Source organism: Croceivirga sp. JEA036 (genome assembly GCF_011882165.1).
Taxonomy (GTDB): domain Bacteria; phylum Bacteroidota; class Bacteroidia; order Flavobacteriales; family Flavobacteriaceae; genus Croceivirga.
Genome location: NZ_JAATON010000004.1, coordinates 230,687 through 288,357, shown reverse-complemented (window position 1 = coordinate 288,357; position 57,671 = coordinate 230,687). Strand labels below are relative to the sequence as shown.

Sequence of the window (57,671 nt, the reverse complement as noted above, 5' to 3'; positions counted from 1 at the left end):
CATAAAACACACTATGAACAAATATTGCTTCATTTACTTTAGTAAAGATTCTAAATGAGATAAATAAACCGCCGTTTTTTCTTGTCGGTAGCCAGTTTCTGCCAAAACCGTGCCATTTGCATCTAGCAACACTACCAACGGAAAGTATCCCTTAACGTTATACTGCTCAGCTAGCAGCTTATTGGTATTTAAAACTTGCTCCGGTAATTTATTTTTTTTCTTTCTGGGAAAATCTGCTTTGTACAATACGAAATGTTTTTCCGCAAATCGCTGAAATTCTTTGGTTTTCCAAACATTTCGGTCTAATTTAATACACGGTGCACACCAATCAGAACCAGAAAAAACTAGCAGAATAGTTTTGTCTTGATTTTTAGCAAGTGTCTTAGCTTCTTCAAAATTAGTCACCCAATTCTGAGCAGAAACCATGAAGGACATGAAAAGTAAAGAGGGAACTAAAAAGAACTTCATACGCAGCTTATTCAAAAACACGCAGTATGCTGCCTTGTAATTCAGTATTAAAAATCTTGAGTGGATTACTGGTCGTATTTAAATTTAATGAAGTACCGTCCTGAGCAAATTTAGAATTGTGTGTACTACAAATAAAAACACCATCATCAGTGTCAGAAAAATAAATACCCTCCGTTTGTTGGTGACTACAAATTTTACTAGCTGCAATGAGTTGCCCCTCTAAATTACGTGCTACAACTATATCTAGATATTTAAGTTCTGGGCTGGATTTTATAGAAATATAGCCGCCATTTTCTGCCAAAGGCGCCGCTTGCTCACTATTTAAATCTAAGGTAAAGTCCACACCGTCCGTTACTTCAAAGGTTTCCAAGTCTTCTGCATCACTAGAACAACCATTTACACAAGGAAATAGTAAGGCAAATGCGGCTCCTGCTCCAATACTTTTTAAAAATTGTTTTCTTTCCATAGCGTTGAGTTGTAAAGTTAACTTGCTAACGTTTAAAAAGAAAAAATCGTATTAATCATACGTGAAGTTTCCATATTCACTTTGTATGGTCAATTTTTTGGTTTCTGCAGCTTCTACCCTACCTATGATTTGCGCATCCACATTAAACGATTTAGAAATTGCGATGATATCTTCTGCTACTGCTTCATCAACATACAATTCTAAGCGGTGACCACAATTAAACACTTGGTACATCTCTTTCCAATCCGTACCCGATTGTTCCTGTATCAATTTAAATAATGGTGGTACTGGAAAAAGATTGTCTTTTATAACATGTACCTCTTCTACAAAGTGTAGAATTTTTGTCTGTGCACCTCCACTGCAATGCACCATTCCATTAATCTGTTCCGCATTGTACTTTTCTAAAATTGCCTTTACTATGGGCGCATAAGTACGGGTTGGCGACAATACTAATTTACCAGCATCTAGCGGAGCATCCTCAACAACGTCTGTTAATTTTTTGTTTCCAGAATACACTAATTCTGTCGGCACAGCAGCGTCAAAACTCTCCGGATATTTGGTTGCTAAATAGTTAGCAAATACATCGTGGCGCGCAGAAGTTAATCCATTACTACCCATTCCGCCGTTGTATTCTTTTTCATAACTGGCTTTTCCAAAAGAAGCTAAACCAACGATTACATTCCCTGGTTTAATATTGGCGTTATCTATCACTTTTTTACGGGCAACACGGGCAGTCACTGTAGAATCCACTATTATAGTACGTACTAAATCGCCCACATCTGCAGTTTCACCACCTGTGGAATGGATGGTTATACCGTGCGTTTTTAAGTCCGCTATCAATTCTTCTGTCCCATTGATGATGGCAGCAATAACCTCTCCTGGAATTAAATTCTTATTACGCCCTATGGTAGAAGACAACATAATATTATCTGTAGCTCCTACACAAATTAAATCGTCCACATTCATAATCAGCGCGTCTTGCGCAATCCCCTTCCATACACTTACGTCTCCAGTCTCTTTCCAATACATATATGCTAAAGAAGATTTGGTACCAGCACCATCTGCATGCATCACCAAACAATGGTCCTCACTACCGGTTAAGTAATCTGGCACTATTTTACAGAAAGCCTTGGGAAAAAGACCTTTATCTATATTCTTGATAGCGTTGTGCACATCTTCTTTAGCGGCAGAAACGCCTCTTTGCGCATATCTTTTACTGTTCTCTGAGGACATAAAAATGGAATTTTGGCAAAAATACAGATTCCCTTTAGAGTTTAGGCACCTCTGTTAAATAATCCTTAGCCCATATTTTAGCACTGGTCTTCTGGTCCATGTTACCACCTGTGATAACAACCATTACTTTTTGAGGTTTTTTTTGTGTTCTTAACCACTGTAAAACTGCCTCCATAGGCATTGCACATGTTGGCTCTAGCCTAATTTTTAATAAATGAGTTAACCATTGAGTCCAGTAAACTATAGATTCCTCTGCTATTTCATAAAAAGCATCTAGTTGCTTTAAATACTCAAAGGTGATGTCTCCTACAGAAAGGGTCATAGCACCATCTGCTAAGGTATTGGGTACTCCTTGTAGTTTTTGTATACTATTTTTACGTAACGATTCTGCCGCATCATTGGCGTTTAAAGGCTCTACACCTATTGCTTTAATTGTTTCTTTGAATCCTTTAGCAGCAATTAAACTGCCTGAAGCTAAGCCACCGCCACCACAAGGTGTAAAAACTGCTGTAATGCCTTCTATTTCTTCTAACCCTTCTAAAACTGCAGTACCTTGACCACAAATAACTTGCTCGTGATTAAATGGTGGAATCCAGTAAGTTCCCTCTTCTTTAGAGGCCTCTTTAACTAAACTATCCGTGACATTACGGTCTTTACTCAAAACTACCTCTGCACCGTAGGATTTTGTCGCTTTAATTTTTACATCACTGGAATATTCTGGCATATAAATAGTTACCGGTATCCCAAATTGTTTGCCTGCAAAAGCCACAGCTTGTGCATGATTTCCAGAACTATTAGCGATAATTTTTTTAGGCTTTATCCCATTTTCTATTAGCCAACCAACCGTGTTTACACCACCACGAGCTTTAAATGCGCCTACTTTTTGAAAATTTTCGCATTTAAAATAAACCTCATGCCCTAACCAAGTATTCAACAGGGTAGAGGTCAAAACCGGGGTTTTAACAATGTAGGGAGAAATACGCTTTTGTGCTGCGCGAATATCTGAAAGAGAAAGGGCCATTCCTTAGTGTTTTTACAAAAGTAAGAATAGCCCTTTTAAATTTGTTATTTGATAAAAAGGAGTTCTCGATATTTGGTCAAAGGCCAATACTCATCCGATACTATTTTTTCTAAAGCATCTAAATGTGAACGTACCTCTTTAAAATAAGGAACAATAGTATCACAATAAGCCTTTGCTTTTTTGGCTACGGTTGCCATATTATCTGCACGTTCCATAGCTTCTGTCATATTATCTACCAACTTTTTGGCTTGCACCATGTGCTCTCCCATTTGCTCCACAATGTTTAGTTGAGGCTCCGTAATAGTTTTATGAGCTGCACCATACACCTCTTTTAAACCTGCAACATTTTGTAGAAGCAGATTTTGATATTTAACCGCCGCTGGGAAGATGTAGGTATACACCAATTCTTTAAATATTCTACCTTCTATTTGTATGTGGTGCACATAATTACCCAGCTCAACTTCTTGGTGTGCTTTTAATTCTGTAGCGCTCATTACTTGTGTGTTGGCAAATAATTCTTCGCTTTCTTTTGAAGTTAAAATCTGTAAAGCTTCTGGGGTATTCTTGTTGTTGCTTAATTTACGTAAACGGGCTTCTTCTTGCCAGTTAAAGCTGTAACCATCACCATCAAAGCGAATACGCTTAGAGGTCTTAATGTACTCTCTTAACACATTAAAAACCGCCTCGTCTTTTTTAAGTTTTTTCTTATCTATTAAAGTATCTACCTCTTTTTTAAACTCCTTAAGCTGCTGCGCCATTATGGTGTTTAAAATAGTCATAGGTTTGCCGCAGTTCATTTTAGCTCCTACCCCACGCATTTCAAACTTATTTCCTGTAAATGCAAATGGCGATGTTCTATTCCTATCCGTATTATCTAACAAAATTTCTGGAATTTTGCCTACCACGTTAAGCTTTAACTCGGTTTTCTCTTGAGGCGATAGTTTTCCTTTAGAAACACCTTCTAGTTCATCCAACACATCTGCCAATTGTTGGCCTATAAAAATAGAAATTATAGCTGGCGGCGCTTCATTAGAACCCAATCTATGGTCATTACTTGCAGAAGCAATGGAAGAGCGCAATAACTCTTCATAATTATCTACTGCCTTAATTGTATTTACAAAAAAGGTGAGGAATTGTAGATTTTTCATTGGGGTAGTCCCCGGACTCAACAAATTTACGCCCGTATCTGTACTAAGAGACCAGTTGTTGTGCTTACCAGAACCATTAATCCCTGCAAAAGGCTTTTCATGGAACAGAACTTTAAAATTATGCTTGTCTGCAATCTCATCCATAATATCCATTAGCAATAAGTTATGGTCTACAGAAAGATTCGCTTCTTCAAAAACAGGAGCAACTTCAAACTGGTTAGGTGCAACTTCATTATGTCTTGTTTTAACTGGAATACCTAAAAGCATGCTCTCCTTTTCTAGCTCGCTCATAAAAGCTAACACCCTACTTGGTATCACTCCAAAATAATGGTCATCTAGTTGCTGCCCCTTAGCTGCAGAACTCCCAACAAGCGTTCTACCCGTCATTAGAATGTCTGGTCTTGATTGTGCCAAAGCCTTGTCTACCAAAAAGTATTCTTGCTCCCAACCTAGCGTAGCATAAACCTTCTTTACATTTTTATCAAAATATTGCGCTACGGAGGTAGCAGCCTCATCCACCGCATGCAATGCTCTTAATAACGGCGCTTTATTATCTAAAGCCTCTCCCGTGTAAGCCACAAAAATAGTGGGAATACATAGCGTAGTTTTATAAATAAAAGCAGGAGATGTAGGGTCCCATGCCGTATATCCACGAGCTTCGAACGTGTTGCGAATTCCGCCGCTAGGAAAACTACTAGCATCTGGTTCTTGCTGTACTAGTTGGCTACCACCAAATTTTTCCATGGCCTTACCATCACTTCTTAAATCAAAAAAAGCGTCATGTTTTTCTGCTGTTGCGCCAGTTAAGGGTTGAAACCAGTGCGTATAATGTGTTGCGCCCATACTTAGCGCCCAAGCTTTCATTCCCTCAGCAACTTGGTCAGCCACCTTTCTATCAATCTTACTACCAGAAAAAATAGCTGCTTGTACTTTTTGGTACGCATCCTCTGTCAAGAATTGCAACATCTTTTCATCATTAAAAACATGCTTCGCAAAAAGAGCCGAACGCTTATCTGTTTCAGATATAACAAATGGCTTCCGTTTGTTGCTTTCTGTTATCGCCTCAAATCTCATTCGTAACTAGAATTTTATAATTATATATCCCAAAATTTACATTTTCTTTAAAATGATGGGTGTTTTTTTAAGATTACATAACAAACCCCCTTGTGCAAGGGGGTGCTTCATAATTTTAACAAAGATACACCCTTTTTACCCTTTAAAATTACCCAAGGTTCATTTTAAATTATAAATTTGTGTACTTGAATTTATAAAGTTATAACGACCAAAATTATGAGCAAGGCAAAGTTAGAGTACCTTTGGTTAGACGGTTATGAACCAACCGCTAACATTAGAAGTAAAACTAGAATTGAAGAAGACTTTAGTGGCAAACTAGAAGATTGCCCAACATGGTCTTTTGACGGTTCTTCTACCAAACAAGCAGAAGGTGGTTCTTCTGACTGTTTATTAAAACCAGTTGCTATTTACCCTGATCCAGCAAGAAGAAACGGATACTTAGTAATGACAGAAGTATTAAATCCTGACGGAACACCACACGAATCTAATTCTAGAGCAACTATTGATGATGCTGATGACGATTTTTGGTTCGGTTTTGAGCAAGAATACTTTATCATGGATACTGCTACACAGTTACCATTAGGTTTCCCAGTTGGTGGTTACCCTGGACCACAAGGTCTTTACTACTGCTCTGTTGGTGGTAGAAACACTTGGGGTAGAGAATTAGTAGAAGAGCATGCTGACTTATGTTTGGATGCTGGTTTACAATTTGAAGGTATAAACCAAGAGGTAGCTGCTGGTCAATGGGAGTTCCAATTATTCGCTAAAGGCGCTAAAAAAGCAGGTGATGAAATTTGGGTAGCTCGTTATTTACTACAAAGACTTACAGAAAGTTACGGATATTACATTGAGTACCACCCTAAACCTATAAAAGGTGACTGGAATGGTTCTGGTATGCACGCTAACTTCTCTAACACCACTTTAAGAACTTGTGGTTCTAAAGAAACATACGAAAAAATTTGTGAAGCATTTAGACCTGTAACCAAAGAACATATTGAAGTTTATGGTGAGTTTAACGACCAGCGTTTAACTGGTAAGCACGAAACTGCTTCTATTAAAGATTTTAGCTACGGAGTATCTGACCGTGGTGCTTCTATCCGTATTCCAATTATGACCGTAGAAAAAGGTTGGAAAGGCTGGTTAGAAGACAGAAGACCTGCTTCTAATGCTGACCCATATAAGGTTGCTGCAAGAATCGTTAAGACTGTAAAGTCTGCAGACGTATAAAAATTAGTTGTTGATTATTTATTAAAAATGCCCTTACATTACTGTAAGGGCGTTTTTTTATGCACTCTGTTTAAGAATTACTTTTTCCAGCTTTCTAATGCCCTAACAGCATCGTCTGTATAATCCGTAAAAACGCCGTCTACGCCAGCATCAAAAAATAAATGATATTCCGCTTCTGGATTGCCACCACTCCACTTTTCGTCCTCATTTCTAAACGTATATGGATGTACCTTTAACCCATATTTGTGTGCCAAGTCTATAAAATCTGACGGTGGCAATACTTTATCCACATTGCCATTAACATCTTTGGTAAAAGAAATGATGAATGGCTTCCATGGCCCTATGCCATCTGCATAGCTAGCCGTAAATAACATCCCTTCTTCCGTAGAAAAATACTCGTAAGTACGGCTATCCCCATCTACATAAAAATCATAAGGAGCTGCATAGCTAATAAAATCACCCGCAGGCACATCAAATACTAAAGAACCGTCTGCATTAACATCATAGGTAGAAATTAATTGTACTAGTTTCACGGTAGATTTGGTATTGATGTATTGTAAAGGAGCTACCTCAAAACACTGTACAAACACAGGTGCATCATAATGATTCCACCCTGCTTTATCCAATTCTTGTAACAGAGCATCTTCCATTGCAAATCCTAATTGATTGTGAAAATAAGGATGCTTAATCTCAGGATAAATTCCTACTTTATTTCCACTCGCTGTAGTTTTAGATTTTGCTAGCGCGATGATTTCTGAAAAGGTTGGTATTTGAAATTTACCGTCATAATCGTGCGGTCTGTTTGGCCAAACTTGCACTGCTCTTAGTTGCTTTATTTCTTCTAAAGTAAAATCCGAAGCAAACCAATCTGTAACTTCTTTACCGTCTACGTTCTTAGTGGTTTTTCTGTCAGCAAATTCTGGTAAGTCTGCAACATTAGTAGTACCAGAAAGCATAGGTTCATGGCGTGCTACTAAAACCCCATCTTTGGTTAAAACCAAATCTGGTTCAATATAATCTGCTCCTAGCTCCACACCTTTGGCGTAAGCCTCTAAGGTATGTTCTGGAAATACTGATTGTGCGCCACGGTGCGCAATAATTAAGGGTTGTTCTGCCTTTGGCTCCTCTGCTGGACCACCAGTAAAATCATCTACGTAGTCACAAGAAGCTAAAGATAAAAGGGACATCACCATTAGCGATGCAAAAACATTGGTTTTCATAAAGTGTTGATTTAAGTGTTTTAAAAGTCCCTAAACAAATCAACACATATGAACTTAACACTATCTCTATTTAAACAAAAGAAAAGCTCAAGATTAAGAACGTTAAGTCTATTTTAGGTTACCGTGGTGTACACAAAGAAAATATACAACCCTAGTAGTACTATTCCATCTCGCCAACCTAAACGCAATCCTTTTGGAATAAATACCAATGGCAATACCAATAAAGAGATGCCGAGCATCCAAAATATATCACTAGAAAGTAATCCTTGATCTATTACCCTAATAGGCGTAATGATGCTAGTAATCCCTAACACAGCCAACAAATTAAATATGTTAGAGCCTATAAGGTTACCTAAAGAAATAGCTTTTTCTTTCTTAATTACTGCTATAATAGAAGCTGCCAATTCTGGAATACTAGTCCCTACAGAAACTACCGTTATACCAATTACACGATCACTAACCCCAAAAGCGGACGCCATACCCACTGCTCCATTAATTAATAATTCTGACCCACCCCAAAGTGCTACACCTCCTAAGCCTAAAAACAACACTATTTTATACAAGGGTAATAACTCATCATCCTCTGGCATTTCATCTTCCACTGCAGGTTTCTGAAAACGCAATAAATACACCAAAAACACAAATAAAAAGGCTACCATCAAAACACCCTCATACTGCTCTAGCACTCCATCAAAATAAATAAATACAAAGAATAATATACTTGCCAACATCATCACTGGCCAATCTGTTGTATAAAAACTCTTCTTTACATCTATGCTACCCAACAAAACCGTTACGCCAAGCACCAAGCCCAAATTAGCAATGTTAGACCCTACAACATTACCTAAGGCCAAATCTGGAAAACCGTCTAAAGCTGCCTTAATACTTACAATTAATTCTGGTGCAGAAGTTGCAAAAGAAACCACAGTCATCCCAACAACAATTTTAGGTATGGCTAATCTTAAAGAAAGGGCTACTGCAGCTTTTAATAACCAATTACCACCTACAATTAGCAATACTAATCCTAGGATTATAAATAAAAGGTCTGTCATAGTTAATGGTTTTAGGCAGTAAAGATAACCCAAGAATTAAAAACCCTTAACTATGCAATAGACTATATTTTTAGTTAAATAACTATAATTATAGTTGATTAACTATTTTTTTAGTTTACATTCGTGTTAACGTAAATAGGCTTATGGAAAAATTAACCAACAAAGAAGAAGAAATAATGATGGTACTATGGAAGCTAAAAAAGGCTTTTGTAAAAGAAGTTCTCGAAGCCATACCAGCACCTAAACCTCATTATAATACACTTTCTACCATCATCAGAAATTTACAAGACAAAGGATATGTTTCTTATGAGGCTTTTGGAAACACGCACCGTTATTTTCCTAAAATAGAAAAAGAAGTATACCGTAAACAGTATGTAAACAATGCGCTACTTTCTTATTTTGATAATTCTTACACAGGTTTAGTCTCGCATTTTGCTAAGGAAAAAAAGATTTCCGTAGCCGAATTAAAAGAAATTATCGCTCTTATTGAACAAAAAAAATAATGGAACATCACTTACCAATTTATCTTTTAAAAATGAGTGGTATTCTAGGAATACTACTATTAAGCTACATACTGTTTTTACGAAAAGAGACATTTTTCCAAACGAACAGATGGTATTTATTAATTGGTTTAGCTTTAGCTCTAGTACTCCCAACACTTAATTACACTAAGATTACCACGGTAATTGCACCTTACACAGAAAGTGTTAATTACAAGCAAATTAATACGGGAGACTCTCAAAATACAGCACTCTTAGATTTTTCTTTATTGCTCAGATTAATTTACCTAATTGGCGTACTCTTTTTTACTGTTCGTTTACTGTTACAATTATTACGAATAAAACAATTAAAACAGCAATGCCAATTAATTACCGAAGCGCACTACAACTTATACGAGAGCAAAGAAATTATAGCTCCCTTTTCTTTTTTCTACAATATATTTTATACTCCTAAAACTTACACTCCAGAAGAGCTACAAAGCATATTAATGCACGAAAAAGCGCATGCTAAACAATTGCATACTTGGGATTTACTCGTCATACAAATTTGCTGTACACTTTTTTGGTTCAATCCTCTTATTTGGTTATATCAGCACGTAATTCGGCAAAATTTAGAATTTGCAGCAGACGCCTATGCCGTTGCCAAAATCCATAATGCAAAAGACTATCAATATTTAATGCTAAGGGAATCTTTAGGATACAGCCCTACTGCAATAACACATCAATTTTTTAATTCATTAATCAAAAACAGAATACACATGTTACAACAAAAATCATCCAAGAAAAAGCACCAATTAAAAGTCTTATTTCTTTTACCCGCCTTGGCACTATTCTTACTAGCTTTCAATGTAGAAACCAAAACAATTTACACCTACAAAAACATACCACAAAATGTAGTTAATGACACCATTGACCACGTAAAAATTGACAATATCACCATCACTATTGATAAAAATAGTACGGATGAAGTTTTAGAGAGTGATGCTAATTTTTTAGCAGAACAAGGTGTAATTTTAGAATACAAACAACTTAAGCGAAATTCAAACGGAGAAATTACCTCGTTAAAAATAGCTTATGATAACAACAACGGAAGCAAAGGCGTATATCAACAAACAAAAAACGAAGGCACTATTGCTCCCTTTAAAATTTCTATATCATTTGAAAATAATGAAACCGCATATATTGATATCCTACAGGAAGATAGCAACTCTATACCAGAAGCTGGTCAACACAGAAATACAACCCCAATACTTAAAGATAAAAATTCTAAACTTATAGAACTCATAAATACTAACGGTGTAGAAAAAATAGTGTTAGATGGTGAAGAGATTTCTAGAGATTCGCTCAGCAAAATTGGCAAGCTAGAAGAGCAATTTATCAAAACCCTGCATATTACCGAATCCATTGACCAAGATACAGAAATAAACGAGGTCAAAGTAGAAGAAACCAATGGTGATTATAAAAAAATTACTTATCTAAAACAACACTCAACCCCCAACAACAAACGTTTTCTAGTTACCGAATCTAATTTATCCCAAAAAGAAAAAACTGCTTTAGACGGTCTAGAAGAGATTGGTAAACACAAGGACATCACCATTCACAAAAAAGAAATTACCAAAGAAAATGGCAAGTCCATTTCCACTACAATAAATGAGATTACCTCTGTTCCAGAGAAAGAAAGCACTCTACAAGATCAAGAAGAACCATTGTATTACATAGATGGTAAAGTAGCAACCAAAAAACAAATAGATAAACTTTCTCCAGATTTAATTAAAAGTGTAAATGTATTAAAAGGCGAAAAAGCAGTTGAAAAATATGGCGAAAAAGCTCAACACGGTGTTATAGAAATAACCACTAAAAAGAAAAATTAGTCACATTCATCAATTAAAAAACTATCTTTTTTAGCCGACCTTTTCAGGGTCGGTTTTTTTATGCGGTTAAATGAAATACCTCATTTTGCCTCATTTTACAATGAAATTGCCCTTGCATTTCTAAAAAAACAGCTAAAAACCCCTACAAAACCTATAATTCAATAGTGAATACCCTCATTTTTATTACAAAACATAAGGACATCTAAGGAGGTCACATAAATATTGAAACATATTTTGTTTTTTATCTTTCAATTATGCAGTCAATTTCACTATTTAACTTCAATTTGTTTGCAACTATGACAAAACTCATTTTATATTGAAAACTCAATCAACAAAACAGGAGTTTATAACCATCAAAAAACAATCAACATGATAACCATTGTAAAATTAATTGTAACAGTAGTACTTACCATTTTCGGAGGACTCATTTAAAAGCTGCTTACAAAACCAACCGATTTCCTAACCAGAAATCAAAAAAACTTTTATCAACCTTAAAATTATGAACCTATGCTAACATTTTTAGGAATACTCGTTATTGTCTTTGGTTTAGGAACCTTATTAGCCAAAGCTCTATTTAAAAACGTTGCTGCTCTGAATTGGTTTACCACCAAAAGAAGTCTGCAAATAGTTTTAATTGGTTTAATATTAAGCATTGTAACTGGTGCTTTTTTCTACGCAGAACCTGGCACAGCTTACGCCGTGCAATACCCTTGGGGTGGCCAGAAAGCTGTGTTTAGACAGGGCATAAACAGCAAAATGTGGGGTAGATTAATACCTATACAGTTTGAGCTACCTATTAAATACGTAATCCCCAATGGAGAAGGAGATTTGGGAGAGCAAAGTGAATATGCCAATGTGGACAAAGCTAAGTACTGGGCGTTTAGTGATGCCGTAAAAGCACGTATTGCAACTTCTGTTGTTATAAGTATAAACACAGAGGATGAAAAGCAATTCTTATCCGTAGCAGATAGAAATAAAACGGAGCGCAATTTAATACGTTCTAGAATTATCCCTAACATTGACCAGAGTATTAAAAATACCTGTAAGTTAATGGATGCGCAAGACTATATTTCTGGACAAGCGTCAGATTTTGACCGCTATTTTAAAGATCAATTGGAAAACGGAATGTATGTTTTAGAAGAGTATGTTACCAATCAGAACAAAGAAATTATAGGAGATTCGTCTACCGTACGTACCGTAGTAAATAAAGAGAGTAAACAAAAGCGCTTTAGAATTAAATTTAAGGACGGAGCTCCTGTAAGAGAAAAAGGCAATTCTTTAAAGGCTTACGGCTTAACCGTAGTACAAGCCGTAGTAACAGAGATAGATTGGGAAGCTACTTTTGACAAACGCTTACAGCTACAAAAAGAAGAGGTAGCCCAGACACAATTAGAAAAGCAGCAGGCAGAGCGCGAGTTTTACCGTGCGCAGAAAGAAAAAGCACGTGGTGAAGCAGAAAAGGCAGCAGAGCGCGCACGTTTAGAAAAAGAACAAATACAAAAAACTATAGCTGCAGAAACTGAAGCTAAGGTGGCCGAATTCAATCTTATAAAGGAGAAAAAACAATTTGAGGTGGAGAAATTTAAGGCACAAAGCAAAAAGGTTGCTGCAGATGCAGAATCGTATCAAAACGCAAAACTTGTTAGTGCAGGTTTAACACCACAAGAAAGGGCAGAATGGGAATACAAAACAGCTGTTGGCGTTGCTGGGCAATTAAAAAGCTTAAACCTACCCGAGATTTATATTGAAGGTAGTCAAGCCAAAAGCAACAACGGCAATTTACTAGAGTCACTTATTGGAGCAGACTTGGCCAAAACCATGATGCAAAAAAAGGACTAAACACCACCCATACTATATTTAAAAAGCCCGGTATTTCCGGGCTTTTATTTACCTTAAAACTTTAAAATTATGAGAGTTTTACAAACAACACATAGCAATCTAAAACATACACTTACGCTAAATAAAAAAGAAATAGGCGTTTTAGCATTTAAAAGTTCTTTTTCTATGGGCGCTACTATAACTTGGGAGAATAACGTGCTTAACATGGAACGTAAAAGTATTTTTAGTAGCACTACATGGATAAGAAGAAACCATGACATGGTAGGCAGCTTAAAATCTAGCTGGAACAGCATTAAACTAAACCTTAAAGATATTGGTCATTACACATTAAAATCTAAAGGCTTTTTTACACTAACGTACATACTGTACAACTCAAATAATCAAATCATACTTACCATTAAACCAACTTATTCTTGGAAACAGTGGAAATATACGTACAAAATAGAACTAGGAAATACCTTAGAAGACAGTCATATTTCCTTTGTGAGTTTGGTAGGTCTCTATGCTACTATTTTAAATATAAGAGCATCTCAAAGCACTTTTTAGCTTCATTAGTTATTAAGATATTTTAGAGTAAATAGTTGCATAGATTAGTAGGTAGCTATTCCCAAGTTATAGTTACATTTTTGAAAATAGCTTCTAAATCATCCTTTTTTGTAACCTGTAAAAGAATGTATTCCTAAATAAGATTTTATCTTGCAACCTAACCAACTAAATAACCTGATGTACAAATTTTTAGCCAAGCTCAATAAAGTGCTGCTCCCCTCCTATTCTAAAAAAAGACTAGATTTAACTAAGGCTAGCAAATTACAATTAGCCATTATAGGGTATCGCTATTTTATAACTACACGTGCGTTAGACTAATAGGTCATCAGCGCTCTAACTGGCACATCACCTAATTTATCTTCGCCATTTAAGAATGCCAAATGAATTAAAAAGTTGCACTGAATAATTTCTCCTCCAAGGCTTTGCACCAATTCACACACCGCTGCCGCTGTGCCTCCGGTAGCTAATACATCGTCATGGATTAACACTTTTTCTCCCTTTTTAATAGCATCTACATGTATTTCTAAAGTATCGGTACCGTATTCCAAATCGTAACTAGCTGATTTGGTATGATACGGTAGCTTTCCTTTTTTACGCACAGGAACAAAACCTGCTCCTAGTTTAGAAGCCAACATCGGCGCAAAAATAAATCCGCGACTGTCTACTCCTATCACTTTATCTACTTGCTTACCTTCTAAAAAAGAAGATAATGTATCAGCTGCTTTGTTTAGTACGCTAGGGTCTTTTAGTAGTGGAGTAATATCTTTAAAGACGATTCCCTCCTTAGGGAAATCTGCCACATCACGAATAAATGATTTAAAATCCATTTTTTTTGCGCTCTATTTTTGCAGTAAAGGTAAAAAGAAATATATTTGCACCCCTTAAATAAGGCCGCGTGGCGCAACTGAATAGCGCATCTGATTACGGCTCAGAAGGTTGCAGGTTTGAATCCTGCCGCGGTCACAAAAAAAAGCAAGCTACAAAATGGAGCTTGCTTTTTTTATTCTACTAATTTAGATTTAGGTACGGAAGACAGTCAAAGTTCTTATTATGACTGCAACACCTTACCAATATCCAATAAGAGTCTTTCTTAGGATTCCGTAACCACCTTTAATATGCTCTTCTTGTTACTATTTGGCACTTTAAACAATTGCATAAAAGCTAAAGTCAGAACCAACGTAGTTGCGAAACCCATGATAGCTACTGTGAAGGATACAATACCCTTAAAACTTAAATTTCTGAACCACTCCTTAGATAGTGCCGCTAAAAAATCTGGATTGATTTCTGTAGCATAAACCGTAAAGAATAACGTAAAAATAAGAGTCGCCATAAAACCAGTAATTACCCCAGTTTCAAAACCTTTTCGGTAATTAAAGGCCTTACCTTCTTCTAATTTTCTGTACTTAATTGCTTCATAAATTGCAAAACCTGTAATTACACCGTTAAATAGGCTGTAAAATACATTGGTATGCAGGTCAAATAATGCTAATACTAAAAAGTATGCAATTAAAGAACCACTCGTGGCTAACCCAAATCTTATGGGTAAAGTAAAATTTTTCATAGTATTCTTTATTTTAAGATTAGTAATAAAATAGATAGGATTAAAAAGATAAAAGCAGGTAATGATTTTTTAATCGGGTCATTCACTTTTATATGCATAATTATAGCGCCAATCATTAATATAGCTAAAGGCGGTGCTCCGTAAAAAATTAAGGATGGCACCCAAATAGAAGCCAGCAGTAACACGGCCGAAAGTAATTTTAAACCGCCTACCAAATACATCATGGGTTTACCAAGTCCATAAGCTTCAAATTCTTCCTCCATTGATTTTGCCTCACCACCACGCCACGGCGTGGATTTATGAAAACGAATCACCCAAACATTAAAAATGCTGAGAAAAATAAATATCTTAATGGCAATGGTTACGTATTCCATGTCTTAATTTTATAGGTTGATAATTTGTTATTCATGCTGATTACTTTAAAATTTATTATTCTTTTTAGTGCATTTAGCTTTTTACTTTTTGGTCTTTCTTGCCTGTTTTCCCCACTGATGACACTAGAGTTTAAACGGTATGAACTACATAGCTATCAAAAGATTACAGGTATTCTGCAAATATTAGGAGCAATCTCTTTGGCTGTAGGCTTATATTTTACCCCTCTTCTTTTACTGGGTAGCTACGGCCTTTCTTTACTCATGTTTTCCGGATTTCTGGTGCGTATTAGCCTTAAAGATTCTATCTGGAAAACACTTCCTTCCTTCTGTTTTGCCCTTCTAAACCTTTATGCTTTTATTCTTAGCATTATTTTTGTTTAAAAATTTGAATATAAACTTAAACATTAATATATGTATTTTTGTTAACTTAATTCTAAAAAAAATAGATATAGATAATTTATAATAGATACAAAGTATATTACTTATTTCCTTTGAAATTGAAAAAGCATCAATTTTGTTAATTAAATCCTAATGCAAAAAGAAGACAAGTACAATTATATTTTTGTTTATTATTTTTAAACAAACATTAAACGTTATAATATGGACTTACTTTTGAAAGCAGAAGAGTTTGAAAAAAGGCCGATGAGTCACATGTCAACGAGTGACCGTGTAAAAGCCTCAAGAGAAGCAAAAGAATTAGTTTTAGGTATTAATGAAATTTACAAAAAGACTAAAGACAGTAAACTTATGGAGGTAATGAAACGTATTACAACAAAAAAACGAAAGATTGAAAAACGTTTAAAGGGAACTCCTTTAGTATAATCTCTCTGGCATGTTTGGATTATTTAAAAAGAAAACAGAAAAAGAAAGGCTACAAGACCAGTATGCCAAATTAATGAAAGAAGCCCATACCTTGTCTACGACTAATAGAAAATTAAGTGATGAAAAGGTATACGAAGCTGAACAAGTTTTAAAGCAGATGGAAAAATTGCCATAAACGTTCTACGTTTATGGCTTTTTTAAGAGTCACTTACCTTACACAACTCCTCCCTATTTATATTACATTTAATCTTTTATTAAGATAGGAAAGCTTTGATTCCCATTAGCTTTGTTTCTCCAAAGCTTATACAAACCCATGGACAAATTTATTCTACGCTTTCTTTTACTTTTTTTTATTATAGGATATAGTTCCCAAGCAAGAGCGCAAAATAGTATAGCCAATTTCTTTGAAAAAAGTAAAAATGGAATTAGGAAAAATGTGGTGATAGAATTTTCTGATGATCAAGGCAATACTACACACCTACCCATTGTACTTATTAAAGGAATGGAAAAAGGTAAAACTCTAACCGTTTTGGCAGGAGTAAATGGCTATGAATATCCACCAATAATGGCCGTGCAACAACTCATTAAAGAGGTTGAAGCAGACAACCTGAAAGGCAACTTAATTATAATCCCTATTAGCAGCTCCTCTGCATTTTATGGTAGGTCTATTTTTAAGAATCCAGACGATGGTGTAAACCTCAACAATGCTTTTCCTGGCAAAGAACAAGGTACCGTTACAGAACAGATTGCTTATTATATAACCAAAAATATCATTCCACAAAGTGATGTCTTTTTAGATATCCATGGTGGTGACGCTAGCGAAGATTTAATGCCTTTTGTATGCTATTATCGCCATGAAGGCCAACCCGTAGCCACTGCATTAGCTAAAGAGTTATCAGAAACTAGTGGCTTTACCAATGTAGTTTCTTATCCCTACACGATTAAAGACACGGAACCTGCCAAATATGCCTTTAAACAAGCTGTACAAGACGGTAAAGTAGGCTTGAGCTTTGAAGCTGGTAAATTGGGTAATGTGCAGGAAGACGCAGTAGCTTTAAATAAGAATGGAATTTATCATTTACTAGCCCAATTAGGGATGTATAACACAAACTTACCATTGCCTAAAAGCTTAAATCAATATGTAAATCCTGTTTATATAAAATCACCGGCTAAAGGTATTTTTTACGCCAATGTTAAAGCCGGAGACACCGTGTATAAAGGGCAAGAAATTGGTAAAATAACCAACGAATTTGGGGAAATTTTAGCAACCGTACAAGCCTCTGAAAATGGTACTATACTTTATATGGTAGGAACACCGCCGGTAACAAAAAAGGATACACTATTTTGTATTGCTTTACCCAAGGATACAGATTAATGCCTACAATTATCACATACTCCGGTCAGCAGTAACTGTGCATGTTCTACTTTTTTGTTGGGTAAAATCGGAATTTTTATTTCGTAAGCAACACATTCAACCTTACCACAACTGGTACATTGAAAATGTGGATGTACATCTAAATGTGAATCATGGTTGCAATCTTTGCATTTGGCATAGTGTTTTAAACCATTGGCACCCAAAAATGAATGGACTTTACCTTCATCTTCTAGACGGTCTAAAATTCTATAAATCGTAGAACGGTTCATTTCTTCCTTAAACTTCTCTACCAAATCTAACACCCCAATTGCATGCTCATAGGTATCAAAAAATTGCGTTACCAACCGTACTGTTTTTGTGGTTCTTACTACTCCCATACCACAAATTTAATGCAAAACAGTTGCAATTACAATCGCTTTAATTACTTTTGCAATTCAATTGCAATAACAAAAGATGAATATCACTTTAAAGAAACCAGATGCATTAGGTGCATTAGCCAGCGGATTATGTTTGGCCCACTGTATAGCGACGCCATTTTTGTTTTTACTGCCCATTGGTTTTGAGTCCGATGTTGTCCCTAACTGGTGGAAGCAGCTAGATATTTTCTTTTTAATTATCTCTTTTCTGGCAGTTTTACAAGCAACTAAAACAACCGCTGCACCATGGATGAAACCTGCCTTATGGCTGAGTTGGTCTGCATTAACCTTCTTATTGTTAAATGAAAAGTTTGAGGGTTTTCCACTACCCGAAATAGCAACCTATGTTGTAGCTATAAGCCTGGTATTCCTGCATCTGTTTAATAGAAAATACTGTCAATGTAAAACCGATAAATGCTGCACTAAAAATGGATAAAGAGAAGATAGAGATTATAGGAGACAACCATATTGGATTCAGTGTAGATACCCCAATGATTCCAGGCGCTTTTGACAAAACCGATGATCAAAAGATTGCAGCTATACAGCACCATTTTGGCAAAATAATGGAAGAACTAGGTTTAGACCTTACAGACGACAGTTTGTCTGGAACACCTTACCGTTTTGCAAAAATGTATGTAAAAGAATTATTTTATGGTTTAAATCCTGCAAATAAACCCAAGCTTTCTGTATTTGAAAACAAATACGGCTACAGTAAACTGCTGGTAGAGCAAAATATAACTATAGACTCTTCTTGTGAACATCATTTTTTACCCATCACAGGCCATGCTCATATTGGCTATGTACCAAAAGATAAAGTAATAGGCCTCTCTAAAATTAATAGATTGGTAGATTATTATGCCCATAGACCCCAAGTACAAGAACGTTTATCCATGCAGCTCTTAAAAGACCTGCAAAGCATTTTAGATACGGAAGATGTAATTGTCATGATTGCCGCCAAACATCTCTGTGTGTCATCTAGGGGTATAAAAGATAAAGATAGTTTTACCACCACATTAGAATATGGTGGTTGTTTTAAAGAGGATAGAAAAAGAGAAGAATTTCTAGGAATATTACAACATGTAGCACTTTAAAATTAAATCTAAAACTATCCATCAGATGTATGGTACATACTATCTTTAAGCTTCTTTCTTAGAATCATTTTATGATAAGTAGTAATAGCCTCACATATCAATATCCTAGCAGTTCTTCCGTTTTGGCTTTTCCTAATCTAAATTTAGATGAGGCAGAAAGTCTTCTTATTTTGGGGAAATCTGGTGTTGGCAAAACAACGTTTTTACATCTATTGGCAGGTTTGCTAAATCCGGCTACGGGTAACGTTACCATAAACCACACTAATATCACTACCCTATCCGCCAAAGCGCTAGATGCGTTCAGAGGTAAGCAAATAGGTATGGTTTTTCAGAACAATCATGCGTTACGGTCATTAACCGTATTAGAAAATCTAAAAGCACGCTTATACTTCACAAAAAAAACAAGCAATAAAATTGCTCTTATAGAATTATTAAACGTATTAGGGATTGCAGATTGCCAGAACAAAAAAACGAACGAATTAAGTATTGGTCAATTACAACGCTTGGGTATCGCGCTGGCAGTGGTACATCAACCTAAATTAATATTAGCGGACGAACCCACCTCTAGCTTAGACGATACCAATTGTACTAAAGTAATGCAGTTATTACAAGAACAAGCTACTGCAAACAAGGCGAACCTCATCGTGATTACACACGACCAGCGTATTAAGGCGAACTTCAAAAACGTACTATCGCTATGAATACCTGGAAAATAGTACTTAGGAACCTTAAAAATAAACCGCTTTACACATTTCTTAGCGTTTTTTCGCTCTCTATAAGCATTGCATTACTCTTAGGTGTACTACAATTGGATGCCTCGGTACAAAATCAATTTAAAAACAGCTTAGGTGATGTGGATTTGGTGGTCGGCGCAAAGGGCAGTCCCCTACAATTGGTGTTGTCTTCTGTTTTACATGTAGACAATCCCACCGGCAACATTTCGTATCCTGAGGCTATAAAACTAACGCGCAATCCTTTAATTAAAAACGCTGCTCCTATTTCTTATGGCGATAACTATAAAGGCTACCGTATTGTAGGGACCACCCCGGCGTTTGATTCCTTTTACGCTGCTGAAATAGCAACTGGTACTAGCCCCAAAACTTCTATGGAAGCTGTGATTGGCAGTGAGGTGGCACAAAAACTGGGATTGCAACTTGGTGACACCTTTAAAAGTGCGCATGGTCTTACAGATGGAGCTATAGAAGAACATGATGCCGAATTTAAAGTGGTTGGTATTTATAAGAAAAGTTATAAAGTTTTAGACCGATTAATCATCACCACCTTAGAAAGTATTTGGGATGTGCATGACCATGAAGAACATGAAGTACACGAAGAACATGAAGAACATGAGCATGAAGAAGCACACCAACACGAAGCTAAAGAGGTTACTTCCCTGTTGCTTTCTTTCCGAAGTCCGGTTGGCTTGCTTACCACACCTAGAATGATTAATGAACAAACAAACATGCAGGCGGCATTACCTAGGTTTGAGTTGGACCGACTATTTAAATTTACAGGAATTGGTATACAAGCCATTTCTTGGATTGCTTATATCATTTTAATCATTTCTTGTATTACCATTTTTATTAGCTTGTATAAAATGGTGAAAGAGCGTGCGTTTGACCTTGCTTTAATGCGTACATACGGTGCTAGTAATCTTAAAATAAGTACCATTATTGCTTTGGAGGGTATATGCATCGTGGTTTTATCGCTATTGATTGGCTTTGCTTTAAGTCAACTTGGTCTACATTTCGTCTTTACTATCTTAAAATCTAGCTTACAGCAAGATATTATGTCCACCTTGCCGCTGCAATCTTTTTTATACACCGTAATACTAATATTGGCTGTAATTTTGATAGGTATTACAATGGCAATAGTGCCACTGTTTAAAATGAATATCTCTAAAATTTTAAGTGATGAAAAATAAATTGATAACCCTGCTTTTACTGTTGGCCTCCACATACACTTTTGCACAGGTAGAACTAACGTGGAAAGACTTAGCGGATATTACCTATACCGAAAAATATTACCCCGATTATGGTTCTAATTTTTTATACCCAGACTTTAGTAAAAGTATAGAAGAACTACAAGGCAAAGAAGTATCCATTGTGGGTTACTTTTTAGATATAGACCCAAGCGGAAACTTGTTTATCTTATCTAAAAATCCAATGGCGTCCTGCTTTTTCTGTGGTGCCAGCGGACCAGAAACTGCCATGGAAATTCAGTTTAAATCCAAACCCAACTTCAAAACCGACGATGTTGTGGTTATTACGGGTAAACTAAAGTTAAATAAAGACGATGTAGAACATTTTAACTACATCCTAACAGAAAGTACTGGACTAAAAATGAAATAAATAGCACGTTTAAAAAAGCATCAATCACCAAAAATGAACAGAAGAAAGTTTTTCCGCAACACCTCTTTAGGAGCATTAGGAACATCGTTATTAGCGCCTTTTAACTCATTAGAAGCTGCAGAAACCGCGGCTAGCTTTAAAAATAAAAAAGCTAAGAATATTATTCTGCTGGTTAGCGATGGTATGAGTACGGGCACCTTAAATATGGCCGATTTACACCTTACTAGAAAAACTGGCATAGGCAGCCATTGGATGAATCTTTATCGAGAAAACAAAGTAACCCGGGCTTTAATGGATACGGCTTCTGCCAGTTCCATAGTAACAGATTCCGCAGCCGCTAGTTCTGCTTGGGGTGGCGGTGTGCGTGTACCTAACGGTAGAATCAATATTGATGCTAATGGCGAAGCCAATCTGCCTATTTGGCAAAAGTTTAAATCTGCAGGTAAAAAAGCGGGCTGCGTAACCACCGTACCTATTACCCATGCTACACCAGCTGGTTTTTGCATTAACATTAAGTCTAGAAATGACCAAGATACCATTGCAGAAAAATATCTAGAACAAGATTTTGATGTACTTATGGGAGCGGGTAACGAACACTTTGCCGCAGACAAGCGCAAAGATGGCAAAGACCTGTACCATGCATTTGTTGCCAAAGGGTATAGCGTTGTTAAAAACAAAAAGGCTATGCAAAATGCTAGCAGTCAAAAACCCTTACTAGGCGTTTTTTATGACAGTGGGTTACCCTACGCCAAGGACCAAGAAAACACCAAAGAATTAGCCAATAGTGTACCCACCCTGGCAGAAATGACCAAAAAAGCAATTGACAATTTAAAGGATACTGAAAACGGATTTGTACTACAAGTAGAAGCTGGTAAAGTAGATTGGGCAGCACATGCCAATGATATTACGGGATTATTATATGACCAAATAGCATTTGATGAGGCTATAAATGCAGCTATGGATTTTGCAGAAAAAGATGGTGAAACACTCGTGATTATTACTACAGACCATGGCAATGCCAATCCCGGAGTAATATATGGTAGCAGCGCCAACTCAAATTTTGATTCTATTCAGCAATACAAATACACCAATGCATGGATATTAAACGGTCTCGGTAAAGAATCTTCTTTAAACACAGTAAAAGAGCGTATAGCTTATGCCAATGGCATTGCTATTAATGATGATGCAGCAAAACTACTACTATCTTACTACAAGAATTTAAATACTGATGCGGGCTGGTATAACCCTAAAAAATTACCCTTTAGACCTTTAGCCGAGTTGCAAAAGGAGCATAATTCCGTGGGATGGATAAGCATGCAGCATTCTGCAGACTATGTAGAGTTAGCCATGTATGGCCCGGGTAGTGAACTACTTGCACCGTTTATTAAAAATACCGATTTACACTATCTAATGCTTAATGCAACAGAAGTGCAAAATAACTTTTAATAAAAGCAAACAAAATCCTAAATTCGCAAATCAGTCGCATTAAGCAAATATGACCAAAGAAATCAAACATAAACTTTCTTATGTATTTCTAGCCCTTTTCCTTACCGTGAAAATGGCAGGTCTACACGTTTATACCCATGCGGAAGAGGCAGACGCTACAGAGGATTGTGCCATTTGCGAGGTGGTATTCTTAGATACCCACACTCCTGTACTACCAGAAAATGGGTCTGAATGGCAGTTAGATGTACTAACCATAAATTATCTTCAATTAAAGGTAACCTCTGCTCCCCAAAGTGTAAGCAACACCTTATTTTCTTACTTTCAATTTTCTAGGCCGCCACCACACCTCTTGGCCTAACTCTTATTTAAACTAACATTTTTGGTGTCCCTTTTTAGCGTAAACACACTGTGTTTTTGTTGGCATCCAAAAACCTATTTATTTCCTAGCCCCCTAGGAAAACCAAACTTTTATTTTAGAATAACATGTCTATTAGACAGCTCATATTTGGGCTGGGTATGGCAATTACCTCTATACTCAGTGCCCAAAACAAGCCTCCCATACAAGGTACGGTTATAGATGCCCATACCTTAGAGCCTTTATTTGGTGTAAACCTTATTGCCAAAGATGGTTTTGCTACCACAGACCAAAATGGCACCTTTCTACTAAAAACTAAGCATGATTCCTTTGTTGCTAGCCATATTGGTTATGCAGACAAGGAATATACTATCACATCTGATACCAAAACGCCCATCATTCTAAAGTTAAAATCCATTAACACCGAATTAGATGGTGTTACTTTAAAAGGTAAATCCCAACAGCGGCTTGCTCAAGAATCGGCTACGGTAAGCATAGCAGTAGATGAAGAATATTTACATGCCAATCGGGAAAATAGCCTAATGCAAACCCTAAAAAAAATTCCAGGAGTTAGTACCATGACCATTGGTTCTGGGCAATCCAAACCTACCATAAGAGGACTCGGTTTTAACCGTGTTAGTGTGGTACAAAATGGCATAAAGCACGAAGCGCAACAGTGGGGCAGCGATCATGGTTTAGAAATTGACCAGTATGGCATTGATGAAATCCGAATTATTAAAGGACCAGCCTCTTTGTTATTTGGCTCAGACGCTATTGCTGGTGTGGTAGATATACAACCCGCTAAACTACCCATGCCCAATTCCTTTTCTGGGGAAGTAACTATCCTGGGGGAAACCAATAATGACTTACTAGCTTTTTCTACAGGTATCCAAGGCAGAAAGGACCAGTGGTACTATCGTGGTCGCATAACCTATAGGGATTATGCGGATTTTAAGGTACCAACAGAGCAGATTAATTACGAGAATTACATTTTTGAACTGCAAGACAATAACCTAAGGAATACTGCAGGCGAAGAGGCTAACAGTAGTTTTAGTTTTGGATATGTAGGTGAAACATTTAGAACAGAAACCTTTGTTAGCAATGTTAACGCCAAAAACGGATTCTTTGCTAATGCCCATGGATTGGAAGTGCGTAATTCTTCTATTGATTATGATGCCTCTAATAGAGATGTAGACCTCCCTTTTCATAAAGTAATTCACATCAAAATTACCAACAACACTACCCTTCAACTTAATAACCACACCTTAAAAATAGATTTTGGTTACCAAAATAATCAAAGAGAAGAACAGTCAGAGCCTGTACCCCACGGTTTTATGCCTACGCCACCAGATAGTAAAGAGCGTATTTTCACTAAAAACACCTACGCCCTAAATGCTAAAGATGTTATAGCAATTAATAACAAACACACATTTTCTGCAGGGTTAAATACAGAGTTACAAAACAATAATATTGGCGGATGGGGATTTTTAATTCCCGCTTATGACCGTTACAGTATTGGCGGTTACCTATTTGACCATTTTGAAGCAACACCCATTCTACATTTGCAAGCAGGTATCCGGTATGACTATGGATTAATTACAACCAAAACACATACAGATTGGTTCCAAACACCACGGCAAAATGCAGACGGTTCTACCTCTACTATCTTTTTACAGCGCGCTACCAATTCTAGTTTAAATTTTAGCAGTTTTAGTGGCGGTATTGGCGCTAGTTACTTAAAAGAGCATACTACTTACAAATTAAATATTGGCAAGAGTTTTAGAATGCCTTTAGCCCATGAACTTTCTTCTGACGGAGTTAATTACCACATGTACCGTTATGAACGGGGCAACCTTAGTTTGGACCCAGAATCTTCGTACCAAATAGATGCAGAAATGAGTTATGCAAAACAAAAATTCAGCTTTGGCCTAAGCCCTTTTGTAAACTATTTTGATAATTACATCTATCTAAACCCTACCTCTAATTATTACGAAACCTTACAAATTTACGAGTATACACAAGCAGAAGTTTTTAGAATAGGAGGAGAAGCTAGCATAGGCTATCAGTGGTTTAAAAATTTTAATGTTTCCGCCTCTGCAGAATATGTTTATGCAGAACAGACCAGTGGTCCAAAAGAAGGGTTTACCATCCCTTTTTCACCTCCCTTAATTGGTATGTTCAGCTTTACCTACGGCAAAGAACAACTAGGAATTTTTACAGATATCAATTTTACTACCGATGTACGTATAGCAGCAGCGCAAAAAGAAATTGTACCACCAGAAGAAATCACAGACGGCTACCAAGTTATTCATATGTCCTTAATGGGGAAAGCACCGCTCTTTAGCAAAAGTAAACCCATACAAATACGCTTAAAACTTAATAACCTTTTTAATACAGAATACTATGATCATACTAGTTTTTACAGACTTATAGATGTGCCAGAAGCAGGCCGAAATATTGCTATTTCACTAACACAACAATTTTAAATTTTAATCTATTAATAACTACTTAAATACTTTTTTATGAAACTTAATTTTAAACACCTAGCCTTTTTATTTGTAGCTATACTTACCCTACATTCTTGTAGTGAAGATGATGATGACAACGTAAACGAAGCGGCTCCTGTAATTGCCAATTTTGAATTTGGAGAAGGAAGCACCCATAGTGCCGAACCAGTGGCTTACAAAGGTTCTGATATTCATTTAGAAGCAGAAATTACCGCAGAAGCTACTGTAGCTAGCATTACCCTAGACATTCACGGACACGATTTAGAATTGAAAGAAGGGGAAGTAGAATGGGATTTTGAGCAAGTTTTTGACGGTGCAGAATACATGGCCAAAAATCCAGAATTCCATGAGCACGTAGATATTCCTATGACGGCACCTGCTGGGGAATACCATATTTCTCTTACAGTAACAGATGCCAACGGAAACAGTACCGAAATTGAAGGCCATATAGATATTATGGAGCCAATTACCACTTCGGAAATGTCTATTGATGAAACAGTAGCCCGTGGCAGCGATTTTCATGTAGAATTTATGATAGATGCGGTTAATGGTATCCATAACGTAACCGTAGATATACATGCTCATGGTTTAGAAGTTGCAGAAGGTGAACAAGAGTGGGATTTTGAACAAGAATACGAAGAAGGTTTGCATGGCGAAACTTCTGCTGAATTCCACAAACACATAGATGTACCTGCTACGGCACCAGCTGGGGAATACCACATGATGATTACCATAGAAGACGAAAACGGTAATACTTCTGTAATTGATACCCACATTGATGTAACAGCATAAGAGTAAATAAGCCCAATACCTAAGTTAGTGTTGGGCTTTTCAATAAATTTTGATATGAAAAGAATACTATCTTTCCTAGGTATTATTGCCTTGTTAACTACAGTAGCGTGTTCTTCCGATGATGGCGCTACAATAGATGAAGAGAAACCAACTATAAGTGTAAATTTTACTGGTGGTTTTCCACAAGCCTGCGAATCATTAAAACGAGGAGAAACCTATACGTTTAGTGCTAAGGTTACTGATAATGATGCACTTGCTGCCTACAGCATAAACTTACATCATAATTTTGACCACCATACCCATGACGACCAAGGGGCAACCTGCGATTTATCGCCGATTAAAAGTCCTGTTAATCCAATGCTCATTGTAGAAAATTACACTATTGAAGAAGGTCCAAAAGAATTTACGTTTAGTATTGAAGTAACCATCCCGGAAGATATAGATGTAGGGGATTACCATTGTGGTTATTCCGTAACTGACCAAACGGGCTGGCAAAGCAGAACTTCTATAGACCTCAAGATTGTTGAATAATCGATTTTCTGTTCTATAAAAAAAGGCTGGTATAACCAGCCTTTTTTTGTTTTTGTAATTACAAAAACTAATACTTTAATTCACTAGCGGCAATTTCCTTTGTCCAAAGTTTTTTACCATCCTTATCATTTATAGTTATGGTAAGTACCCTGTCTTTCCAAGGGCCAGACACTTTTAACATTCCAAAGTTATGTTGCCCTACTAAAGTTTCTGAAAGCTTATATGCATTGGTTGCTTCATCACTAGGGGCTGCACCTGCGGTTAAAGAAGAACAAGTCAAATCATACAACGGATAAACATATTTGCTTTCCTTCATTTTACTTAGCCCCGTATGGTGTCTGTCTCCATCCAAAAATATAACACCTTCTACTCTAGACTCTCTAATTCTTCTTAACAAATATTGTTGCTCTACTGGGAAGGTAGCATAATTCTCGTGCATGGCCTCTGTACTCACCACTTGGTTACCTATCACAATGAACTTAAATGTGGCATGGCTCGCTGTTAAGGCATTTATAAGCCAATCTATTTGTTCTTTGCCTAAAATTTGGCGCTCTGTAGTAAAATTTCGATTTGCTGTTCTATAGTATCTATTGTCTAATAAAAAGAACTGAATATCACCCCACTCAAACGAACCTGTAATACCTCCAGAATCTAAAACGTCATAATTGGGGTTACCCCAAAATAATTTAAAAATCTCTGCAGATGTACGTTTTAGCCAGAAGCTACTATCAGAGTCATTTGGTCCAAAATCATGATCGTCCCAAATAGCATAATTGTGTGTAGATGCTAATAAAGGCTGCATTTCTTTTAACGAACGTGTGTGGGTATAGCGGTGCATAATACCTGTTTTAGAGTTCCAGTCCGGTTCTCTTAAATACATATTATCGCCTAACCATACCATAAAATCAGGTTGTTTTTTATGGATGGCATCAAAAATCTCGTATTCACTACCATAACCTTTTCCGGGCCTATCCATTTCTGGCTCATTAACATAAGTACAACTCCCTATAGCAAATTCAATCTCTGGTGGGTCCTTACGCCATTTCCAGAGTTCTTGCGTTTTAAATTCCATAGCGTAATCCCTTTTCACCTTACTGCCATTAACAAAAACCTCATAGATATACGTCTTACTAGGCAACACCTGGTCTGCTATAGCTTTGGCAACAAAACCTTGGTCTTTTATTGTTGTAATGGTATCTGTAGAAAATCTGGGTTGTGAAGTTCCTTTTTCTACATACTCAAAATGCACCTTTGCAGTTTCTGTAGTTTGTAGCCAGAGTAAAACCTCTTTCATTGTAGAATAGCCCACCATGGGTCCAGATTGCACTTTGTCTTGTGCCGATACAGGCCCTAAAAAGCAAAAAAACAGCACTACTGCTGCCTTAAAAATAGTTTTCATTTGTAGTCTTATTTGGTCAAAAATTAAACTATAAAAATATTAAAAATACCAGCTTTGTCTATTAAGTAGATGTAAAGAATCTAATAGCCTAGCGTTATGTGTAATTCAAAAAAACTAGAAATTTGGCCAAGAATAATAGGCCACAAACCTATTGCGGAAATTTGTTGGTTTTTAACTCAGTTCGTTGTTGGCAACAGTTTTTAAATCTGTTCAATCCTTTGGTATATTATCTTTTTAGAGTTCTCAAATATTTCTCCTCCAAACTCTTCATTATCCAATGAAATTATAGAAATGTCTTTTATTCCCATAATTCCGAAAACGAATTTTAAGTAGGTTGTTTGGAAATTCATATGCTCATTTTTTTCATTTTCTTCATATCCTGTGTCTCCTCGACTCGAAAGAATGAACATTTTTTTATTCTTAAGTAAACCAACATAATCTCCATCGGGTTGTCCGGAGCGAAATTTCCAAGTTTCATTTATACGCATCAGTTGGTCAATGTAAGATTTTAGCCCACTTGGAATTGACCAATTATACATTGGTGTTCCAAGGATATAAATATCATGCTCTTTAAATTCTTTTATCAACTTATCACTTAATTCAACTCCTGATTGGTTTTCTTCCGTTCTATTTTCCGGTTTCACAAACGCACTCGCTATCCATTTTTCATTGATTGCAGGAATTTGCTTCAATCTAACTTCTCGATAAGTAAAAATATCGCTCGGATTTTTTGCTTTCCAGTTTTCCTCAAAGAGTTGTGTTAGTTTTCTGCTGTGTGATTTTTCATTTCTCACACTAGAATTGATGATTAGTACTTTGTTCATTTTGTATTTTTTTTGAATGATGAGCAAAGTTCTGAATTGAAAATATCATAAAAATTGATGTAGTTTAAGATGCTTCTATTTTTTTACGGATTCTACTCAAAAATTCTGGAGTAATTCCCAAATAAGAAGCAATTAAATAGTTAGGAACCTTGGTGCAGATTTCTGGGTAATTTTCGATAAAATCCAAATAACGTTGTTCAGCATCAAGCACATTGTTGGTTATTATTCTTTTTTGAAGGCTTCCCAAATAATTTTCAAGAATGATTCTGAAAAATCGTTCAAGTTTTGGGATTTTTCTTAACATTTCCTGAAAAGAATCGTAACGAATTTGTAATAATTCTGTTTTTTCGATTGCCTGAATGTTATAAATTGAAGTCTTTTGTTTTTGAAAACTTTCAATGTCGGTTGCCCACCAATTATCTATTGCAAAATATAGGATTTCTTCTTTTCCTGTTTTGGCATTTATATAAAAAGCCTTTAATGCTCCGTTAATCACAAAGTTGTCCGTTCGGCAAACTTCTCCATTTCTTAAGAGAAATTCGCCTTTTTCAAGTGCTTTTTCTGTCCAAAATGATTCGATTAAGGTTTGTTCGCCGGAATCTAATTGAATATGTTTAGTAATGGAATGGATTAGTTGTTCTTTCATTCAAATTCTTGCAAGCGGTCTCGTATAACCTTCAGTTACGGAAAAGTTAGCGAATTATTTCGGATTTAGTACTGGCTGTTGCAATTGCGTTTATACCGTGTTAGCAAAAGTGTTATTTTACTTCTAATGAGTAATCCTTGAAAGTATTACCTAGGTCGTCTTTAGTTTCGGAAAGTGTATAGTTTTCTATACAAAGCATATTTTCGATTGATGAACAGTCATTCTTAAGATATTTGTTATCATTAATCCATAATGAATCATACATGATTGGCTCAATCTCTAATACTCCTTCCTGAGATACGACAGACAACTGATGTAAAACAATTTCCTTATCATTTTCGACGAATACTTCAGTATTTTGACCTTGATTAAAAAATACCAAATTGATGTCAGTCCCTAATTGGTTTACAATAGAATAGGAGGTAGAAACATATGTTCCACAATCTTCACAGTTCTTATCGCAAGATGCCAGGAATATGATATACATAAACAAGACTAGTTTCCTCATAATTATCTACTTATATTAATATATTGAATAAATAAATCATTGATTTCGGTACTGGTAGAGTTACTTGAATTGAAATAGTATGCTAATTGTGTTCTTAAGTCCTCAATATTTCTAAAGCGTCCTAAATATTCTATTTGACGTATTGTAAATCCATCCACTGTGTCAAAGGGTCTTGATGCATTTCCAATGCCTTGGTTTTGATTATCCATTAAATCAATAAACAAGGGAGTGTATTCATTTTCACCCGTTGTTCTCATCCAATTAAAGGTAACACTGGCATAATCATAATGATTAGGGTATCTCATCCTGGTCAGCAGCCAAGCTACACCCATTGCATATCCCTCTTTAAGCTTATCCCCTTTGGAACTCCAATTCCCTATTCTCACTTCCCAATGTGATGCATGTGCAAGTTCATGAAAAGTAGTATTGTATTATCTTCAGTTACGGAAAAGTTAGCGAATTATTTCGGATTTAGCACTGGCTGTTGCAATTCCTAGTGGATTCGGACGTAGTCGAATCCGCCGTAATTGCGGTTATACATTCTTGGGAACAGTTACTATACGTAAATGATAAGATTCTAATTTCCGTTTAATTCTTCAAATTCAAATTCGGAAATAGTTCTTTAAATTATTTTTGTGCTGATATTTAAATGAGTTCGATTGATTTTGGATAGTAAAATTTTAAAAAAGAGTTTTCCTTTCCGCCTATTAATTTCAATTCCGCTTTTTTAGCTTTTAATTACGAACAGCTTTGAAATTTCCGAAAATTAAGGAAGTAAGTAAAAGTCCGATTCCAATACCGATAAAAGAACCCTTTACAAAATCTGGTAATTCAAAAGAGTGAGATAAAATTTGTGAAGTTGCAATTACAAGTAACCCAATTGATAATAAAATTAATGCTCTTCTTTTCTTTATTTTTTTCATTTGATTATAGATTTTTAATAATTAGTATCTCAAATAAAGTATTTGTTACATTAAGTTTTTAGTTTAGGACGGTTTGGCTGAATTGTTGGCAATTAGCTTTGCTTATTTATTTCTAAATGCTTTCATCATTTCTTTTGGTGATATGTGGGGTCTTCCAGTAACCTTTTCAAAATCTGAATTCACTTTTGGCAAAAAATTTAGCTAACGGTCGTGTGTATGGTTTGTTGCGGAAAGTTACGCTTAAAATTTCGGATAAGCAACGAGCTATTAAAGCTGTTTAAACCTTTTAAAACGGGTTTGTAAACCTGAAATAGAAAAATTAGCACTAAACTGCTTTAATAGTGGCTTAGCTGATTGCAATGAATTCCGATTAAGGAATTTAGCCGCAATGAGCTATACACGTTGTTGGCAACAGTAATTTTTATTTACCTGTAACACGTTAAACAAATATTTTCTTCGATTTCATTATCTCGATAAAGTACATTTCCTTTACAGCTTTCAATTCGACAGGATTCCCTTATCACATTAAATTCCGCATTACAATTTACACAATATAGGTTTTCAGATTTTGGCGTATTTGGTTTTAAAAAAGCCCATTTACTGTCTAAATAATCATACTCTTCATCAATTGTGTCTTTGCATATTTTACAGAAGTAACTTCTGCTTGTTAAGTTTACTGAATGAAATTTGTTTAGTTTTTTTCTTCCAATCATAAATTCAGCAAAATCTAAGTATTCATAAGTTAATGTGTCTTCTATATCCCAATCATAAAATCCAAATAGTGGGTTTTTGAAATTGAAATTTGATAAATGTAAAAACCAAGAGTCTTTTCCAAAGAAATAGGTAAAAGCCTTTAAAATGTCTTCAATTAATTCATTTGGCTTAATTCCAATTTTTGAAGCTCCGTGAATTGCTTTATTTCTATTTTGTCTTACTTTTTCAATAAAAAGTATAAGTTCTTCGTTAATATCTAATTCTGATTCAACACCACAAAAAGTTGCAAGTAATGATTCTCCCGAAATAGTATATAAGCTATCAAAATCCTTGTCAGTTCTACTTGGTAGTGTAGGCCATTCATTTCGCTTTTTCTCAATTAATAGCAAAGGTGAAGTTTTACAAACTACAGATTTCATAAAAGTTTCAACCGCTTGATGTAATAGTATAACAGATGTTCCAATGGTTCCATCATTATACTTCCATATTTTATTCATCTCGACATCTTTTTGGATATCTTCATCATATCCTTGATAATCTTGATAAACCTTGTACAATAAATTAAATGCTTGTGTCAAACATTGAAATGTGACTTCCTCAAAATCTTTCGCTGATGGTTGGTTAATTATCAAAGTTTGTTTTTTATTGTTGCCAACAATTGAATATCCGTCATATGACAGCTATATAATTTTTAGGCTAAAGATAAAAAATATCCTTACGCATAACAGTGAATCAGCGTCAATTAACAGGAACCAGAAGTGTATAAACCGTATGACACTTAAGACCTCCCCATCACTGCTTATGAATTGAATTAAAAGATGCTTTAAAAAGATAATATTAACTAAAGACGTACTACTGGTCTACGCGTTTAGGGTTAAAAATAAACAAACAAAAGTGTATCAAAGCCGTTTTTCCGCTTCAAAACGGAAATACCACTATGCTTATGACCGTAAATAGGCTCTAAAAAGAGAATTAATATTAAATGCCTCTAAAAAAAATTGGCGATGCTGAAGTCTATTCTCTTTTACAGACGGTAAATCTAAACTTTGGTCAAATTGTATTGGAACATTGTAAGACCAATAAATTGTAAAAGATAAAAACAATAAACTATTGGCAGAGCAACGTTTACAACTATGGGGAAATAAGGTGTTTACTTTTGTGTAAGCAATTACTTAAAAGTAATCACCTTAGTCTTTTTTTTGAAGTCATTAAACACTACTCCTTCAACTCCCAAGTACGTACCCAATCATAATAGGTGGTTCTATCTTTTGCAGTGCCTGTCATGCCACCATCGGCTGGTACCGGATTCCAATCGTATGTTTCTACCACCATACGCAAATGCATAGGTATATTAAAGTCGGCTGCTGGTTTTACTTTTGCATGAAATTTACCATCTAAGAAATACAACACCTCGTCCTTACTTTTCCACCAAACACCATAAACATGGTAGTCTTCTGTTGCTTTCTCTTGCAAAGGTTGCTTTGCCCCAATTGTGCCAGATGCAATGTCACAACCCTCTGGTATGTCTCTACTGTGCGTATTAGAATTCATGTTATTTAGCATCAATTGCGCCCATTCTTGGTTTGTGGTAACCTCTCCCACACATTCCTGAATATCCAATTCTGTAGTACGTTTATCACAACCATCTGCCGCTCTCCTATCATTTATTAACCAAAAAGTAGAAGACATAAAGGTTTTATTTGCCTTCATACGGCATTCGTAATAGCCATAAGTCTTTCCTTGATAAGAACCTACATAACCCCCACCGTGGGTATACGTTTTTCCCTGCTTTACTACTGGTTTATCTAGGGTGTTGGTAATAATTTCCAAATTACCATCCGCTACGGTTATGTTGTCTGCTACAAACAGCCCTGGTGCTCTACCAATCCAACCTTGTCCAGAAATTTGCCATTTTTTCTCGTCTACTTTTTTGCCATTGAACTCGTCTGACATTCCCTTGACTAATTTCCATTTGGCTCCACTCGGTTTTGGGTCTTCCCCTGCAGTAAAAAATGGTCCTTTTTGCCCATAAGCAACTATGCCTAGCAATAGAAATGCCGCCGTTATTCCGTTTTTGTAGTGTATCATTTTTGGTCTGTTTTAATTCCGACTTAAAACTATCTAATCCACACAAAAACTATTAGCACATATAGGTTTGATACAAGAACAAATGGATAAATTAATTAGCATCTCCCATCAAAAATTGTATTCTACCGTTAATCCAATATTCGCCATTTTTATCCCCCTCTGCAGATGACAATAGCAATTCTTTATTTAGTTTAAAGGTTAACTGATTATCTAGAGTTTTAAATAAACTTGCGGTGTTTAAAATCATTAAATTGTCTAACAGGCCGTGCTTTTCCTTTAGTAATTTTTCAAGGGCTGTCACTGGATTTTCTTGCGCCGTAAGTCCTAAATATTCAATAGCTCTTAAACGCACTAGCACTTCATCGTCGTTTTCTTTTAAATTGCGAATAATTGGTGTAAACGCTATTGCTTCTTCTTTAAAAGCGCTACAAACTATAAGTGCCCAATACCTTTTCCATGGATTGTCTGATTTCAACGCTTTTGCTATTTCTGCTTTTGCTTCTGTAAAAGGTAACAGTTCTAAATTGGCGATTGCAATGAGTTCCCCTATTTCTTTCTTATGCTTTTGACCAAAATCAACTGGATTATTGATAGCATGCTGCCGCAAATAAGACTCTGGATAAAAACTTAAATCTGGCCATCCTGTTACCTTATCGTTTAAGGCTTTTCTCAGTTCTTGTAGTTTTTCCGCAAATTGAGGACTATTAGCCAAATTTTTAATTTCATGGGGGTCTGTAGAAACATTGAACAACTGCTCTACTGGTCTTGCCTTAAAAAATGCTGCTTGCGTTGCTGTTAGCGCTCCTTTTCGGTACAAGGCTAACCATTCTTGATATGCTTTTTGTTTATACCGGTACGCATTATAGAGCGCATCTACATTGAACGGTTGGTAGTTTCTTATATACTTGTAATTTCCTATTCGGATGCTCCGCACCAAATCGTACTTTTCATCAAAACGGTCTGCATGTCCAATGGTTAGTTGTTGTTTATTTAGTTCTTGCAAACTAACATCTTTACCCATAAAGGCTTTACCGTCCATTTGCTTAGGAACGGCTACGCCAGCAAGATTCAATAGTGTAGGCGCAAAATCTACAAAACTTACAAAACCATCTACCCTACTCCCCGCTTTAGCAGGAAAAAGATGCCGCCATTTTTCTGGTATATAAACCACTAAGGGAACCTGCAAACCACTCTCATAAATATATCCTTTAGAACGCGGCAGTACCCCACCATGGTCTCCAAAATAAAAGATGATGGTATTATCTAAAACTTGATCCTCTTTTAGCTGAGCTACAAGCTCACCTATACGCGCATCATCATGTCTGTGCTTCTCATAATAATAGGCATAGCTTTTTCTAAAAGTTGGTGTGTTTGGGTGGTATGGAAACACTGTAATATCATCTGGGTTACGATGCAAATCTGTGATTGCATAATCATCCAATCGTTTATGCATACTACCTTCATGGGTATCGTGCAAACTCCAGACCTGCATAAAAGGCTGCCCCTCTTTTCTATTTCTGTAAGATGCCTCTTTGGAGCTATCATCCCAAATACCATCTAATTCAAAATTATAATCTTCCTTAGCGCAATTGGCCATGTAATACCCTGCCTCTTTTAAATATTCTGGATATGATTTTAAGCCCTCTGGTAAGGGAACTTCAAAGGCATTTCTATGAAATTGGCTACCCGTCCTTGGCGCATAGGTTCCGCTTATGAGCGTGCTTCTAGCTACAGAACATACCGCTCCATTAGAAAATGCATTATTGAATACAATACCTTCTGCCGCCAACGCTTCTACATTGGGCATGGAAACGCCATTTTCAGGGTCGTACAATTTTAACCATATGGCCGAATTGTCTTCTGTAGTAATCCAAACAATATTGGGTTTTTCTTGCTGTGCAAAACCGTACATTACCCAAAAAATTACCAAAAAGAGTAGTAGACTGGTTTTTATATTATTTTGTTCTTTCAATTGGTATGGCATTTATATCACTATTTAACGTATTCTTTTTTTAATATGAGCTGTTTTTTAAATGGAAAACATTAGTATTGTAAAGGCTGGGGCCCTGCTGTACCACAAGTGGTCCGCTTGTTTTCTCCTTGATACGCATCAATCTAAATTCAACTTAAAATCATGCACCCCTGGAGCAAAATTACTGTAGTAAACTTTGGTCCCTTCTCCCCAAGTTCCCCAGTCCACCTCTACTCTATTGTCTCCTAATACGATATTAGCCAGTTTTACGCGCATTTTTTGAGCTATCTTTTTATAAGCTTTATCAAAGGCTACATTGTTTAGTTCTTTAGGGTCCTTTGTGGTGTGATACAAACTAGGGTCTATAGCCTGATAAGGAGCCGTCAAAGCCCATCGAATTTGTTCTCCTTTTCTTGCTTTTTGTGGACGGATTCGCATGGAAAAAACATATTCCTTAGTACGGATATACGCTCTAGGGCCTGTAGCTGCATGGCTCTCTCCTATAATATAATCGCGTTCTGGCGCTGTGCCATTGGCTATCAATGCTAAGTCCATTCCGTCTAAATAGGTATAAGCATCTTTAGTAATATCTGCTCCGGCTTCTGCTAAAATGGTGGGTGCAATATCTACAAACTCAGCAAAAGCATCTACTACTTTCCCAGCAGGGTACTTTTCTTTATTAGAACTAACAATTACAATTGGGTTATGGCTATCTAGCTCCCAAGGTGTACATTTAGAGACTGCTCCGTGGTCATTTAATTTCCATCCGTGGTCTCCGTGTACATACACGATTGTCCAAGGTTGTTTTTTAGCTTCGCTATAAGCTATAAAACCATCTACAGCCTCCCCTATTAAACTATCGCCATAAGCACAAAAAGCATAGTAATCCTGAATCATTTTTTGCTTTTCTTCTGCTGTAAAATGGTCTGTACCTTTACTTTTTATAAATCTTTTAATTTGCTCTGGTAGTTTTGCAAGTTCCTCTTTTGTAAACTGAGGTACTTTGTAGGTTTCTTGCTGAAAGCGTTCTCTAAATGTTGCAGGGGGTAATACGGGGGTATGGGGAAAATCATACCCTAAATGCACAAACAGAGGTTTGTCTGGAGCTATCCCAGCTACCGTTTGTGAACCCACAGTGAATGTAGGCGCTGTATTATTAAGGTAGTCTAAAAGTACTCGGTTATAATATCCGTCTCTAGTTTTTCCGGCGGGTTGTGGACTTACTCCAGAGAGGATAATACCTTTAGTAGGATGTTCTTTCTCTCCTTTTTTATAATGTCGCAGTATATCATACTTTTTATTTGCCAAAGCCGTCTTACCCCTATGGGAAGGTCGCTCTTTTTCTAACTCTAAAGAAGCATATGTAAAGGTCCCCTCTGGAGACACGAAATACTCTACACTCTTTAGCGGTTCTTCTAATGTTTGGCCATCTACTTCTTTTATCCAATCTTTACCCCAGTCTGTGAGGCCATCTTTATGCATTTGTTTAAAGCTAATAGCATTCTGATAAATAGGATGCGTTGTAGGTTTCCCCTCTTTTAAGGTTTTAATACGAACGCCCAATTTACCAACATGAAAGGTTTGGTAGCCCTCTTTAACCATCTGCTCTGGTAACGTTGGCTTAAAATGTGGCAAATTGTTGTTGTAATATTCAAATTGATAAATTCCAGACCTAAATGGGTAACGTCCTAAATGCATTGCAGAACGCGATGGCGCACATACTGGCGAATGCACATAAGTATTTTTATACGTAGTGCCCATAGCTATAAGCCGGTCTATATTAGGAGATTCTACATAGCCAAGCTCACTCATTTCTCTGCCATGTATCATTTTATTAAATCCCCTTACAGCATCATACCTATGGTCATCTGTAACTATCCAAAGAATATTAGGTTGCTTTTTACTAGCATTAGTTTGCGCTACACTAGGTGTTATTTGCAAACAAATAACGAGGATGGATAATAATCGGTTTACTAGGGTTAATTGGTATGTTTTCATCTACTTACACTAAACAAAACGATGTGACAGTATCACATCGTTTTTAAAGTGATGAAGTTTTAAATTTTCCATTACTTCTCTAACCACATATTCGTTTTTTAGTACTACATATTACCAGAAATTAAAACCTCTTCTTTCTCTTTTAAGAAAATTGTTCATAACCACCTTACCTACAAGAATAACTTTTGTCTTTATTTCTTTGTCACTTCTATAGCTATGCTAACCAAATCTCTGGACAACGTCACCGATTTTAGCTGGTTCTCCTCCATATTGAATTGCAAATAATTAGGATAGTCTTTTATTTTATACTTACCATCTCCCAAATACATTAATTCACTTTTATCCTCTCCTTTAAAATGACTAAAAAAAGCAGATGCAACATACAGTTTACCATCTTCTTCACTAATGGCAGTGGGCAGTTTTAGTTGATACAAAAAATCATTATACTCCCCAATCAGTGCCTTTCTAGTACTCGCAGGTATTTCTTCAATTTGGTCTTCGTCCAATTCTTTTTTCCATTGCAATAGTTTTAGCAGCTTCTTACGTGTATTATCAATAACCGGAAAACGATTGGGCTTTTCACCATTAGCCAAAAACACAAAACCATTACCATCTGTCATGGTTGCAAAAACATCGCCACCAACGCCCGTATTAGAGCCATTACAGGATAGCCAATCATAATTATTAAATCCAAAAGATTTTTGAAAACCATAACTCCATCCGCCTACCGCATTTTTTAATGCCGAAACAGCAGTTACCTCTTGTGCTACGGATGTAGAAATCACCGTAGTATCTTCCCCGTTCAGGGCTTTCTGTAATGCTATGGTTAGCTTGGCCAAATCTGTTGGTGTAGACCATAGCCCAGAAGCACTTACTTGTGGTGTAATAGGCAATCCTGTTTTAATTACCTTACCATCTTTATCATGTACCAATGCTACATTTTGTAAAAATCCTTTTTCATTGGGCTGTATCATACTGGTATTTTCTAATCCTAAGGGCGTAAATAAATGCTCTTGTGCTAAATTGGCAAGATTGGTCTTAAAAGTATCCTCTAAAGCCATTTGCACTACAACATACCCACCACCGCTATATTGCCAACTAGTCCCAGGTTCAAACAAAAAGTTTATTTCTTCCTTATACCGTGGAAGTTGCCCCAATAGACTTTGCTTAATTGTTGGTACAGTATCTCCTGCATAAAAATCTGCGAAACCATGTTGGGTAGTCCCTGCGGTATGATTTAAGAAGTGTTTCCAGCTAGGTTGTGTTTTAGTAGTCCATTCACTTTTTGGCAATTGCCAACGCTTTAGACTTTTTGCAATAGGCGCATCTAAATCTAACAAGCCTTTTTCTTCTAGAATAAAACAAAGTAAGGCGGTCACAGGTTTGGAAATTGATGCTGTAGAGAAAGCGGTGTTACCATCTAAATTTTCTTCACCTTCCGTACTTTTAACTCCGTATTGTTTACTGTATACTATTTTATAATCTTCAAAAACAACAAAACTAAAACCTGGCAGGTTGTGTTCTTTTAGTTGATGCTCTATTTGTAGGCTATCTGCTAAAAAGTCAAATTTTTTTTGGGATGCAACTGTTTGTGCTTTAGATGGCATGGCTAAGTAAAGCATGCAAACCAGTAAAATGTACGTGTAGTTTCTCATATGTCCGTTTTAAATTAAGACGATGAACCTAAATTTATGTTACAAAAAAAATCTTATGCCTAGGATTTACATATTACTAATGCTTAGGATATTTTGATGGTAACGATTATTGAGCTGTATCCTTTCTTAGTATTACGGTTTGATTACGGCAAACTTTTGTATTTGTAATAATAATGCTTGTATATCTATTTCGGTTCGGGGTATTAACAAATTAAAGTGCTCATACTTATGTCCTTTACCACCAGCTCTACTTATGGTAAACTCCAAACACTGCTCCCCTAAAAACGATTGCAATTGGCAGCGCTCTAAATTGCGGTCTTGGTTATTAAAGGAAACTACATACTTATTTTTAATTAATAACCCAGAGGTAGTTATTCTTGCACTTGGCCCAGAATCAATTAACAAATTGGTTTTAAATTGGGTAATTGCTTTCCATTTAAAATAAGCGATAAGCGAACCACCCAAACAGAAAACCGGCACTATTATGTTAAAAACTGTTCTGTTATCCTTATAAAGAAAAATAAAAAACACAAAAAGAACTGTAAATACGATTATAAACGTTGCTTTAAAGTTTCTTTTCTTTTTTTGCGTGTACTTTGTACCGTATGTTTGCCATTCTAGCGGTTTATAATTGATTATTGTCAGTAGTCTTGAATCGTCCTAAGACCAAACCTTTACTAGTTTTTCTTTAAAAGCCTTATCTATGGTTATCATGTAATTGATACTATAATATAGCATTGCCAGTCCTATTGCAGCTATTGGTGCACTTACACTAAATTTAGTGCTATGTTTGGCGATAAAAAAATTTATCACCGAACTCAATACCATAAAAATGCCTAAGATGAGTAGGAGTATTATTAAGAGTGATTTCTTTTTAAGAAATGGATTTTTTCATATAAAAGTTAAGTTGATTTTGGCCTTCGCTTGAAAACAACTTTTAATTAATGTCTAGATAAAGATACTATATAACGGGCTTGGATAATCGGCTAAGGATAAGAACACCTAATCGTATTAGCTAAAATCCAAAAAATGCAGGAATTTGGCCAAAATATATATGTCTCAAATTTAAAGTAGAAAAAAATTGGTTTTTACCTCAGTTCTTTGTTATGTGCTGGCTTTTATGCATTAATTTGGATTTCTATTTGCTGGTATAAAACTCCTTTTCCACCAGCCATTAAGCTTTTTATTTTTCCTTTCTCAATTCTTAAGTTAACGATGATTGAACTTGGTGATGGCTCTTTCATATATTTTCCTTGTTGAATTTTGAAACTGTCTTTTTCGATTTTTAGTACATCAAATAAATAGCACCCAAGAGGCCCACCCGCCATTCCAGTACCTGCCTCTTCTAATATTCCATATCGAGGTCCAAACATTCTTGATGTAGCATCATAACCTTTTTCTTCTGTATCTGTTGAAAAAACGTAATAACCTATTAAATCGAAAACCTCACTAATTTCAGATATTAAATCAAAATCAGGTATTATGTCTTTTAATACCTCTCTGTTTTTAACTGGAATGAGAATAAAAGAATTACCTGTATTTACCAATTTAATTGGTGCATTTGGAATGAGGTCAGTTTTAGATAGACCCAAAGAATTTAAAATCATATCCTCTTTCTCGCTCACCTCAACATATTTTGGAGCTAATTGTTCCATAAATGCCAAATCGCCTATCATTTCTATTTTTCGACTTCCATCTATTGTTTCTTTTGAAGAAATATAACTTTTTAAAAGGCCTATTTGCTTTAAGTATGAAAATGTGGCAACTGTAGCGTGGCCACAATGTGCTATTTGTTTATTTGGCGTGAAGAAATCTAACTTAAAATCCTCAGTTTTGGATTTTGAAACAAAAGCGGTTTCTGATAAACCTACTTTTTTCGAAATCTCAAGTTTATTTTTATCAGATAATTCATCTGCGTTTAAAACTACACCTGCTGGATTACCACCTTTACCGTTTTCTGCAAAAGCGTTAAGAATTTGTACGTTAATTATTTTTTTTGCACTGTCCATTTATATTTTATTATAAGTTATATAGGATGGACGTTATTAGTTAGAAAAAGACGTAGTAAATTTTAATTATTTTCAAAATCTATTAGCTTACCTGTACTATCCGATTCTACATTTGGGCAATCCAAAATGTTCTCCTTTAATACTTCTCTGGCTTTTTGAACTCTTGACTTTGCACCAGAATATGACAATTTTAAATGTTCGGACAGTTCTTTTTGTGAGAAGTTTTTAAAAGAGGTTAAGATAATAGCCTCTTTATGGTCTGCAGAAAGTTCTTTGATTTTCTGATTGATGCAATTAGTAAGATTTGAATAATTGAAATTTTCCTCTTCGGTCAAAGGGATATCTAATTCATCTATTGAAACATTCTTATTTTTGGCTTTGCGTAAATAGTCAATAATTGTATTTCTTGTAATTTGGTAAACCCAGGATGTAAGTTTTGAGGTGTGTTTTAATTGATGAATCTTGGTTTGAATTTTTAAAAAAACGTCTTGATGAATATCTTTTGACGTTTGTTCATCTTTTATTTTTCCCAAAATGAACTTATAAAGTTCTTCATTTAAGTCTATCCAAATATCATAAACTTTTCTTTCCATAATCTTTGTCTTGCAAACCTTGTTTGATGCTAATTTGTTTTACAAAGTGGCCTTGACTGTTAAGCTGCAGCAACCCATTGGCTATAGTGCCCAATAAAATGCCACCATCTTTTAAGCGGTAACTGCAATAGATAGAAACAGGCCCTAAAAACGAAAAAGGGTTTTCTAAACCCTTTGCAGTACCATCTGCGCCAAAAACAACACGTTCGCCATTATCCAAGATAGCTTGCTTACTACCATCTTTCTCAGTAAAGCTAACTACTGCTTGATCACCGATAACATTTTCAGGAATTAGCAATTTAGAACCCGACTTGTTCCAAACATACAAACCTTTATTTTTAACTTGATAATACAAACCATCTGCAAGTTCAAATATTGCCGCACGGTTTACCTCTGCAGGTATTTCTTCTATAGATTCCTTATCCGGATTAAAAAGTAAAATTCTTGAGAAGGATTGAAACAATACCAAATCATCTACCACTTGAATATTCCAAAACTCTTCATCTTCTAGTAAAGAATCCTCTAGAAGTTTAGTTAAAGAGGTATAGATTAATGCACCCTGTTCATTTCGCTCCCAATAGCCAAACTCCATATAACAACCCGCATATAAACGTTTGCCATCAAAAGTCAAACTCCGAATTACCGAACCATTGGGAGTACCATATTTAGACCAGCGCTCCCCATCAAAAGAAAGTATACTATGATTGTTGGCTAAATACATGTAGCCATTATCCCCTTCTTCTATAGCCCAGTTCTGGTTCTCACCATCATAAGTTAAAGGTGAAATTGCCTGTATAGGAGCGCTTTCTTGCCCCTGCGTAAAACAACATAGCAATAAAAATAATACCAGATAAAATCTTTTCATAGCTTTTGGTAGTGGTATAAAGATAAGGCAACAATTAAAAATTGAGCGGTTATAGTTTAAGCCTAACAAAAAAGCCATACCGATTTCTCAGTATGGCTTTTTTATTATTTAATAAACCCGTTTTATTTAAAACCGATTTCTTTTAAGCCTTCATGGCTAATCTTAATAACCTCTAATGGTTTTTTATCCCACGTCATATCTTGCTCTACAAAATAGCCTTCCATTCCAGATTTGTCTTTTTGGGCAAGAATTCGTTTAAAATCGATATGGCCTTCCCCAACAGGAGCAAATTTACCTTCATCGTCCATATCCTTCACGTGCCATAGTTTAAACCTACCTGGGTATTTTTCAAAATACGCCAAGGGGTCCGCACCTGCTTTGGTTACCCAGTATAAATCCATCTGAAAATTCACGTATTTTTGGTCGGTATTTTCTAATAAATAATCTATTAAAATACTACCATCTTCACCTTTCATAAATTCAAAATCATGATTATGATAAAGTAATTGAACACCCGCGGCATCGGCTTTTTTACCTAATTCGTTTAAAATTTTTAAAAGCTCTTCTTTAGTACCCTTCATACCCATTTTCATGGTCTCTTGATCTAAAGTAAACATGCCCATAGGAGGTATAGGAACCACTACGTATGTAAAACCTGCGGCTTTGGCATCTGCCAATTGCTGTTCCGCATTATCTAGAGTGATGGAACTTTGGTGAGAACTTAACGGTTTAAGACCTAATTGCTGTAACGAATCTTTAAATGCTGCTGGTTGCATACCATAATACATACCATTGTCATAACCTGCTGCTTCTACGTAAGCATATCCGGTTTCTGAAACAGTTTTTAAGGTTTCAATTGGTGCCTTGCCCATATCGTCCCTAACCGTATAGAGGGCCAAACCTCCAAACTTACCATCAGCACAAGAAAGAAACACGAGAACCATTGCTAAAATGGCTGTTCCTTTTTTTAATTGTTTAGTCATTGTATCAGTTTTAGTCGTACTAAAAATAGTATAAAAGTTAGGAATTAATTATAGAATTAATGTAATAAAAAACCCGTCTTACTGACGGGCTTTTTTAATTCTTAGCTTAGCGGATTCCCTTTTAAGCGTTTTTCAATTTTCTTTTTCTTCTCAGTCAACCGTTTCATTAAATCCATTAACTCAGAATCTTTGGTCTCCTTGTATATTTCGTTTATATCTAAAATTAACTGTTTTGCTTCCCTTGAAGCTTCTACACGGTCGCTTGTGGACATATGACTTAGCGTCCTGTTCTCAAACTCCGTAGCCTTTTCCAATAATTCTGCAGTCATTTTTCTATAAAATTACGCTCGCACCTCTTTGTAAACCAAAGCTTTACATAAATTTTTCTTATGCAGCTATAAGTTATTGATTTGTATAACAATTCAATATTAAAAAGAGGGATTTTAAATGTTAAAAAAATAATTTTCCGAATATAAGGAATATAGCCGTATCTACTATCCCAAATATTACATAAATTATTTAAAGAATATTAACAACAATAATATTAAAGCTTACAAACCTGCTGCGGTGGAGTCTTTTAGCTGTAAAACCGCTTGCAATTGCAGCACCTGCTCCTCTAATCTTTTGTTCTCTATTTTTAACTCGTTTACACTTTTAGCAAAGTCCGTTACGGAGATGTAATTTTCTTTTTGCATCAGTTTTGTTGCAATGCTATAAAGGGTAAAAATAAAACTAATTGCTACTGCAGAAAAAAGCCCATACAACAATAGTTTTTCTTTTCTATACTTAGGCTTCGTAGTTGTCACGCCTATCGTTTTCCTTTTGTCTGTATTGCGTACGACTCCTAAATGGTCAATAAAATTGTCCCATTTTTCTTCTTCCTGGATAAATAATTGAGTAAAACCTCCTTGATCTAAAAATTCTTGAGTCGCCGCTTTTGCTGAAAGCATAAACACTTTAGCCCCGTTGCCGCTCATCGTATCTATCAAATCAGGGTCATACGTCTGTATTTCTAGAATTAATTGTTGGGCAAAGGAAAGGCTGTAATTGGGGTGTAAAAACTCATTGTAGAGGTAATCTACTTCAAAAAAGTCATCTCTAAAGAGGGCGTACCTTAGGAACTTATCTTTAAGTTCTGCCTTAAAAAATTCACTCATTCCCAGTTAGTTGTTCTCCGGCCTAAAATAAAATCTTTATTTGGGCTAAACAAAATAAAAGCACCAATAAAAATTGATGCTTATGTGTTTGTAAAGTAAATGTTAGTTATACAATTTCTGCACTTAAACCTGCTTGCAATAAACGGGTACAACGGGGTTTTAAATCGTTATACTCTCCAGTTTTTACTGTGCATTTACCTTTGTAATGTACTATTAAAGAACATTGTTCTGCTTGTTCTGGGGTATGCTCACAAACAGAAATCAACGTATTAATTACATGGTCAAAGGTATTTACATCGTCATTAAATAAGACAATCTCGTTCTGATTGCTTATTTCTTCTTCTACTAATAGTTCTTCTGAATATTGTTCTTGTGCTCCCATGACATTTAGCATCTGTTTCTAAAATACATATTTTGCCGCTACCCAATTATTCTTTTCAAGATTTTTTTCAAATTGTAAACCAAATTCGATACATTTTGCGGATATCATTTCTAAATCCTCTAAATAGAAGCCACTTAAAAATAATGCCCCGTCCTTTTTTAAGCAAGAAACATATGTTTCAATATCTTTTAAAAGAATATTACGGTTAATATTCGCCAAGATAACATCAAACTTAGTTTCACCTAAAAGTGAGGCGTCTCCCTCTTTAACTTCAATGTGGTGGCAATTGTTACGTTCTACATTTTCTAAGCTGTTTACGTAACACCAATTATCTATATCTATTGCTTCTAAAGTAGTAGCACCGCATTTTTCTGCAAGGATGGCTAAAACGCCAGTACCACAACCCATATCTAAAACTGATTTACCTTTAAAATCATTCTCTAGTATATGGCTTAACATCATAAATGTAGTTTCATGATGTCCTGTTCCAAAACTCATTTTTGGTTCTATAACAATATCATAAGTTACATTTTGTTGCTCATGAAATGGTGCACGCACCAAGCATTTATCTTGAACTAGGATGGGTTTGAAACTTTTTTCCCATTCTGCATTCCAGTTTTGCTGCACTACAGTCTTACTAGTCCAAGATATTTGATGTTCTTTGGTTGTAAACAGGTAGATTTCTTCCATAGCTTGCAAATTGAAAAGGTCTTTCTGCACATAGGCTATCAACCCTTCATCATTCTCCACAAAACTTTCAAAACCTAACTCTCCTAACTCCGCTATCAGAATATCAGAGGCAGGTTGCACTGGCGAAATCTTAAAATCTAATTCTAAATATTCCAATTTAAATGGCGTTCACAATTGCTATAAAATCATCACTCTTTAAAGATGCCCCACCAATTAAACCACCATCTACGTCTGGTTTAGAAAAGATGTCTTTTGCATTGGCTGGTTTTACACTACCTCCATAAAGAATAGTAACATTTTCTGCTATGGTTGGCGTTACAGCATCTGCAATAGTTTTACGAATAAAAGCGTGCATTTCTTGTGCTTGCTCTGGTGAAGCAGTTTCGCCTGTACCAATAGCCCAAACAGGCTCATACGCTAAAATTATTTTACTCCATTGCTCCGGCGCTAAGCCAAACAACACGTTTTTTAATTGGCTTGCCACTACCTCAAAATGTTTCTCCGTTTTGCGGTCTTCTAATTCTTCGCCAAAGCAAAAAATAACTTTCATATTTTTGGCCAAAGCAGTTTCTACTTTTTTAAGCAATAGTGCATCGTCTTCACCAAAAATAGAACGCCTTTCTGAGTGCCCCAGAATAACTGTATCTACACCAATATTTAGCAACATATCTGCAGAAATCTCGCCGGTAAAAGCTCCATTAGACTCAAAATGCATGTTTTGTGCTGCCACCTGTATATCACTAGCATCTAACGCTTTTACTGCACTAGCTAAGTTAACAAAGGTTGGTGCTACAATTACTTCTGCTTTTGTATCTGGTAATTTAGCAGCTAATTCTGACAAAAGTGTTTCAGTCTCTGCTAAGTTTTTATTCATTTTCCAGTTACCTGCCACTATCTGGGTTCTCATAATCTTTATTTTAAGTTTAATGATTCTATGTCGTTATAATGTACTTTTTCTGTAATGGTCCCTTTTTCTAAGACCAAAATTCCTGGATTGGAACGCACTATTGTTTTTAAGGTAGTTTGATCGGTAAAGTAAAAATCAAATTTCAAATTATACTCTTTAACTATTGCCGCGGCTTGTTCACTATTAGAAGCAGACATCCCTATCACTTTATATCCTTTTTTGGCAGCTCTATCCGTAATCTTTTTTACTGCTGTAAAAGCCTCTAATTCTGCTTTTGCCAAATCATAAGAGATTACCATTACCAATTTGGGTTCTTCTAGCAATGAAACTGCGTAATCTACACCCTCTTGCTCTATAGTAAAATCATGTATTGGAGGTTCATAGCCTTTCTGAATTTCTTCTGTCTCTACCCCAACAAAATTGCCCTCTACAGTAGGATAATCGCCATTGGTAACATAACTTTTTTCGGTGCCATTTTCATTAAACGTCCATGTGTATTCATACAAGGGTTCTGGTGCCCCTTCAGGAATACTCATACCTTCCATAATATTAGCCCCTATCTTATAAGGTCTAAAGTCTTTAGAGGGTAAATGATTTAATACATGGTAACAAAATAATATACAAGATAAGGTAGCTAAACCAACAGCCCACCAGTCTTTTTTTTCTGGTAGAATAGGTTGAATGTACTTTATACCCTTGAGTAGCACTAAAATGAGTACTAATAAGACGACATCCTTAGTAAAAGACTCCCACGGAGTTAATTTTATCGCATCTCCAAAGCACCCACAATCCGTTACTTTATTAAAGTATGCAGAGTAAAAGGTTAAAAAGGTGAAGAAAACAATCATAGCTAATAAGCTCCATACTGTAAATTTGGGCTTAAAACCAATTAAAAGCATTACACCTAAAAGCACCTCTACAATAACTACGAAAATAGAGATTGCCAGTGCATAAGGCTCAAAGTAAGGCATGTTTAAAACGCCTATACTAAAATATTCTTCTAATTTAAAAGAGAAACCTACAGGGTCATTTAGCTTTATCAATCCACTAATGATAAAAAGCACCCCAACAAAAATTCTACTAAATCCTACTAAAAACTTCATTATTCCGCCGTTAAATGTATCATTGCAAATACTGCATAATTTAGCATGTCTTGATAGTTTGCAGCAATACCTTCACTCACTATAGTTTTTCCTTGATTGTCTTCTATTTGCTTTACCCTTAGTAATTTTTGCAAGATTAAATCTGTTAAGGAACTTACACGCATATCTCTCCACGCTTCTCCATAATCATGATTTTTATTTTCCATTAAAGTTTTACAAACAGCTACCTGTTCATCATACAACTTTAGCGCCTCCTCTGGATTCAAATCTGGTTGACTTGCTATCCCTTTTTGTATTTGAATTAAAGCCATAATGGCGTAGTTTATAATACCTATAAACTCTGACTGTTCCCCTTCATCTACTTTACGAATCTCTTGCTCTTGCAAACTTCTGATACGCTGTGCTTTTATAAAAATTTGGTCGGTTAAAGACGGTAAACGGAGTATACGCCATGCCGTACCATAGTCTTGTGTTTTCTTTATATACAACTCCCTACAGTTATGTATCACTGCATCATATTGCTCTGAAGTCTTCTGCATGTATCTGCTATTTTATGTAATTTCAACCCAGTTTTTACTATCCAAGCACTACAAAAGTCAAAGATAACGAAACACAGCAAAGCGATTAATATTTATGACCATAAACTGCAAAGGCAACCTGATAGATTTAACCACCCCTAAAGTGATGGGAATATTAAATCTTACGCCCGACTCTTTTTTTGATGGAGGACGGTATAACGCTATGGAAAATGCTCTAGAACAAACTGAAAAAATGCTACAAGATGGAGCCACTTTTATAGACGTAGGGGCTTATAGCTCTAGACCAGATGCCAAGGACGTAAGTGAAACTCTAGAATTACAACGATTAATACCTGTAGTTGAGCAATTAATGACCCATTTTCCTAAAATCATCCTTTCTATAGATACCTTTAGAGCAAAAGTTGCTGCAGCAGCATTGGATGCTGGGGCAGCGTTAATAAATGATATTTCTGCCGGTCAATTGGACGATAACATGCTGCCTACAGTAGCCGACTATCAAGTGCCATACATAGCCATGCATATGCGCGGCACGCCACAAACCATGAAAACCTTAACGCATTACAACGCACTAACTAAAGAGGTGGTCATTTACTTTTCAGAAGTGTTACAAAAAGCTCAAGCACTTTCTATTAAAGATGTAATTCTAGACCCTGGTTTTGGTTTTGCAAAAACACGAGAACAAAATTTTGAATTGTTAGCTCAACTGCACAGACTAAGTGCATTAGAACGACCAATTTTGGCAGGTATAAGCAGAAAGTCTATGATTTACAAAACCTTAGATACGTCTCCAGCATCAGCCTTGAACGGCACAACTGCTTTGCACATGCGTTGCTTAGCACAGGGAGCAAAAATTTTACGTGTACACGATGTAAAAGAAGCTATGGAATGTGTAAAATTGCATACCGAAGAAGAAAACTACCTATAGTGGTTTCCTAAGCAAGATTTTTTAAATTTACACAAACACGGCACGATTGGAATTTCTAAATTTTCTAGAATTTAAGATTACCGACCTCATAGATATTATTCTTGTGGCCGTTTTACTGTACTATGTTTACAAGCTTGTAAAAGGGACCGTTGCCATAAACATTTTTATTGGTATTGTTATAGTATGGGCCCTTTGGAAACTTACAGAACTGTTGCAAATGCAGATGATTAGTAGCATTGTAGGTGGCTTCATGAATATAGGATTAATAGCACTTATCATCGTTTTTCAGCAAGAGATAAGAAAGTTTTTGCTTTTAATAGGTTCTACCAATTTTGCATCTAAACGTAGTTTTGTTCGGCATTTTAAATTTTTAAAGCAAGAAGCCCTACCTACAGAGGTTAATGTTGATGCTATTTTAGACGCTTGTAAAAACATGGGTATAAGTAAAACAGGTGCCCTCTTAGTCATAGAACGTAACAACAGCCTAGACTTTATTAAAAGTACAGGTGATAAGATGAATATTGAAGTCACCCAACCTATATTAGAAAGTATTTTTTACAAAAACAGTCCACTACATGATGGCGCTGCTATTGTACAAGAAAATTATATTACCGCTACACGTGTTATCTTACCCGTTAGCAACGAACGAAGCATTCCTTTGCGTTTTGGATTAAGACACCGAGCTGCTATTGGCATTACAGAAAAAACAGATGCCATCTGCTTAGTTGTCAGTGAGGAGACAGGGATGATCTCTTACATTAAAAATGGCGAATTTATACTATACAAAAGTACAGAGGAGTTATCTGAAATGATCAAAAAGGACTTAGTTTAATGGAGTGTAAAAATTGTTTAGACCAACTAAGAACAGATTATAGTTTTTGCCCTAACTGCGGTGCAAAAGTGATACGAAACCGAATTACCATGAGGAATTTATGGTACGATTTTACTGAATGCTTCTTTAATCTAGACAACACTTTTATACGCACACTTACCAGCCTTTTTACCGACCCAAAAGATGTTATTCTTGGTTATATAAAAGGCACCCGTAAAAAGTACATGAATCCAATCAGCTATTTTATGATAGCCGTAACCCTTGGAGGATTATTTTTCTTTTTACAGAATAAGTTTTTTCCAAATGCCATGAGCTACCAATTTGAACTTTTGGAAAAACAACAAGAAGGACCTGCTGGTATTTTTGTAACAGATTCTGTGGTAAAATGGCAGAAAATCTTAGCAGAATACCAAAGTATTTTTTACATGCTCATGATTCCAATCATATCTCTAATTTCCAGATTAGTTTTTATTAATAGAAAAGAATTGAATCTAAGCGAGCATTTTGTGTTAAACCTCTATGGCTACTCACAAATTAGCATCATTGTAAATTTACTTTACATCGCGTTTATTTGGAATTCCAAAGCCGTGTATTATATTGGAACGTATGCAGTTATTGTAGGCTATGTAGGGTATTATTCTTATATTCTAAAACAAGTTTTTGAACTCAACCGAAAACAACTACTCATAAAGATAATGTTCTTCCTAGGCATAGGTTTTGCACTTTATCTGGTAATAATCGTAGCAATTGCAATTTATCTATTTGCTTTTACAGACACCTTTAAAAATTTGTCTCAGACAGCTTCTTTAGCCATGAACTGGGCCTCATAAAGGTCTCTGTAATACCCTTGTTTGTCTAATAGTTCTTGGTGGGTACCCATCTCTATAATTTTACCAGCATCCATTACAATTATTTTATCCGCCTTTTTAATGGTAGCTAAGCGATGCGCAATAATGATAGATGTTCTTCCTTCGGTAATTTTATTGGTAGCCTCTTGTATCAACTGTTCCGTATAGGTATCTACAGAAGACGTGGCCTCGTCCAAAATTAATATGCTTGGATTACTTACATAGGCACGTAAAAATGCAATTAATTGGCGTTGCCCACTAGATAACATGGTTCCCCGTTCTTTAACATTATACTCATATCCGCCAGGTAATTCATTAATAAATTGGTGTACTCCTATATCCTTAGCAGCCTTTTCTATTTTATCCAGAGTTACTTTATCATCCCTTAATGCAATGTTGTTTTTAATGGTATCCGCAAAAAGGAAGACATCTTGTAATACGATAGCAATATGCGACCGCAGAGAACTCAAGGTAAAATCTTTTATGTCTCTATTATCTATTGAAATTTTACCTGCATTAATTTCGTAAAAACGATTTAGCAAATTGATAATAGTGGACTTACCAGCACCCGTAGCACCTACAATTGCAACGGTTTCCCCTGCTTTTACATCAAAAGAAATACCATGTAAGACTTCTTCATTGGTCACGTAACCAAAATGTACCTTGTCAAAAGAAATAGCACCTTTAACCGTCGTTACTTCCTCAATCCCATTATCTGCAATATGGCTATCAGTATCTAATATTTTAAACACACGGTTGGCTGCAACCATACCCATTTGTAACGTATTAAATTTATCTGCTATTTGCCTTAGTGGCCTAAATAGCAAGTCCATCAAAAAGAAGAAAGCAAAGATGGAACCCGTATCTCCTAAAGTTGCACTTTCTACACGTTGTACCACACCAAAATAAACCACCAGACCAATACCTACGGAATACGATATCTCTGCTACAGGAAAAAAGATAGAGTTATACCATACCGTTTTTAGCCAAGCGTTTTGATGTTTTTCATTTATAGCTCTAAATTTTTCCTTTTCTATAGCTTCACGATTAAACAATTGCACAATCTTCATCCCTGCCAAGCGTTCTTGCACAAAAGAATTGAGGTTAGATACTTGAGCTCTTACTTCTATAAAAGCTACTTTCATCGCTTTTTGAAATAGGCGTGTTGCCACTAGAATAACAGGCATTATTGCAAAGACAATTAGTGCCAGGCGCCAATTCATATAAATCATTACTCCCGCTGCGGTAAGCATCTTTAATAAATCTGCGACGATAACAAAAAAACCTTGGCTAAATATTTCTCCTATTCGTTGCATATCTGCAACCGCTCTAGTTACCAACAAACCAATGGAAGAGGTATCAAAATAGGTCATTTTAAAAGCCATCATTTTTTGAAATAGCTTTATTCTTAAATCTTTAATTACAGATTCTCCTAGTAAATTAGCGTAGTAATTAAATGCTAATTGGCAAATAACTTGCCCCAACAAGACAGCTACCATTAGCAAAACCAATTGCACTAACAAGGCTTGGTCAGTATTTGGCAAGGCATCATTAACCACTTGTTTTACCAATACTGGGGTACAAATTGCAAAAGCTGATAACAATATAGCTGTTATAGCTACCACCCAAAATATACCTCTATAAGGTTGGGTATAGGCAAAAACCCGTTTAAACAAACGAACATCAAACGCTTTACCTGCTTCTTTTTCTTTACTCATGGATTTTTAATTCTGGATACACTACCCTTGTTAAATATAATCCTTTGGCGGGCACAGATACGCCTGCCACTCCCCTATTTTTACTAGCCAATACCCGTGGTATATCATCTGCTGGGCGCTTGCCTAGCCCAATTTCTAAAAGTGTCCCTACCACCGCGCGTACCATATTTCTTAAAAATCGGTCTGCGGTTATGGTAAAAACTAGCTTATCTTCTTTTTGTTCCCAAACCGCATCGCGAACATCGCAAAAAAATGTTTTTACATCCGTATGGGATTTAGAAAAACACTCAAAATCTTTCTTTCCTATAAGCTGTTTTGCTGCAATATTCATAGCTACCACATTCAAAGGCAATGTTACCTGGTGTGCACTATCTTGGTAAAAAGGACTTTTCTCTTGCACCACCCAATATTCATAACTACGTTCTGTGGCATCGAATCTGGCATGACTATCTATTGGAACTTCAAACAAATCTTTAACTGCTATATCTGTTGGCAAGTAGGCATTCAATCGGTAAATTAACTTATCTAAAAGTAACGGTTCTGTTACATCAAAATGTGCATACATTTGTTTTGCATGCACTCCCGCATCCGTTCTTCCTGCACCTACAACCTCAATTTTTTGACGGGTTAGCAAACTCAATCCTTCTTCCAACACTTGCTGCACGGTTACTGCATTTGGTTGTTTTTGCCAACCGTGATATGCTGCCCCATGATATGAAAACTCGATAAAATACCTCAAGAAATTCAATTTAAGCGTTAAAGATACTTTAATCCTTTGGCTCTGTCCTAACCCCTAGAATTTTTAGCATATTTTTAGCGCATGACAAAAATTTTATTGCTTTCTGATACCCATAGCCATTTAGATGATACTATTTTAAAATACGCAAAACAAGCAGACGAAATTTGGCATGCTGGGGATATTGGTGATTTAGCCGTTACCGATGCTTTTGCAGCGCTAAAACCTATACGCGGTGTTCATGGCAATATAGACAACCATGTGATACAAAAAGAGTTTCCGGAACATAATCGTTTTATGTGCGAGGGTGTAGATGTGTGGATTACTCATATTGGGGGGTATCCTAACAAATACAACATCAGGGTAAGGGAAGAATTACAAGCAAATCCGCCAAAACTTTTTATTTGCGGCCATTCTCATATTCTTAAAGTGATGTACGATAAAAAACTAGAATTACTACATATGAATCCCGGGGCGTGTGGCAAACATGGATTTCACCAAGTAAGAACCATGCTTCGTTTTACTATAGACAAAGACAACATAAGTAATTTAGAAGCTATAGAATTAGGAAAAAAATAGCTATTAAGCATTGATAAAGTAACATCAAACTAAAAATAAACTCTCACCTAAAAACATTCGCACATGAAGCATAATTATGCATTTTCTATCTCACTAGCACTATCCTTTGTATTCCTGTCTTGCCAAGAGAACAACCCTAAAAAATCAGAATCGGTCAAGGCCACGACCGTATCTACACAAAAACCACCATACAATCCCGAAAACCCTAAATTGGCTTTACAAGCTGTTGCTGAAGCCCATGGAGGTTGGAATAATTTGTGGCTTAAGAAAGACGTACAGTTTACCTATAATTATGAAATTCCCTCAGAAAATAGAGCAGACGTATCTACAGAACGTTATATTTTTGACAATGAAATTTCTTACGGTAAATACAACCGTCATCAGATAAACATAATCCCTAAACAAGAAGGAGAGGTAGTCCATTTGTTTAATGGCGATAGCACTACGGTTACCTTGAACAAAACAGTATTAAAGGACCCAAAAATCATAGCATTTTCTGACTTTATAAGACGTGCTAATTATTTTTGGTTTACCATGCCATATAAGTTAAATAATCCAGGAACTATAATTTCTCACCAAGGAAAGGAATCTTATAACTCCATTAATTATGATGTTTTTAAAGTAACATACGACCCCAAATTGACAGGAAAAATCAAGAATGACATTTACCTTATATACGTTAATCCAGAAACTCATTTAATAGACCGCTTTAAATTCTCTTTACCCTTTGCAGGTATTACAGAACCCGTAATCCTTACTAATTACAGTTATGAACAAATAGACGGGCAATGGATTGCTACGCACAGAGATTATTTTATGCCCAATACGGATGGAGGGTATGCGGATGAACCTACTTTTATACAAACGTTAAGCGCTATAAGCTTTAATAATGGCTACACTATAGAAAACATCACTCAATAATAAAAAAAGGCCCTTGTTTAAAACAGGGGCCTCACGCACTAATACTACTAAGATGTTAGGTCTAACGTAAACGATCCACAGATTTTACAAGATCTTCATCCTTTTTGATGGCCCTGTTGGCCAGGACCAGAAAAACGATAGAAAATACAGGAATCAGCATCCCAATACCCTTCTCAGAAACCGCCGTTTCTCCGGATAAGTTTAGCGATCGGTAAACGAAAAATCCTAGTAAAAAAAGATTCAATACTAAGTTCAAACGATTTACAACAAATTGATTTTGTCGTTTTTTGAACAACAATATAGCTACGGCAGCTAAAACAGCCACACCATAAAATACACTAGAAATAAGAACATCTTGCTGTGCAAACACTTCTCCATTTTCTGTTTCTACCCAAAGGTTTACAAAAAACGGCACCACTGCAGAAAGTAGAATCACTACTACTAAATAAAGTGTTTGTATGCGTTGAATCATTCTTAGTTTTTATAGGCTTGCAAAATTACATCTCTTTTTGACAAATAACAGGAGTTCTTAAAATTTATTTTGTATACTTGCAATGTTATTTAGTTAGAACACTTGCCCAGGGAATACTTTCCCAACCGTAAAAGCAACTAAAGTTTTACCACAAACCATCATATTCAAGTTTAATTTATTGATTATTTAATGTTCGAGATTTCCGACTTAAAGGCAAAGAAACTTCCTGAACTACAGGAAATTGCTAAAGAATTGAATGTTCCTAAGTTCAAGTCGCTAAAAAAATTAGATTTAGTATATCAGATACTAGATTTACAGGCCGCTAACCCTGCCGCAGTAAAAGAAAGTACTGTGATAGAAACAGAGGAAAAGCCAAAAAGAGCTAGAAGGCCTAGAGCCCCAAAAAAAGAAATAGCGCAAAAAGAAGAAACTCCTGCTACTAAGGAAGACAGTAAGGAAAAGGATACTAAAACCGAAAAACCTGCTGCTAAAACCGCAGAAAAGCAAGAGGCTCCTGCTAAGGAGAATACCAGACAACACAAAGGCAATAATAAGCCTCAGAATAATAACAACAGAAGAAACAACAATCAGAATAACAATAACCAAAGAAACCATCAAGATAAGCGCAACAGCAATTTTGATAAGGACTTAAAAAACCGTTATAAGGAACCAGAATTTGAGTTCGATAGCATTATTGAAAGCGAAGGTGTTCTAGATATTATGCAAGACGGTTATGGCTTTTTGCGCTCTTCTGATTACAATTATCTTTCTTCACCAGACGATATTTATGTTTCTCAAAGTCAGATTCGTTTATTTGGTTTAAAAACTGGCGATACGGTATTGGGCAATATTAGACCTCCTAAAGAAGGAGAAAAATATTTCCCTTTAATTAAAGTAAATAAAATTAATGGGCTAGACCCGCAAGTGGTTCGTGACCGTGTTTCTTTTGAACACCTAACACCGCTCTTTCCAAAGGAAAAATTTAATATTGCAGATAGGCAGAGTACCATTTCTACTCGTGTAATGGATTTGTTTTCACCTATTGGTAAAGGACAACGTGGCATGATAGTATCCCAACCAAAGACGGGTAAGACTATGTTACTGAAAGATATTGCCAATGCAATTGCAGCAAATCATCCAGAGGTATACCAAATTATTCTTTTAATAGATGAACGCCCAGAAGAAGTTACAGATATGCAACGTAACGTGCGCGGTGAAGTTGTCGCTTCTACCTTTGATAAAGAAGCAACAGAACACGTACGCGTTGCAAATATAGTTCTAGAAAAAGCCAAGAGATTAGTAGAATGCGGCCATGACGTAGTTATCCTGTTAGATTCTATTACGCGTTTAGCTAGGGCTTACAATACAGTGCAACCTGCCTCTGGTAAGGTGTTGAGTG

The 57,671-nt window shown here is 35.9% G+C and carries 64 protein-coding genes and 1 tRNA gene (2 of these 65 running past the window's edge); 27 read left to right on the top strand and 38 right to left on the bottom strand.

The window, feature by feature from the left end; translation table 11 throughout:
• The 6 genes in view from HCO57_RS12625 to HCO57_RS12600 are tightly spaced (at most 51 nt apart) and all read right to left on the bottom strand, a layout consistent with a single transcriptional unit that may run on beyond the window.
• Positions 1-33 carry the beginning of an FAD:protein FMN transferase gene (locus HCO57_RS12625; protein WP_167989315.1) on the bottom strand. It extends 966 nt beyond the left edge of the window, so only the first 33 of its 999 coding nucleotides appear in the window; the start codon lies at positions 31-33; its stop codon lies beyond the left edge, outside the window.
• The gene (locus HCO57_RS12620; protein ID WP_167989314.1) at positions 34-468 is read right to left on the bottom strand and encodes a thioredoxin family protein; all 435 of its coding nucleotides are present in this window, start codon (positions 466-468) and stop codon (positions 34-36) included.
• A 7-nt stretch (positions 469-475) separates the two neighbouring features.
• On the bottom strand, positions 476-934 hold the full coding sequence (locus tag HCO57_RS12615) for a Rieske 2Fe-2S domain-containing protein (protein ID WP_136951331.1): 459 nt from the start codon (positions 932-934) through the stop codon (positions 476-478).
• Positions 935-985: 51 nt separating this feature from the next.
• Positions 986-2,167, bottom strand: a complete 1,182-nt coding sequence (locus HCO57_RS12610) for an AIR synthase related protein (RefSeq protein WP_167989313.1) — start codon at positions 2,165-2,167, stop codon at positions 986-988.
• A 34-nt stretch (positions 2,168-2,201) separates the two neighbouring features.
• Positions 2,202-3,188 (bottom strand): serine/threonine dehydratase, encoded by a 987-nt coding sequence (locus HCO57_RS12605; RefSeq protein ID WP_136951333.1) that lies wholly within the window; start codon positions 3,186-3,188, stop codon positions 2,202-2,204.
• A gap of 44 nt (positions 3,189-3,232) precedes the next feature.
• Positions 3,233-5,410, bottom strand: coding sequence for a glutamine synthetase III (locus HCO57_RS12600; RefSeq protein ID WP_136951334.1), 2,178 nt, complete (start codon positions 5,408-5,410; stop codon positions 3,233-3,235).
• A gap of 216 nt (positions 5,411-5,626) precedes the next feature.
• Between HCO57_RS12600 and HCO57_RS12595 the strand changes: the two genes are divergently transcribed.
• The gene (locus tag HCO57_RS12595; protein WP_136951335.1) at positions 5,627-6,637 is read left to right on the top strand and encodes a glutamine synthetase beta-grasp domain-containing protein; all 1,011 of its coding nucleotides are present in this window, start codon (positions 5,627-5,629) and stop codon (positions 6,635-6,637) included.
• A gap of 77 nt (positions 6,638-6,714) precedes the next feature.
• Here the strand turns inward: HCO57_RS12595 and HCO57_RS12590 are convergent, their stop codons facing one another.
• Together HCO57_RS12590 and HCO57_RS12585 are read right to left on the bottom strand one after the other, a co-directional pair.
• The gene (locus HCO57_RS12590; protein WP_167989312.1) at positions 6,715-7,857 is read right to left on the bottom strand and encodes a glycerophosphodiester phosphodiesterase; all 1,143 of its coding nucleotides are present in this window, start codon (positions 7,855-7,857) and stop codon (positions 6,715-6,717) included.
• Between the two features lie 113 nt (positions 7,858-7,970).
• On the bottom strand, positions 7,971-8,909 hold the full coding sequence (locus tag HCO57_RS12585; RefSeq protein WP_167989311.1) for a calcium/sodium antiporter: 939 nt from the start codon (positions 8,907-8,909) through the stop codon (positions 7,971-7,973).
• Between the two features lie 143 nt (positions 8,910-9,052).
• On the opposite strand from HCO57_RS12585, the gene HCO57_RS12580 reads away from it, so the two are divergent.
• The 5 genes from HCO57_RS12580 (at position 9,053) to HCO57_RS12560 (ending at position 13,983) form a co-directional block, all read left to right on the top strand.
• Positions 9,053-9,412, top strand: a complete 360-nt coding sequence (locus HCO57_RS12580) for a BlaI/MecI/CopY family transcriptional regulator (RefSeq protein ID WP_136951338.1) — start codon at positions 9,053-9,055, stop codon at positions 9,410-9,412.
• Complete coding sequence (locus HCO57_RS12575; protein ID WP_167989310.1) at positions 9,412-11,280, top strand: M56 family metallopeptidase; 1,869 nt, start codon at positions 9,412-9,414, stop codon at positions 11,278-11,280. Before HCO57_RS12580 ends, HCO57_RS12575 begins: the two co-directional genes overlap by 1 nt.
• A 507-nt stretch (positions 11,281-11,787) precedes the next feature.
• A complete protein-coding gene (locus tag HCO57_RS12570; RefSeq protein WP_167989309.1) occupies positions 11,788-13,119 on the top strand; it encodes an SPFH domain-containing protein in 1,332 nt (443 codons plus the stop codon).
• 69 nt (positions 13,120-13,188) lie between these two features.
• A complete protein-coding gene (locus HCO57_RS12565; protein WP_167989308.1) occupies positions 13,189-13,665 on the top strand; it encodes a hypothetical protein in 477 nt (158 codons plus the stop codon).
• Between the two features lie 177 nt (positions 13,666-13,842).
• A complete protein-coding gene (locus HCO57_RS12560) occupies positions 13,843-13,983 on the top strand; it encodes an SsrA-binding protein (protein WP_136951342.1) in 141 nt (46 codons plus the stop codon).
• On the opposite strand, the gene HCO57_RS12555 is transcribed toward HCO57_RS12560, so the two are convergent.
• A complete protein-coding gene (locus tag HCO57_RS12555; RefSeq protein WP_167989307.1) occupies positions 13,980-14,492 on the bottom strand; it encodes an adenine phosphoribosyltransferase in 513 nt (170 codons plus the stop codon). The genes HCO57_RS12560 and HCO57_RS12555 overlap by 4 nt on opposite strands.
• Positions 14,493-14,554: 62 nt before the next feature.
• Here HCO57_RS12555 and HCO57_RS12550 point away from each other — a divergent pair.
• Positions 14,555-14,628 (top strand) — tRNA-Arg (locus HCO57_RS12550).
• A 127-nt stretch (positions 14,629-14,755) separates the two neighbouring features.
• On the opposite strand, the gene HCO57_RS12545 is transcribed toward HCO57_RS12550, so the two are convergent.
• Positions 14,756-15,226 (bottom strand): DUF4199 domain-containing protein, encoded by a 471-nt coding sequence (locus HCO57_RS12545; RefSeq protein WP_167989306.1) that lies wholly within the window; start codon positions 15,224-15,226, stop codon positions 14,756-14,758.
• Between the two features lie 8 nt (positions 15,227-15,234).
• On the bottom strand, positions 15,235-15,600 hold the full coding sequence (locus HCO57_RS12540) for a DoxX family protein (RefSeq protein WP_167989305.1): 366 nt from the start codon (positions 15,598-15,600) through the stop codon (positions 15,235-15,237).
• Positions 15,601-15,633: 33 nt separating this feature from the next.
• On the opposite strand from HCO57_RS12540, the gene HCO57_RS16810 reads away from it, so the two are divergent.
• From HCO57_RS16810 to HCO57_RS12525, 4 genes are all read left to right on the top strand, one after another.
• Positions 15,634-15,981: a DoxX family protein gene (locus HCO57_RS16810; RefSeq protein ID WP_410492690.1), complete on the top strand. Its 348-nt coding sequence runs from the start codon at positions 15,634-15,636 to the stop codon at positions 15,979-15,981.
• 219 nt (positions 15,982-16,200) lie between these two features.
• Positions 16,201-16,422, top strand: coding sequence for a hypothetical protein (locus HCO57_RS12535; protein WP_136951347.1), 222 nt, complete (start codon positions 16,201-16,203; stop codon positions 16,420-16,422).
• A gap of 10 nt (positions 16,423-16,432) precedes the next feature.
• A complete protein-coding gene (locus HCO57_RS12530) occupies positions 16,433-16,597 on the top strand; it encodes a Lacal_2735 family protein (RefSeq protein WP_136951348.1) in 165 nt (54 codons plus the stop codon).
• Between the two features lie 138 nt (positions 16,598-16,735).
• Positions 16,736-17,797, top strand: coding sequence for a succinylglutamate desuccinylase/aspartoacylase family protein (locus HCO57_RS12525; RefSeq protein WP_167989304.1), 1,062 nt, complete (start codon positions 16,736-16,738; stop codon positions 17,795-17,797).
• Here HCO57_RS12525 and HCO57_RS12520 read toward each other — a convergent pair.
• The gene (locus HCO57_RS12520) at positions 17,794-18,174 is read right to left on the bottom strand and encodes a Fur family transcriptional regulator (RefSeq protein ID WP_167989303.1); all 381 of its coding nucleotides are present in this window, start codon (positions 18,172-18,174) and stop codon (positions 17,794-17,796) included. The genes HCO57_RS12525 and HCO57_RS12520 overlap by 4 nt on opposite strands.
• A gap of 76 nt (positions 18,175-18,250) precedes the next feature.
• Between HCO57_RS12520 and HCO57_RS12515 the strand changes: the two genes are divergently transcribed.
• The 10 genes from HCO57_RS12515 to HCO57_RS12470 all read left to right on the top strand — a co-directional run bounded on the left by HCO57_RS12515 (position 18,251) and on the right by HCO57_RS12470 (position 27,286).
• Positions 18,251-18,649, top strand: coding sequence for a MerC domain-containing protein (locus HCO57_RS12515; protein WP_167989302.1), 399 nt, complete (start codon positions 18,251-18,253; stop codon positions 18,647-18,649).
• Positions 18,642-19,304: a GTP cyclohydrolase I FolE gene (gene folE / locus HCO57_RS12510; protein ID WP_167989301.1), complete on the top strand. Its 663-nt coding sequence runs from the start codon at positions 18,642-18,644 to the stop codon at positions 19,302-19,304. Before HCO57_RS12515 ends, folE begins: the two co-directional genes overlap by 8 nt.
• A 71-nt stretch (positions 19,305-19,375) precedes the next feature.
• A complete protein-coding gene (locus HCO57_RS12505; protein ID WP_167989300.1) occupies positions 19,376-20,005 on the top strand; it encodes an ABC transporter ATP-binding protein in 630 nt (209 codons plus the stop codon).
• Positions 20,002-21,228: an ABC transporter permease gene (locus HCO57_RS12500; protein ID WP_167989299.1), complete on the top strand. Its 1,227-nt coding sequence runs from the start codon at positions 20,002-20,004 to the stop codon at positions 21,226-21,228. The genes HCO57_RS12505 and HCO57_RS12500 overlap by 4 nt, the downstream gene beginning before the upstream one ends.
• Positions 21,218-21,655: a hypothetical protein gene (locus tag HCO57_RS12495; RefSeq protein ID WP_167989298.1), complete on the top strand. Its 438-nt coding sequence runs from the start codon at positions 21,218-21,220 to the stop codon at positions 21,653-21,655. The genes HCO57_RS12500 and HCO57_RS12495 overlap by 11 nt, the downstream gene beginning before the upstream one ends.
• A gap of 33 nt (positions 21,656-21,688) precedes the next feature.
• A complete protein-coding gene (locus tag HCO57_RS12490) occupies positions 21,689-23,101 on the top strand; it encodes an alkaline phosphatase (RefSeq protein WP_167989297.1) in 1,413 nt (470 codons plus the stop codon).
• A gap of 49 nt (positions 23,102-23,150) precedes the next feature.
• Positions 23,151-23,459, top strand: a complete 309-nt coding sequence (locus HCO57_RS12485; RefSeq protein WP_167989296.1) for a hypothetical protein — start codon at positions 23,151-23,153, stop codon at positions 23,457-23,459.
• A 125-nt stretch (positions 23,460-23,584) separates the two neighbouring features.
• Entirely contained in the window at positions 23,585-25,942 is a 2,358-nt protein-coding gene (locus HCO57_RS12480; RefSeq protein WP_167989295.1) for a TonB-dependent receptor domain-containing protein, read from the top strand.
• 36 nt (positions 25,943-25,978) lie between these two features.
• The gene (locus tag HCO57_RS12475; protein WP_167989294.1) at positions 25,979-26,755 is read left to right on the top strand and encodes a DUF4625 domain-containing protein; all 777 of its coding nucleotides are present in this window, start codon (positions 25,979-25,981) and stop codon (positions 26,753-26,755) included.
• 54 nt (positions 26,756-26,809) lie between these two features.
• Entirely contained in the window at positions 26,810-27,286 is a 477-nt protein-coding gene (locus HCO57_RS12470; protein ID WP_167989293.1) for a DUF4625 domain-containing protein, read from the top strand.
• A gap of 67 nt (positions 27,287-27,353) precedes the next feature.
• Here the strand turns inward: HCO57_RS12470 and HCO57_RS12465 are convergent, their stop codons facing one another.
• From HCO57_RS12465 to HCO57_RS12355, 23 genes are all read right to left on the bottom strand, one after another.
• Positions 27,354-28,685 (bottom strand): alkaline phosphatase D family protein, encoded by a 1,332-nt coding sequence (locus HCO57_RS12465; RefSeq protein ID WP_167989292.1) that lies wholly within the window; start codon positions 28,683-28,685, stop codon positions 27,354-27,356.
• A 200-nt stretch (positions 28,686-28,885) separates the two neighbouring features.
• Positions 28,886-29,509 carry an FMN-dependent NADH-azoreductase gene (locus HCO57_RS12460; protein WP_167989291.1) on the bottom strand — a complete coding sequence of 208 codons (624 nt, stop codon included), beginning with the start codon at positions 29,507-29,509 and terminating at the stop codon, positions 28,886-28,888.
• Between the two features lie 64 nt (positions 29,510-29,573).
• Positions 29,574-30,155: a Crp/Fnr family transcriptional regulator gene (locus tag HCO57_RS12455; protein ID WP_167989290.1), complete on the bottom strand. Its 582-nt coding sequence runs from the start codon at positions 30,153-30,155 to the stop codon at positions 29,574-29,576.
• A 112-nt stretch (positions 30,156-30,267) separates the two neighbouring features.
• Positions 30,268-30,663, bottom strand: coding sequence for a hypothetical protein (locus HCO57_RS12450; protein WP_167989289.1), 396 nt, complete (start codon positions 30,661-30,663; stop codon positions 30,268-30,270).
• 2 nt (positions 30,664-30,665) lie between these two features.
• The gene (locus tag HCO57_RS12445) at positions 30,666-31,049 is read right to left on the bottom strand and encodes a hypothetical protein (RefSeq protein ID WP_167989288.1); all 384 of its coding nucleotides are present in this window, start codon (positions 31,047-31,049) and stop codon (positions 30,666-30,668) included.
• A gap of 348 nt (positions 31,050-31,397) precedes the next feature.
• A complete protein-coding gene (locus HCO57_RS12440; protein WP_167989287.1) occupies positions 31,398-31,586 on the bottom strand; it encodes a hypothetical protein in 189 nt (62 codons plus the stop codon).
• A gap of 425 nt (positions 31,587-32,011) precedes the next feature.
• Complete coding sequence (locus HCO57_RS12435; protein WP_167989286.1) at positions 32,012-32,932, bottom strand: hypothetical protein; 921 nt, start codon at positions 32,930-32,932, stop codon at positions 32,012-32,014.
• 583 nt (positions 32,933-33,515) lie between these two features.
• Entirely contained in the window at positions 33,516-34,388 is an 873-nt protein-coding gene (locus HCO57_RS12430; RefSeq protein WP_167989285.1) for a family 16 glycosylhydrolase, read from the bottom strand.
• A 91-nt stretch (positions 34,389-34,479) separates the two neighbouring features.
• A complete protein-coding gene (locus HCO57_RS12425) occupies positions 34,480-36,372 on the bottom strand; it encodes a sulfatase-like hydrolase/transferase (protein ID WP_245167589.1) in 1,893 nt (630 codons plus the stop codon).
• Between the two features lie 126 nt (positions 36,373-36,498).
• Positions 36,499-38,358 carry a sulfatase-like hydrolase/transferase gene (locus HCO57_RS12420; RefSeq protein WP_167989284.1) on the bottom strand — a complete coding sequence of 620 codons (1,860 nt, stop codon included), beginning with the start codon at positions 38,356-38,358 and terminating at the stop codon, positions 36,499-36,501.
• Between the two features lie 191 nt (positions 38,359-38,549).
• Positions 38,550-40,013, bottom strand: a complete 1,464-nt coding sequence (locus HCO57_RS12415) for a serine hydrolase domain-containing protein (protein ID WP_167989283.1) — start codon at positions 40,011-40,013, stop codon at positions 38,550-38,552.
• A 132-nt stretch (positions 40,014-40,145) separates the two neighbouring features.
• A complete protein-coding gene (locus HCO57_RS12410) occupies positions 40,146-40,544 on the bottom strand; it encodes a hypothetical protein (protein WP_167989282.1) in 399 nt (132 codons plus the stop codon).
• Positions 40,545-41,131: 587 nt separating this feature from the next.
• A complete protein-coding gene (locus HCO57_RS12405) occupies positions 41,132-42,022 on the bottom strand; it encodes a PhzF family phenazine biosynthesis protein (protein WP_167989281.1) in 891 nt (296 codons plus the stop codon).
• A 62-nt stretch (positions 42,023-42,084) separates the two neighbouring features.
• Entirely contained in the window at positions 42,085-42,615 is a 531-nt protein-coding gene (locus HCO57_RS12400; RefSeq protein ID WP_167989280.1) for a sigma-70 family RNA polymerase sigma factor, read from the bottom strand.
• On the bottom strand, positions 42,596-43,480 hold the full coding sequence (locus tag HCO57_RS12395) for a hypothetical protein (RefSeq protein WP_167989279.1): 885 nt from the start codon (positions 43,478-43,480) through the stop codon (positions 42,596-42,598). Before HCO57_RS12395 ends, HCO57_RS12400 begins: the two co-directional genes overlap by 20 nt.
• 122 nt (positions 43,481-43,602) lie before the next feature.
• A complete protein-coding gene (locus tag HCO57_RS12390; RefSeq protein WP_167989278.1) occupies positions 43,603-44,463 on the bottom strand; it encodes a sugar phosphate isomerase/epimerase family protein in 861 nt (286 codons plus the stop codon).
• 101 nt (positions 44,464-44,564) lie between these two features.
• A complete protein-coding gene (locus HCO57_RS12385; RefSeq protein WP_136951093.1) occupies positions 44,565-44,792 on the bottom strand; it encodes a hypothetical protein in 228 nt (75 codons plus the stop codon).
• Between the two features lie 222 nt (positions 44,793-45,014).
• Positions 45,015-45,620 (bottom strand): hypothetical protein, encoded by a 606-nt coding sequence (locus tag HCO57_RS12380; RefSeq protein ID WP_167989277.1) that lies wholly within the window; start codon positions 45,618-45,620, stop codon positions 45,015-45,017.
• 106 nt (positions 45,621-45,726) lie between these two features.
• Complete coding sequence (locus tag HCO57_RS12375) at positions 45,727-46,002, bottom strand: ATP-dependent Clp protease adaptor ClpS (protein WP_136951095.1); 276 nt, start codon at positions 46,000-46,002, stop codon at positions 45,727-45,729.
• Positions 46,003-46,020: 18 nt separating this feature from the next.
• On the bottom strand, positions 46,021-46,848 hold the full coding sequence (prmA, locus tag HCO57_RS12370) for a 50S ribosomal protein L11 methyltransferase (protein WP_167989276.1): 828 nt from the start codon (positions 46,846-46,848) through the stop codon (positions 46,021-46,023).
• A gap of 1 nt (position 46,849) precedes the next feature.
• Positions 46,850-47,599, bottom strand: coding sequence for a triose-phosphate isomerase (tpiA, locus tag HCO57_RS12365; protein ID WP_167989275.1), 750 nt, complete (start codon positions 47,597-47,599; stop codon positions 46,850-46,852).
• 5 nt (positions 47,600-47,604) lie between these two features.
• Positions 47,605-48,702 (bottom strand): BT_3928 family protein, encoded by a 1,098-nt coding sequence (locus tag HCO57_RS12360; RefSeq protein WP_167989274.1) that lies wholly within the window; start codon positions 48,700-48,702, stop codon positions 47,605-47,607.
• A complete protein-coding gene (locus HCO57_RS12355; protein WP_167989273.1) occupies positions 48,702-49,241 on the bottom strand; it encodes a DUF1599 domain-containing protein in 540 nt (179 codons plus the stop codon). Before HCO57_RS12355 ends, HCO57_RS12360 begins: the two co-directional genes overlap by 1 nt.
• A 94-nt stretch (positions 49,242-49,335) precedes the next feature.
• Here HCO57_RS12355 and folP point away from each other — a divergent pair, with 94 nt between their 5' ends.
• From folP to HCO57_RS12340, 3 genes are read left to right on the top strand one after another with little or no spacing between them, the layout of a single operon-like run.
• The gene (folP, locus tag HCO57_RS12350) at positions 49,336-50,166 is read left to right on the top strand and encodes a dihydropteroate synthase (protein WP_167989272.1); all 831 of its coding nucleotides are present in this window, start codon (positions 49,336-49,338) and stop codon (positions 50,164-50,166) included.
• Positions 50,167-50,212: 46 nt separating this feature from the next.
• Positions 50,213-50,998 carry a diadenylate cyclase CdaA gene (gene cdaA / locus HCO57_RS12345; protein ID WP_167989271.1) on the top strand — a complete coding sequence of 262 codons (786 nt, stop codon included), beginning with the start codon at positions 50,213-50,215 and terminating at the stop codon, positions 50,996-50,998.
• Positions 50,998-51,828, top strand: coding sequence for a DUF3667 domain-containing protein (locus tag HCO57_RS12340; RefSeq protein WP_167989270.1), 831 nt, complete (start codon positions 50,998-51,000; stop codon positions 51,826-51,828). The genes cdaA and HCO57_RS12340 overlap by 1 nt, the downstream gene beginning before the upstream one ends.
• Here the strand turns inward: HCO57_RS12340 and HCO57_RS12335 are convergent.
• The gene (locus HCO57_RS12335; RefSeq protein ID WP_167989269.1) at positions 51,792-53,564 is read right to left on the bottom strand and encodes an ABC transporter ATP-binding protein; all 1,773 of its coding nucleotides are present in this window, start codon (positions 53,562-53,564) and stop codon (positions 51,792-51,794) included. The genes HCO57_RS12340 and HCO57_RS12335 overlap by 37 nt on opposite strands.
• The gene (truA, locus tag HCO57_RS12330) at positions 53,557-54,303 is read right to left on the bottom strand and encodes a tRNA pseudouridine(38-40) synthase TruA (protein ID WP_167989268.1); all 747 of its coding nucleotides are present in this window, start codon (positions 54,301-54,303) and stop codon (positions 53,557-53,559) included. Before truA ends, HCO57_RS12335 begins: the two co-directional genes overlap by 8 nt.
• Before the next feature lie 81 nt (positions 54,304-54,384).
• Here truA and HCO57_RS12325 point away from each other — a divergent pair, with 81 nt between their 5' ends.
• Both HCO57_RS12325 and HCO57_RS12320 read left to right on the top strand, forming a co-directional pair.
• A complete protein-coding gene (locus tag HCO57_RS12325; RefSeq protein WP_167989267.1) occupies positions 54,385-54,879 on the top strand; it encodes a metallophosphoesterase family protein in 495 nt (164 codons plus the stop codon).
• 63 nt (positions 54,880-54,942) lie between these two features.
• Positions 54,943-55,800: a DUF6503 family protein gene (locus HCO57_RS12320; protein ID WP_167989266.1), complete on the top strand. Its 858-nt coding sequence runs from the start codon at positions 54,943-54,945 to the stop codon at positions 55,798-55,800.
• Between the two features lie 61 nt (positions 55,801-55,861).
• Here the strand turns inward: HCO57_RS12320 and HCO57_RS12315 are convergent, their stop codons facing one another.
• Positions 55,862-56,272 (bottom strand): DUF4293 domain-containing protein, encoded by a 411-nt coding sequence (locus HCO57_RS12315; RefSeq protein WP_136951107.1) that lies wholly within the window; start codon positions 56,270-56,272, stop codon positions 55,862-55,864.
• Between the two features lie 189 nt (positions 56,273-56,461).
• Here HCO57_RS12315 and rho point away from each other — a divergent pair, with 189 nt between their 5' ends.
• Positions 56,462-57,671 carry the 5' portion of a transcription termination factor Rho gene (rho, locus tag HCO57_RS12310; RefSeq protein WP_167989265.1) on the top strand. Its footprint extends 398 nt past the window's final position, so only the first 1,210 of its 1,608 coding nucleotides appear in the window; its start codon is at positions 56,462-56,464; its stop codon lies off the right edge, out of view.

Bases quoted from the DNA above. Each gene is read 5' to 3' on its own strand.
- HCO57_RS12525 (WP_167989304.1), top strand. From the start codon at position 16,736: ATGGACAAATTTATTCTACGCTTTCTTTTACTTTTTTTTATTATAGGA.
- HCO57_RS12565 (WP_167989308.1), top strand. From the start codon at position 13,189: ATGAGAGTTTTACAAACAACACATAGCAATCTAAAACATACACTTACG.
- HCO57_RS12605 (WP_136951333.1), bottom strand. From the start codon at position 3,188: ATGGCCCTTTCTCTTTCAGATATTCGCGCAGCACAAAAGCGTATTTCT.
- HCO57_RS12465 (WP_167989292.1), bottom strand. From the start codon at position 28,685: ATGAAAACTATTTTTAAGGCAGCAGTAGTGCTGTTTTTTTGCTTTTTA.
- HCO57_RS12335 (WP_167989269.1), bottom strand. From the start codon at position 53,564: ATGAGTAAAGAAAAAGAAGCAGGTAAAGCGTTTGATGTTCGTTTGTTT.
- HCO57_RS12315 (WP_136951107.1), bottom strand. From the start codon at position 56,272: ATGATTCAACGCATACAAACACTTTATTTAGTAGTAGTGATTCTACTT.
- HCO57_RS12340 (WP_167989270.1), top strand. From the start codon at position 50,998: ATGGAGTGTAAAAATTGTTTAGACCAACTAAGAACAGATTATAGTTTT.
- HCO57_RS12535 (WP_136951347.1), top strand. From the start codon at position 16,201: ATGGACTTACTTTTGAAAGCAGAAGAGTTTGAAAAAAGGCCGATGAGT.
- folE (WP_167989301.1), top strand. From the start codon at position 18,642: ATGGATAAAGAGAAGATAGAGATTATAGGAGACAACCATATTGGATTC.
- HCO57_RS12460 (WP_167989291.1), bottom strand. From the start codon at position 29,509: ATGAACAAAGTACTAATCATCAATTCTAGTGTGAGAAATGAAAAATCA.
- HCO57_RS12430 (WP_167989285.1), bottom strand. From the start codon at position 34,388: ATGATACACTACAAAAACGGAATAACGGCGGCATTTCTATTGCTAGGC.
- HCO57_RS12485 (WP_167989296.1), top strand. From the start codon at position 23,151: ATGACCAAAGAAATCAAACATAAACTTTCTTATGTATTTCTAGCCCTT.
- HCO57_RS12520 (WP_167989303.1), bottom strand. From the start codon at position 18,174: ATGGGAGTAGTAAGAACCACAAAAACAGTACGGTTGGTAACGCAATTT.
- HCO57_RS12470 (WP_167989293.1), top strand. From the start codon at position 26,810: ATGAAAAGAATACTATCTTTCCTAGGTATTATTGCCTTGTTAACTACA.
- HCO57_RS12600 (WP_136951334.1), bottom strand. From the start codon at position 5,410: ATGAGATTTGAGGCGATAACAGAAAGCAACAAACGGAAGCCATTTGTT.
- HCO57_RS12450 (WP_167989289.1), bottom strand. From the start codon at position 30,663: ATGAGGAAACTAGTCTTGTTTATGTATATCATATTCCTGGCATCTTGC.
- HCO57_RS12360 (WP_167989274.1), bottom strand. From the start codon at position 48,702: ATGAAGTTTTTAGTAGGATTTAGTAGAATTTTTGTTGGGGTGCTTTTT.
- folP (WP_167989272.1), top strand. From the start codon at position 49,336: ATGACCATAAACTGCAAAGGCAACCTGATAGATTTAACCACCCCTAAA.
- HCO57_RS12505 (WP_167989300.1), top strand. From the start codon at position 19,376: ATGATAAGTAGTAATAGCCTCACATATCAATATCCTAGCAGTTCTTCC.
- HCO57_RS12590 (WP_167989312.1), bottom strand. From the start codon at position 7,857: ATGAAAACCAATGTTTTTGCATCGCTAATGGTGATGTCCCTTTTATCT.
- HCO57_RS12615 (WP_136951331.1), bottom strand. From the start codon at position 934: ATGGAAAGAAAACAATTTTTAAAAAGTATTGGAGCAGGAGCCGCATTT.
- HCO57_RS12375 (WP_136951095.1), bottom strand. From the start codon at position 46,002: ATGGGAGCACAAGAACAATATTCAGAAGAACTATTAGTAGAAGAAGAA.
- HCO57_RS12355 (WP_167989273.1), bottom strand. From the start codon at position 49,241: ATGCAGAAGACTTCAGAGCAATATGATGCAGTGATACATAACTGTAGG.
- HCO57_RS12440 (WP_167989287.1), bottom strand. From the start codon at position 31,586: ATGAAAAAAATAAAGAAAAGAAGAGCATTAATTTTATTATCAATTGGG.
- HCO57_RS12475 (WP_167989294.1), top strand. From the start codon at position 25,979: ATGAAACTTAATTTTAAACACCTAGCCTTTTTATTTGTAGCTATACTT.
- HCO57_RS12455 (WP_167989290.1), bottom strand. From the start codon at position 30,155: ATGAAAGAACAACTAATCCATTCCATTACTAAACATATTCAATTAGAT.
- HCO57_RS12415 (WP_167989283.1), bottom strand. From the start codon at position 40,013: ATGAGAAACTACACGTACATTTTACTGGTTTGCATGCTTTACTTAGCC.
- HCO57_RS12570 (WP_167989309.1), top strand. From the start codon at position 11,788: ATGCTAACATTTTTAGGAATACTCGTTATTGTCTTTGGTTTAGGAACC.
- HCO57_RS12610 (WP_167989313.1), bottom strand. From the start codon at position 2,167: ATGTCCTCAGAGAACAGTAAAAGATATGCGCAAAGAGGCGTTTCTGCC.
- tpiA (WP_167989275.1), bottom strand. From the start codon at position 47,599: ATGAGAACCCAGATAGTGGCAGGTAACTGGAAAATGAATAAAAACTTA.
- HCO57_RS12585 (WP_167989311.1), bottom strand. From the start codon at position 8,909: ATGACAGACCTTTTATTTATAATCCTAGGATTAGTATTGCTAATTGTA.
- HCO57_RS12480 (WP_167989295.1), top strand. From the start codon at position 23,585: ATGTCTATTAGACAGCTCATATTTGGGCTGGGTATGGCAATTACCTCT.
- HCO57_RS12560 (WP_136951342.1), top strand. From the start codon at position 13,843: ATGTACAAATTTTTAGCCAAGCTCAATAAAGTGCTGCTCCCCTCCTAT.
- HCO57_RS12400 (WP_167989280.1), bottom strand. From the start codon at position 42,615: ATGGAAAGAAAAGTTTATGATATTTGGATAGACTTAAATGAAGAACTT.
- HCO57_RS12540 (WP_167989305.1), bottom strand. From the start codon at position 15,600: ATGGAATACGTAACCATTGCCATTAAGATATTTATTTTTCTCAGCATT.
- HCO57_RS12385 (WP_136951093.1), bottom strand. From the start codon at position 44,792: ATGACTGCAGAATTATTGGAAAAGGCTACGGAGTTTGAGAACAGGACG.
- HCO57_RS12530 (WP_136951348.1), top strand. From the start codon at position 16,433: ATGTTTGGATTATTTAAAAAGAAAACAGAAAAAGAAAGGCTACAAGAC.
- HCO57_RS12425 (WP_245167589.1), bottom strand. From the start codon at position 36,372: ATGCCATACCAATTGAAAGAACAAAATAATATAAAAACCAGTCTACTA.
- HCO57_RS12325 (WP_167989267.1), top strand. From the start codon at position 54,385: ATGACAAAAATTTTATTGCTTTCTGATACCCATAGCCATTTAGATGAT.
- HCO57_RS12555 (WP_167989307.1), bottom strand. From the start codon at position 14,492: ATGGATTTTAAATCATTTATTCGTGATGTGGCAGATTTCCCTAAGGAG.
- HCO57_RS12595 (WP_136951335.1), top strand. From the start codon at position 5,627: ATGAGCAAGGCAAAGTTAGAGTACCTTTGGTTAGACGGTTATGAACCA.
- HCO57_RS12545 (WP_167989306.1), bottom strand. From the start codon at position 15,226: ATGAAAAATTTTACTTTACCCATAAGATTTGGGTTAGCCACGAGTGGT.
- HCO57_RS12390 (WP_167989278.1), bottom strand. From the start codon at position 44,463: ATGACTAAACAATTAAAAAAAGGAACAGCCATTTTAGCAATGGTTCTC.
- HCO57_RS12420 (WP_167989284.1), bottom strand. From the start codon at position 38,358: ATGAAAACATACCAATTAACCCTAGTAAACCGATTATTATCCATCCTC.
- HCO57_RS12500 (WP_167989299.1), top strand. From the start codon at position 20,002: ATGAATACCTGGAAAATAGTACTTAGGAACCTTAAAAATAAACCGCTT.
- HCO57_RS12575 (WP_167989310.1), top strand. From the start codon at position 9,412: ATGGAACATCACTTACCAATTTATCTTTTAAAAATGAGTGGTATTCTA.
- HCO57_RS12380 (WP_167989277.1), bottom strand. From the start codon at position 45,620: ATGAGTGAATTTTTTAAGGCAGAACTTAAAGATAAGTTCCTAAGGTAC.
- HCO57_RS12515 (WP_167989302.1), top strand. From the start codon at position 18,251: ATGAATATCACTTTAAAGAAACCAGATGCATTAGGTGCATTAGCCAGC.
- HCO57_RS12490 (WP_167989297.1), top strand. From the start codon at position 21,689: ATGAACAGAAGAAAGTTTTTCCGCAACACCTCTTTAGGAGCATTAGGA.
- HCO57_RS16810 (WP_410492690.1), top strand. From the start codon at position 15,634: ATGCTGATTACTTTAAAATTTATTATTCTTTTTAGTGCATTTAGCTTT.
- HCO57_RS12620 (WP_167989314.1), bottom strand. From the start codon at position 468: ATGAAGTTCTTTTTAGTTCCCTCTTTACTTTTCATGTCCTTCATGGTT.
- HCO57_RS12405 (WP_167989281.1), bottom strand. From the start codon at position 42,022: ATGGACAGTGCAAAAAAAATAATTAACGTACAAATTCTTAACGCTTTT.
- HCO57_RS12395 (WP_167989279.1), bottom strand. From the start codon at position 43,480: ATGAAAAGATTTTATCTGGTATTATTTTTATTGCTATGTTGTTTTACG.
- HCO57_RS12495 (WP_167989298.1), top strand. From the start codon at position 21,218: ATGAAAAATAAATTGATAACCCTGCTTTTACTGTTGGCCTCCACATAC.
- HCO57_RS12580 (WP_136951338.1), top strand. From the start codon at position 9,053: ATGGAAAAATTAACCAACAAAGAAGAAGAAATAATGATGGTACTATGG.
- HCO57_RS12320 (WP_167989266.1), top strand. From the start codon at position 54,943: ATGAAGCATAATTATGCATTTTCTATCTCACTAGCACTATCCTTTGTA.